Annotated in this window: 34 protein-coding genes; 27 read left to right on the forward strand and 7 right to left on the reverse strand. The window is 33.7% G+C overall.

Annotated features, from left to right (window positions below; all coding sequences use genetic code 11):
- Window positions 1-112: 112 nt before the first annotated feature.
- Window positions 113-760 (reverse strand): Crp/Fnr family transcriptional regulator, encoded by a 648-nt coding sequence (locus PMI10_RS17605; RefSeq protein WP_007810502.1) that lies wholly within the window; start codon window positions 758-760, stop codon window positions 113-115.
- Between the two features lie 383 nt (window positions 761-1,143).
- Between PMI10_RS17605 and PMI10_RS17610 the strand changes: the two genes are divergently transcribed.
- From PMI10_RS17610 to PMI10_RS17635, 6 genes are all read left to right on the forward strand, one after another.
- Complete coding sequence (locus PMI10_RS17610; RefSeq protein WP_007810504.1) at window positions 1,144-1,455, forward strand: rhodanese-like domain-containing protein; 312 nt, start codon at window positions 1,144-1,146, stop codon at window positions 1,453-1,455.
- A gap of 72 nt (window positions 1,456-1,527) precedes the next feature.
- Window positions 1,528-3,108 (forward strand): NADP-dependent glyceraldehyde-3-phosphate dehydrogenase, encoded by a 1,581-nt coding sequence (locus PMI10_RS17615; protein WP_007810506.1) that lies wholly within the window; start codon window positions 1,528-1,530, stop codon window positions 3,106-3,108.
- A gap of 276 nt (window positions 3,109-3,384) precedes the next feature.
- The gene (locus PMI10_RS17620; protein WP_007810508.1) at window positions 3,385-4,911 is read left to right on the forward strand and encodes a glycosyltransferase; all 1,527 of its coding nucleotides are present in this window, start codon (window positions 3,385-3,387) and stop codon (window positions 4,909-4,911) included.
- 204 nt (window positions 4,912-5,115) lie between these two features.
- Window positions 5,116-6,984, forward strand: coding sequence for a M1 family metallopeptidase (locus PMI10_RS17625; protein WP_007810511.1), 1,869 nt, complete (start codon window positions 5,116-5,118; stop codon window positions 6,982-6,984).
- A 104-nt stretch (window positions 6,985-7,088) separates the two neighbouring features.
- On the forward strand, window positions 7,089-7,496 hold the full coding sequence (locus tag PMI10_RS17630; RefSeq protein ID WP_238539483.1) for a GNAT family N-acetyltransferase: 408 nt from the start codon (window positions 7,089-7,091) through the stop codon (window positions 7,494-7,496).
- Window positions 7,497-7,607: 111 nt separating this feature from the next.
- Entirely contained in the window at window positions 7,608-9,869 is a 2,262-nt protein-coding gene (locus tag PMI10_RS17635) for an acyl-CoA dehydrogenase family protein (RefSeq protein WP_007810516.1), read from the forward strand.
- Window positions 9,870-9,898: 29 nt separating this feature from the next.
- On the opposite strand, the gene PMI10_RS17640 is transcribed toward PMI10_RS17635, so the two are convergent.
- Window positions 9,899-10,645 carry an NUDIX hydrolase gene (locus tag PMI10_RS17640; protein ID WP_035632142.1) on the reverse strand — a complete coding sequence of 249 codons (747 nt, stop codon included), beginning with the start codon at window positions 10,643-10,645 and terminating at the stop codon, window positions 9,899-9,901.
- A gap of 503 nt (window positions 10,646-11,148) precedes the next feature.
- Between PMI10_RS17640 and PMI10_RS17645 the strand changes: the two genes are divergently transcribed.
- Entirely contained in the window at window positions 11,149-13,593 is a 2,445-nt protein-coding gene (locus PMI10_RS17645; RefSeq protein ID WP_007810520.1) for a glycoside hydrolase family 3 N-terminal domain-containing protein, read from the forward strand.
- 263 nt (window positions 13,594-13,856) lie between these two features.
- Here PMI10_RS17645 and PMI10_RS17650 read toward each other — a convergent pair whose 3' ends face one another.
- Complete coding sequence (locus tag PMI10_RS17650) at window positions 13,857-14,960, reverse strand: NADH:flavin oxidoreductase (protein WP_007810522.1); 1,104 nt, start codon at window positions 14,958-14,960, stop codon at window positions 13,857-13,859.
- 6 nt (window positions 14,961-14,966) lie between these two features.
- The gene (locus PMI10_RS17655) at window positions 14,967-15,266 is read right to left on the reverse strand and encodes an ArsR/SmtB family transcription factor (RefSeq protein WP_035632145.1); all 300 of its coding nucleotides are present in this window, start codon (window positions 15,264-15,266) and stop codon (window positions 14,967-14,969) included.
- Between the two features lie 152 nt (window positions 15,267-15,418).
- On the opposite strand from PMI10_RS17655, the gene PMI10_RS17660 reads away from it, so the two are divergent.
- The 3 genes from PMI10_RS17660 (at window position 15,419) to PMI10_RS17670 (ending at window position 20,871) form a co-directional block, all read left to right on the forward strand.
- Window positions 15,419-17,062 (forward strand): DUF6377 domain-containing protein, encoded by a 1,644-nt coding sequence (locus PMI10_RS17660; protein WP_035632147.1) that lies wholly within the window; start codon window positions 15,419-15,421, stop codon window positions 17,060-17,062.
- A gap of 199 nt (window positions 17,063-17,261) precedes the next feature.
- Window positions 17,262-19,478, forward strand: coding sequence for a glycoside hydrolase family 3 C-terminal domain-containing protein (locus PMI10_RS17665; RefSeq protein WP_007810531.1), 2,217 nt, complete (start codon window positions 17,262-17,264; stop codon window positions 19,476-19,478).
- 262 nt (window positions 19,479-19,740) lie between these two features.
- Window positions 19,741-20,871, forward strand: a complete 1,131-nt coding sequence (locus PMI10_RS17670) for an acyltransferase family protein (RefSeq protein WP_007810533.1) — start codon at window positions 19,741-19,743, stop codon at window positions 20,869-20,871.
- A 59-nt stretch (window positions 20,872-20,930) separates the two neighbouring features.
- Here the strand turns inward: PMI10_RS17670 and PMI10_RS17675 are convergent, their stop codons facing one another.
- On the reverse strand, window positions 20,931-21,872 hold the full coding sequence (locus PMI10_RS17675) for an alpha/beta hydrolase (RefSeq protein ID WP_007810535.1): 942 nt from the start codon (window positions 21,870-21,872) through the stop codon (window positions 20,931-20,933).
- A 431-nt stretch (window positions 21,873-22,303) separates the two neighbouring features.
- Here PMI10_RS17675 and PMI10_RS17680 point away from each other — a divergent pair, with 431 nt between their 5' ends.
- The 9 genes from PMI10_RS17680 (at window position 22,304) to PMI10_RS17720 (ending at window position 33,416) form a co-directional block, all read left to right on the forward strand.
- Window positions 22,304-23,875 carry an MFS transporter gene (locus PMI10_RS17680; protein ID WP_007810537.1) on the forward strand — a complete coding sequence of 524 codons (1,572 nt, stop codon included), beginning with the start codon at window positions 22,304-22,306 and terminating at the stop codon, window positions 23,873-23,875.
- A gap of 56 nt (window positions 23,876-23,931) precedes the next feature.
- Window positions 23,932-25,248 carry an MFS transporter gene (locus tag PMI10_RS17685; protein ID WP_007810539.1) on the forward strand — a complete coding sequence of 439 codons (1,317 nt, stop codon included), beginning with the start codon at window positions 23,932-23,934 and terminating at the stop codon, window positions 25,246-25,248.
- Between the two features lie 88 nt (window positions 25,249-25,336).
- Window positions 25,337-26,176, forward strand: a complete 840-nt coding sequence (gene kduI, locus PMI10_RS17690) for a 5-dehydro-4-deoxy-D-glucuronate isomerase (RefSeq protein WP_007810541.1) — start codon at window positions 25,337-25,339, stop codon at window positions 26,174-26,176.
- Between the two features lie 4 nt (window positions 26,177-26,180).
- Window positions 26,181-26,969, forward strand: a complete 789-nt coding sequence (locus PMI10_RS17695) for a gluconate 5-dehydrogenase (protein ID WP_007810544.1) — start codon at window positions 26,181-26,183, stop codon at window positions 26,967-26,969.
- Window positions 26,970-26,993: 24 nt separating this feature from the next.
- Window positions 26,994-28,400 carry a glucuronate isomerase gene (gene uxaC, locus PMI10_RS17700; RefSeq protein ID WP_007810546.1) on the forward strand — a complete coding sequence of 469 codons (1,407 nt, stop codon included), beginning with the start codon at window positions 26,994-26,996 and terminating at the stop codon, window positions 28,398-28,400.
- A 13-nt stretch (window positions 28,401-28,413) separates the two neighbouring features.
- A complete protein-coding gene (locus tag PMI10_RS17705; protein WP_007810548.1) occupies window positions 28,414-29,436 on the forward strand; it encodes a sugar kinase in 1,023 nt (340 codons plus the stop codon).
- A gap of 8 nt (window positions 29,437-29,444) precedes the next feature.
- Complete coding sequence (locus PMI10_RS17710) at window positions 29,445-30,119, forward strand: bifunctional 4-hydroxy-2-oxoglutarate aldolase/2-dehydro-3-deoxy-phosphogluconate aldolase (RefSeq protein ID WP_007810549.1); 675 nt, start codon at window positions 29,445-29,447, stop codon at window positions 30,117-30,119.
- 207 nt (window positions 30,120-30,326) lie between these two features.
- On the forward strand, window positions 30,327-31,769 hold the full coding sequence (locus PMI10_RS17715; RefSeq protein ID WP_007810551.1) for a tagaturonate reductase: 1,443 nt from the start codon (window positions 30,327-30,329) through the stop codon (window positions 31,767-31,769).
- Window positions 31,770-31,799: 30 nt separating this feature from the next.
- The gene (locus tag PMI10_RS17720) at window positions 31,800-33,416 is read left to right on the forward strand and encodes a UxaA family hydrolase (RefSeq protein ID WP_007810553.1); all 1,617 of its coding nucleotides are present in this window, start codon (window positions 31,800-31,802) and stop codon (window positions 33,414-33,416) included.
- A 22-nt stretch (window positions 33,417-33,438) separates the two neighbouring features.
- Here PMI10_RS17720 and PMI10_RS17725 read toward each other — a convergent pair whose 3' ends face one another.
- Window positions 33,439-34,467 carry a LacI family DNA-binding transcriptional regulator gene (locus tag PMI10_RS17725; protein WP_007810555.1) on the reverse strand — a complete coding sequence of 343 codons (1,029 nt, stop codon included), beginning with the start codon at window positions 34,465-34,467 and terminating at the stop codon, window positions 33,439-33,441.
- A gap of 464 nt (window positions 34,468-34,931) precedes the next feature.
- The gene (locus tag PMI10_RS17730) at window positions 34,932-35,960 is read right to left on the reverse strand and encodes a LacI family DNA-binding transcriptional regulator (protein WP_007810557.1); all 1,029 of its coding nucleotides are present in this window, start codon (window positions 35,958-35,960) and stop codon (window positions 34,932-34,934) included.
- A gap of 286 nt (window positions 35,961-36,246) precedes the next feature.
- Between PMI10_RS17730 and PMI10_RS17735 the strand changes: the two genes are divergently transcribed.
- From PMI10_RS17735 to PMI10_RS17770, 8 genes are all read left to right on the forward strand, one after another.
- The gene (locus PMI10_RS17735; RefSeq protein WP_007810559.1) at window positions 36,247-37,686 is read left to right on the forward strand and encodes a glycoside hydrolase family 28 protein; all 1,440 of its coding nucleotides are present in this window, start codon (window positions 36,247-36,249) and stop codon (window positions 37,684-37,686) included.
- Between the two features lie 53 nt (window positions 37,687-37,739).
- On the forward strand, window positions 37,740-38,675 hold the full coding sequence (locus PMI10_RS17740; RefSeq protein WP_007810560.1) for an alpha/beta hydrolase: 936 nt from the start codon (window positions 37,740-37,742) through the stop codon (window positions 38,673-38,675).
- A gap of 134 nt (window positions 38,676-38,809) precedes the next feature.
- Entirely contained in the window at window positions 38,810-40,024 is a 1,215-nt protein-coding gene (locus tag PMI10_RS17745) for a glycoside hydrolase family 88/105 protein (RefSeq protein WP_007810561.1), read from the forward strand.
- 30 nt (window positions 40,025-40,054) lie between these two features.
- Window positions 40,055-41,287, forward strand: a complete 1,233-nt coding sequence (locus tag PMI10_RS17750) for a glycoside hydrolase family 88/105 protein (protein WP_007810562.1) — start codon at window positions 40,055-40,057, stop codon at window positions 41,285-41,287.
- Between the two features lie 12 nt (window positions 41,288-41,299).
- Window positions 41,300-42,931 (forward strand): glycoside hydrolase family 43 protein, encoded by a 1,632-nt coding sequence (locus tag PMI10_RS17755; RefSeq protein ID WP_007810563.1) that lies wholly within the window; start codon window positions 41,300-41,302, stop codon window positions 42,929-42,931.
- A gap of 8 nt (window positions 42,932-42,939) precedes the next feature.
- On the forward strand, window positions 42,940-44,022 hold the full coding sequence (gene pelA / locus PMI10_RS17760; protein ID WP_007810564.1) for a pectate lyase: 1,083 nt from the start codon (window positions 42,940-42,942) through the stop codon (window positions 44,020-44,022).
- An 89-nt stretch (window positions 44,023-44,111) separates the two neighbouring features.
- Window positions 44,112-45,461: a glycoside hydrolase family 28 protein gene (locus PMI10_RS17765; RefSeq protein ID WP_007810565.1), complete on the forward strand. Its 1,350-nt coding sequence runs from the start codon at window positions 44,112-44,114 to the stop codon at window positions 45,459-45,461.
- A 19-nt stretch (window positions 45,462-45,480) separates the two neighbouring features.
- Entirely contained in the window at window positions 45,481-46,224 is a 744-nt protein-coding gene (locus tag PMI10_RS17770) for a rhamnogalacturonan acetylesterase (RefSeq protein ID WP_007810566.1), read from the forward strand.
- The last annotated feature ends 173 nt before the right edge of the window (window positions 46,225-46,397 follow it).

The following is a 46,397-nucleotide window of genomic DNA, read 5'->3' on the forward strand; positions in this document are numbered from 1 at the left end:
AAAAACTATGTTTCTATGTGTTAGGATAAAGGTTTTGTCACATCGAGCGGAGTCGAGATGCTTTACGGGTTCTCGACTCCGCTCGAACTGACAATTGTTTTTGCAAATTGATTTAGTGCAAATTCGTGAAATTTGTGTTTAAAAGCTCAATTTGGTTTCGGTTTAATTTGACAAGACCGCGCTGTTCCATTTTTTTGAGTAATCTCGAAATTACTTCCCTCGAAGTATTAAGTTCTGATGCAATTTCCTGATGTGATAATTTGACTTCTGTACAGCCGCAGGCATCGGAATGGCGTTTTAAATAAAACTCCAGTCGTTCATCCATCGATCGGAAAGCTATGTTGTCAACAACTTCGAGGATTTCTTCAAAACGGTTTCTATATGTTTCAATTACAAATTCGTACCAGCTTCTATGTTCCATCATCCATTTATCCATCATTTGTAAAGGAATCATTATAACCGAAACGTCTTCGACAACTTTGGCCATAATCTGGCTTTTTTCGCTTTTTGCGGCACAAATCATCGAAATAGCACATGCTTGTCCAGGCTGCAGATAATACATCAAAAATTCGCCGCCATCATCGCCTTCCCGATAAATTTTGATTTTGCCTTTGGTGATTAAAACCGTGTTTTTTATGTATTGTCCGGTGCGCATTAAAATGGTTCCGGCTTCAAAATCCTGTGGACTTCCATTTTCTTCAATAGTTGAAATAAGGTCATTGGAGAAATTCGGAAATATGTTTTTTAATGAATTTTGCATTTATTAGGTATGATTATGTCTCATCGAGCGGAGTCGAGATGCTTTACGGGTTCTCGACTCCGCTCGAACTGACAGATAATAGTAATATAATTGGTAAGCTAAATTTTATCAAAAAAAGTTTAAAAGCCATAAATTTTTACAAAGATAACAGATTGAAATGGTATTAATTGTCAGAAAACTATTTTTAGATGCATTTTGTTGAAATGAAAAAATCATATTTTCTATCGATATTCCAGTATGTTTTTTTAAAAATAGTGAGTAAATTTGTAAATCACTAATTATAATACTTATTCTAAAACGTTTTCTGTGAATAATAATCGAAATCGTATTATGTACGTATTTTATTTAGTAAAAACATTTAATTTTACAAAAAACACAATGCTATGAATTTATCACAAGAAGATTGGGTTGCACAATTAGAGTCTGACGAAAAAGCAGTTATACTTGATGTAAGGACTGAAGACGAATTTAATGACGGCTATATTGAAAATGCTGTGAATATTGATATTAATAAAGGCCAGGCTTTTATTTATGAAATCGAAGAATTAGACAAAAATAAAAATTATTACGTGTATTGCCGTTCAGGAGCGAGAAGCGCAAAAGCATGTCAGATTATGAATGAATTAGGTTTTGAAAATGCCTATAATCTGCTTGGCGGAATCCTGGACTGGGAAGGTGAAACCGTAAATCCATAAAAGAGAAAGAGGCGGTAAAGCCTCTTTTTTGTTTTTGAATGATATTAAATAACTAAACTAAACAACCAGATTATGAGTTTTATACCCGAAGAATTTCAAATTAAAACCCTTATAAATCAGGATACTTATCTTGTAAACGGAGAATTGAAAAAATGGACAGGTCAGACTACACCAGTATTTTCAACTATTTCTTCTACAGAAAAATATGCTCCAACTTTATTGGGATCGATTCCGTTCATGGCTGAAAAAGAGGCTGCGGAAGTGGTAGAAGCTGCGACTGCTGCTTACAACAAAGGACAGGGTTTATGGCCGACAATGAAAGTGGTTGACCGTATTAGATGTATGGAGAATTTTGTGAAGCAAATGAAGGAAACCCGTGAGGAAGTGGTTAAACTTCTGATGTGGGAAATTGGAAAAAACCTTGGCGATTCGCAAAAAGAATTTGACAGAACTGTAGAATATATTCAGGATACAATTGATAGTTATAAGGAATTGAACGGTCGTAGTTCACATTTCTCTAAAGTGCAGGGTGTAAATGCGATGATTCGTAGAGGACCGCTTGGAGTGGTTTTGTGCCTTGGACCATACAATTATCCTCTAAATGAAACTTTTTCATTATTAATTCCGGCTTTGATCATGGGGAATCCGGTAATTTTTAAACCGGCAAAATATGGCGTTTTATGTATTTCTCCATTGTTGGAAGCCTTCAGAAGCAGTTTTCCTAAAGGTGTAATCAATATTGTTTACGGAAGAGGGCGTGAAGTTGCTTCTCCTATCATGAAATCAGGCAAAATTGATGTTCTGGCATTAATCGGAAACAGTAAATCTGCAATTGCTTTGCAGGATCAGCATCCAAATAAAAACAGACTGCGTTTGATTTTAGGTTTAGAAGCTAAAAATCCGGCGATTATTTTACCGGATGCGGACTTGGATTTGGCAATTCAGGAATGTATTACGGGATCATTATCTTTTAACGGTCAGCGTTGTACAGCTTTGAAAGTATTATATGTACACGAGTCTATCGCTGAAGAATTTAATAAACGTTTTTCAGAAAAAGTAGATGCTTTGGTATTTGGGAATCCATGGGAAAAAGGTGCTTCTTTAACACCGCTTCCGGAGGAAGAGAAACCAGCTTATATTCAGGGATTAATTGACGATGCAACAAGCAAAGGAGCAAAAATCATTAATGAAAAAGGTGGAAAACATACAGAAAATTATATTTTCCCGGCGGTTTTATTCCCGGTAAACAAAAAAATGCGTGTATATCATGAAGAGCAATTTGGACCGGTAGTTCCTATTATTTCTTTTAAAGATATTAATGAGCCACTGGATGATATGGCTGAATCAAATTACGGACAGCAGGTAAGTTTGTTTGGAAAAGATATTAAAACTTTAGCGCCGCTTATCGATGCTTTGGTGAATTTAGTATGCAGGGTAAACCTGAACAGTTCTTGCCAGAGAGGTCCGGATGTGTTCCCGTTTACCGGACGTAAAGATTCTGCAGTAGGAACTTTGAGTATTCCGGATGCGTTGCGTTCATTCTCAATCCGTACGTTTGTGGCTTCTAAAGATATTGCTTACAATAATGAAATTTTGCAGGAATTGCTAAACAGTAAAGAATCTAATTTCATCAATACCGATTACATTTTATAATTTTTAAGGTTATATATTAATTTCCGAAGCCGTCTTTTTCTTTTAGATTAAGACGGTTTTGTTTTATAATAGATTCAAATTTTCACTTACCGGTACACATAAAAACTGTGTAAAATGATAGTCAGGTGTATAAAGTTTACACACTGTAATTCCGATACTGTTGCTCTAATTGCCTCAAAACCTGTTTAAACGGATATTGGCATAAGCCTTGTTAAATGTCATAATGTCTAAGCAATTAGCTAAAAGCCATTCAATAGAAAATCAACAACAGCGTATATGGAAAGCGAAACAATTATTTCAAAACAATTTTATTCTTCAACAAATAACACAGGTAACAAAGACCTTTCTTTAGGGAGTTCCATTTTTAATATTAATGAGAAATCTATAAAAAAGGCTATTGATAAAACTTCAAATCCATTAAATGTTTTTGTTATTATTGGCACTTTTATATTAATGTTTACTGGTGCTTTTTTAGTTTATAAATTTCAATCAGACTTTGATCAGTTTCAAATCGACAGGATAAATTCTACAGTTGGATTGCCTTTTCTTATTCTGGCGACTGTCTTATTCTTTTTTAAAGGAGGTGTTTTTCTATATAAGCTGTTTCTTTATTTTAAATACAAACCTATAGAATCTGTTACAGATGATTTACTACCGACTTGTACGATAATTGTTCCGGCATACAATGAAGGTAAATTGGTTTGGGATACATTACTGAGTTTGGCAGACAGCGATTATCCGGAAGAAAAAATGCAAATACTTGCTATTGATGACGGAAGCAAGGATGATACATGGTATTGGATACAGCAGGCAAAAATAAAATTGGGGGATCGTTTATCGATTTATCAACAGCCACAAAATAAAGGAAAGCGTCACGCACTTTACCGCGGATTTAAACTAGGGACCGGAGAGATTTTTGTAACAGTTGACAGTGATTCGGTAGTGAAAAAAGATACTTTAAGAAATTTAGTGAGTCCTTTTGTTCATAACGAAAAATGTGGTGCCGTTGCAGGGAATGTTCATGTGCTGAACAATAAAAAAGCGATGCTTCCTAAAATGTTGAATGTGAGTTTTGTAATGAGTTTTGAGTTTGTACGCTCTGCAGAAAGTATGCTGGGATCTGTACTTTGTACCCCCGGAGCTCTGGCTGCTTATCGTAATACTTCGGTATTTGCCTGTCTAGAAGAGTGGATTAACCAGACATTTATGGGTGAACCTTCAGACATTGGTGAAGACCGGGCCATGACAAATATGATTTTGAAGCAGGGATATAATGTATTGTTTCAAAAAAATTCGATTGTGCTCACTAATGTGCCGGAGGAATATACCGGATTATATAAAATGTTTATCAGATGGGGAAGAAGCAATGTGCGTGAGAACATTATGATGTCAAAATATGTTTTCAGGAATTTCAGAAATGAATCTAAATTCGGAACAAGACTTTTATACTTAGATCAGACGTTAAGAATTATTATGTCTTATCCATTTTTAATATTCATGTTTCTTTTTATAGCAACACATCCAATATTGTTTTTTAGTTCTACACTTTTAAGCATACTGGTTATATCAAGTTTTTCAGCTTTCTTTTATGCTAAGAGATACAGTATTTCTGAAGCATTATGGGCTTATTCATATAGTGTATTTTATACTTTCAGTTTATTCTGGATAACTCCGTATGCAATTGCTACAGCGCATAAAAAAGGCTGGCTGACCCGTGGTTTATCAGACAAAAAAATAGAGGATTACATTACTTTAGAAAAATATGGTCAACCAGAAGAATTCAGTACTTCAATGAACCAATAAAACTTTGATTGTAGTTTTTTCTCAAAAACAACAAAGTTACAGGCAACATATATAAATGAACAACAAAGCCAATATATTCATTCAGAATAGATTGGCTTTGTTGTTTTTATGAGGATAAAATTTATAATTTTATAAAGTGTAACATAAAGTTAATTTTTTCAACTAATGAATAATTAGTAATCAATCATCAAATCAAAAACTATTATGAAAAAAACATCTTTTAAATTATTGTTTGCCGCTTTTTTATTTTTGGCACAATATAGCTTTGCACAAGAGCTTTATATGCCCAGGAATATCAAACTGGCATATGCAAATGGTACCCGTTCTATGGATGGAAAGCCCGGTAAAAATTACTGGCAAAATCATGGGAAATACACGATTTCAATAACTGTAAATGCCGATACCAAAATAATTAGTGGAACTGAAACTATATTGTATGAAAACAACAGTAATGATACATTAAAAAATCTGCGAATTAGATTTGTGAATAATATTCATAAAAAAACCTCTCCAAGATCCGGAGAAAATAGTGAAGGTTTTTTCACTGACGGTTTAACAATTTCTGCTTTGAAAATAGAAGGAGAAGTCTATAAAGAAGATGGTAAAGATTGGGGAACTGTAGGGATTGTTAAGATGAAAAAAACGGTTCCGCCACATACTAAAATTACAATTGATATTGACTGGAATTATCCATTATCAGAAGTCAGTGGAAGAGAAGGGCAAATTGATAAAAGCACATTTTTTGTAGCGTATAGTTATCCCCGTGTTTCTGTTTTTGATGATTATAACAGATGGGATCAACTGCCCCACACTTCTGGTCAGGAGTTTTATAATGATTTTAATGATTATACCTATTCTGTAAAAGCTCCTAAAAATTATGTAGTTTATGGAACCGGAGATTTACTTAATCCGGATGAGGTTTTACAGCCTGAATTTGCTTCACGTCTTAAAAAATCATACCTGACAGATGAAATTTTGCATATCGCCAACGAACAGGAAATGAAAAATAAAATGGTTACAAAACAAAGCGACTGGAACGTTTGGAAATTTGAAACCAAAAATATTACCGATATCTGTTTTGGTTTAAGTGATCATTATTTATGGGATGCAAGCAGTGTTGTTGTAGATAAAAAAACAAATCGTCGGGCCAGCGTTCAGGCTGCTTATGATGTAAAAGGAACTGATTTTGTGAATTCGATTAAATATAATCGATATGCTTTAGACTGGTTTTCTAATAACTGGCCTGGAATTCCCTATCCGTATTCTAAAACGACTGCTTTTCAAGGGTTTGCAGATATGGAATATCCAATGATGTGTAATGATTCGCAAACTGGAGACCCCGTTTTTGCACAATTGGTTCAGGATCATGAGGTAGCACATACCTATTTCCCTTTTTATATGGGAATCAACGAGACACGTTATGCTTTTATGGATGAAGGCTGGACAACAACTTTTGAATATTTAATAGGAGTTGCGGAACATGGTAAAGAAGCCACAGATAAATTTTTTAAAGAGTTTAGGGTAAAGAATTACATAAACGATTCGTCTACTGAAGAAGATCAACCTATTATTACGATGTCTACACAAATTTCGGATGTAGGTTACGAGAATAATTCATACGGCAAATCATCTTTATCATATATAGCATTAAAAGATTTGCTGGGCGATGATTTGTTTAAAAAAGCTTTGCATACGTATATGGATAATTGGAATGGAAAGCATCCGATTCCATGGGATTATTTTAATTCGATGAATAGTGGTTCAGGAAAAAACTTAAATTGGTTCTTCAATAACTGGTTTTTTACCAATAATTATATTGATCTTTCAGTTAAAAATGTTGCTAAGAAAACAATTTTGGTTGAAAATATAGGTGGTTTTGCCATTCCGTTCGACGTGAATATTGTGTATGCTGACGATACAAAAGAAATTTTGCACCAGACTCCTGAGATTTGGCAATCCAACCAAAAAATAGCGACTATTGATTTAAAAAGTAAAAAACAAATCAAACAAATTATACTTGACGGTGGAATTTTTATGGATGCAACACCCGCAAATAATAAATGGTCGAAATAATTCAAAATTTAAATATAAAAATTCAAAACCCTGCAATTATAGAATGTGGGGTTTTCTTTGAAATGTAGTTGATAGATATTCTAATTTTAATATGTTTAAAAAATATGATGAGAATTAAAGAAATAAAAGCTTCAGATACATGGCAGATCAGACACGAAGTAATGTGGCCAAACGAGCCTTTTGAATTTGTACAATTAGCTGAAGATGATTCAGGATTACATTTTGGAGTTTTTATTGAGGAGAAATTGATTTCAATAATATCTTGTTTTATTACAGATAATGAAATGCAGTTTAGAAAATTCGCTACTTTAAATGATCATCAGGGTGAAGGGGTTGGCTCCGAACTTTTAGAATATATTATACAATTGGCAAGAAATAAAAAATTAAAAAGAGTCTGGTCTAATGCCAGGACAAACAAGATACCATTTTATGAAAAGTTTGGAATGAAAGATACTTTTCAAACCTTCAATAAGCTGGATCAGGAATATACAATAATGGAAATTTGCTTATGAATTTCCATTGCTTTTTTAAATGTGAAAAAAATCCTAATTGAAGATGATTTCTAGAACAGGTCAATAATTTATAGTAATTTAACCACAGACAAATTAATAATTTAGTTTACTATGGAGAATTCAAAAATTAAGGCTTTTATACCACTTTTATATCTCGTTTGGTCGGATGATCTTTTAACCCAAAAAGAGTTTGCGACTTTACAGGAATTCATTAGTTCTCTAGTTTTACTTTCACCGGAACAACGGGAATATTTGCTTTCTAAAGTTGATATTACAAATCCGCCTTCGCGAAATGAACTCACACAATGGAAATCGGATATTGAAAAAAGTATTAAAGATAAATCTTCTATAAAATCTATTTTTGATATAGCGGTAGCGCTTTCTGACAAGGATTTGGACATTTCAGGATTAGAATCAAATTTTAGAAAACTGGAAAATGACCTTGGAATTTTGGGCGAAGAAGTAATTCAGAACTTCAAAACAAAAGCTGATTCTTTCACTGCGAATTCTCAAACCAACAGTAATTTCGATATTCAGAAAATTATAGCACTTTTAGATGGTAAAGAGGCTGCAATTATAAAAAAGGTAAAATCGGTTATTTCAAAACCTGAATTTGCCTACGAAACTTCTACAGATATCAATATTTATCGCCAAACCGTATACAAATGGTGTAAAATTTTAGCCGATGAAAATCTTGGGAATATGGCCTATCCAAAGCAATACGGCGGAGGAGAAAACATAGCCGATTATTTTGCCATTATGGAAACCCTGAGTTACCACGATTTGAGTTTAGTGATAAAATTTGGAGTTCAGTTCGGACTTTGGGGAATGAGTGTTCAGTCATTGGGAACCGAGAAACATTATGCAAAATATTTAAAAGATATCGGCACACTAAAATTGCCGGGCTGTTTTGCAATGACCGAAACACATCACGGATCGAATGTAAAAGGCCTTGAAACTACAGCAACTTACAATCACAGTAATCAAACTTTTACGATTCATACGCCAAATAAAAATGCACAAAAAGAATATATTGGTAACGCAGCTGTTCACGGGCAAATGGCAACCGTTTTCGCAAAACTGATTATTGATGATCATGATTACGGAGTAAATGCTTTTGTGGTTCCGTTGCGTGATACAAACGGAAATGTCTTAGAAGGAATTACAATTGGCGATTGCGGTCATAAAATGGGTTTAAACGGAGTTGATAATGGAACAATTAGTTTTAATCAGGTTGAAATCCCGAAAGAAAACATGCTCGATCGTTTTGCTTCTGTGAATGACAAAGGGGAATTCGAAAGCCCGATTCCGAGTGACAACAGACGTTTTTTTACCATGTTAGGAACTTTGGTTGGAGGACGAATTGGTATTCCGCGTTCGGCTTTAGCTGCTGCTAAATCAGGACTTACAATTGCCATTCGCTACAGCGATCAGAGAAGACAATTTGGACCGGAAGGAGGTTCTGAAGTACCGATTTTGAATTATCGTATGCACCAGCGCAGATTACTTCCGCATTTAGCGAAAACCTACGCTGTACATTTTGCTTTGCAATATCTCACGAATCGTTTTTTGAACAAAACCGAATCAGAAATGCAGGAAATTGAAGCTTTGGCTGCCGGAATGAAATCGTATTCAACCTGGAGTACGAGGGATATTTTGCAGGAATGCCGTGAAGCTATTGGCGGAAAAGGATACTTATCTGAAAACAGGATTGATGCTTTGAAAAACGATACAGAAATTTATACCACTTTTGAAGGTGATAATACTGTTTTGATGCAATTGGTTGCTAAAAATCGCTTATCTGAGTTCAGAAAAGCATTTGGTGAAATGGGATCTTTAGGCATTATCAATTATGTATATGAAAATGCAAAAACGGCAATTGCCGAAAAGAACCCGATTATTACCCGTAAAACTGATGGTGAGCATTTGCTTGATAATCAGTTTCATTTGCAGGCTTTTCATCACAGGGAAAAAACAATTCTGGCATCTGCAGCAAGACGTATCAAAAAACTGATTGATGAAGGTTTAGAAGCTTATGATGCATTTAATGTGGTGCAGCATCAAATGATCGATGTGGCTCAGGCTTATTTGGAACGTGTTGTTTTAGAGCAGTTTCAGGAAGCTGTAAAATCAGTTGAGGATGAAAAATCAAAAGAAATATTGATAAAACTAAATCAATTGTATGCACTTTCGCAGATAGAAAAAAATAAAGGCTGGTATCTTGAAGATGGCTATATGGAGGCAGTGAAAACAAAAGCAATCCGTAAAATGGTCAATCAGCTTTGTTGGGATATTCGACCGGATGCTGTTTCATTGGTAAATGCTTTTGATATTCCGGAAAGCTGCCTGGCAGCGCCAATTGCGGTAGTTTAAAACTTATATTCTGGTTTAAAGGGAAATAATTACCAGCTTCCCTTTAAACCTTCTTTTAGAGCGGCATTGTATTTTTCCAAATCAAAACTATACAAATCAGGAGCTTTATGAGCACCGCCTTTACGGGATTCATCCAGTTTTGTCAGGATATCGTAACGCAGAATTTTTCGATAAAAATTGCCTCTGTTTAACTTCTTCCCTAAAATTGCCTCATATAATTTTTGAAGCTCCGGCATCGTAAATTTCTCAGGAAGAAGATTATATCCAATCGGATGATTGTTTAATTGTTCCCGAAGTGTAAGCAATGCTTTGTCAAAAATGATTTTATGATCCATCATGAAATCGGGTAAATCATCAATAGACTTCCATTCGCAAGCCGTTGAGAATTCATCTATAATCAAATCTACTTTAGAAAAATCCGCCAAGGCATAATAGCCAATCGAAACAAAGCGCTGCTTGTTCCATAAAGTGTCAGGATATTTTTCGAAAACTTTTTCAGAACGGTTTAAATTTCCGAATGTGTAAAATTGCTGTAAATAAATATTTTCGGCACCGGTCCTGTTTTTTAAAATCCGAATAGCCGCTTCATCAATATTTTCATCTTTACGGACATAGCCTCCCGGTAACCCCCAGAAATCCAGATCTTTCATTTTGACCATGATGACACGCAATGAAGAATCTTTAAAACTAAAAATCACACAATCAATAGATAGTGACGGAAGATTTTCCTGCCACGATTCTTCAGATCGCATTTCGAGTATTTTCTTTAGTTCCATTTTATTGATTTGTTTCAAATTTACTCTTTTTGGAAATTATAAATAGTTATAATTCTTCGAAACTTTATTGGTTGCCTCTAAAATCAGCCTTTTTAAAAGCTTTTTTTACTGCTGATTATTTATTATTTATCAATCTAAAATTTCTTTTAATCCGTTGGGTAATTCAAAACAGGTGTCAGGCTGAGTGGAGTCGAAGCCCTTTCCATCTAAAAAGCCTACGGCTAAGTTTATCCTGAGCGAAGCCGAATGGACTGAGGATGACAATGATTTGTTTTGATCTTTTTATTTTATATCAAATGAGAGTTTCAATCTAATTACACCAACTGTTTTTTTTACTAAGAATACAGCATGTTTATGAGTTGTAAATTATTGATTGTTAAATTAATAGCTGTTTTATTTGTTGATATGAAAAAAAGTACTTAATATTGCTTCATAATGAAGCAATGAAAATTATAGAAATTAAATACTTCAGTATTTCTAACCACAATTTAAATTTTTCACTTATGAAACAAACAATTATAAAAACAGCACGAGTATCACTTCTGACTGCGTTAGTACTTTCTAATTTGTCATGGAACAGCATTTCAGACGAAGAAAACAATCCACCTGTTATTACTATTAATGGGTTTACTTTTAAAGATTTAAACAAAAACGGAAAACTCGATATTTATGAAGATACGAGGCTTTCTATAAAAGAACGTGCTAAAGATTTGGTTAATAAAATGACCGATGAAGAAAAAGCTAATTTCCTGATGGGAACAGGAATGCCGGGTTTTGATGGCTTAATACCAGTTGTCGGGGCAATTGAAGGCCGCGTTCCCGGAGCTGCCGGTGGAACCTATGAAATTAAACGCTTGGGAGTCCCGGCTATTATTGTGGCCGATGGTCCGGCGGGACTTCGTATAAAGCCAATTCGTGAAAATGATAAAAACACTTATTATTGTACCGCATTTCCGGTTGCAACAGCTCTGGCTTCTACGTGGAATGAGGCTTTAATTGAAAGCGTAGGAAAAGCAATGGGAAATGAAGTAAAAGAATATGGAGTGGATGTTTTGTTGGCACCGGCTTTAAATATTCACAGAAACCCTTTGTGTGGCAGAAACTTCGAATATTATTCTGAAGATCCTCTGGTTGCCGGAAAAATAGCTTCGGCAATGGTAAAAGGAATTCAGTCGAATGGAGTAGGCACTTCTATTAAACATTTTGCGGCTAATAATCAGGAAACGAATCGCCTTTCAATTAATGAGCACATCAGCGAAAGGGCAATGCGGGAAATTTACCTGAAAGGTTTTGAAATTACGGTAAAAGAATCAGATCCGTGGACCGTTATGTCATCTTATAACTTAATCAACGGAACGTATACATCGGCAAGAAAAGATTTATTGACAGCTATTCTTCGTAACGAATGGGGTTTTAAAGGAATTGTAATGACGGACTGGTTTGGTGGTTACGCCGGCTTCCAGTCGATAAGTTCAGGAACCAGTAATGTAACCCAACAATTAGATGCCGGGAACGATTTATTGATGCCGGGACTTCCTGCTCAAAAAGCTGCCATTGCGGAGAACATGAAAAGCGGAAAACTTTCTAAAGAAGTGGTTGATGCCAATGTAGAAAGAATTTTAGAGTTGGTTTTGAAATCTCCAATCATGCAACACTACAAATATTCGGATAAACCAAACCTAAAAGCACATGCTGAAGTGACCAGACAAGCAGCTTCTGAAGGAATGATTTTATTGAAAAATGATAATAACGTTTTACCATTTACGAACAAAAAAAGTAAAGTTGCTGTTTTTGGAGTGACTTCTTATGATTTTATTTCAGGAGGTACAGGAAGTGGAGATGTAAATGAAGCGTACACCGTTTCTTTAATCGAAGGTCTGACAAAAGCCGGTTATCCGCTTGACGAGGAATTAAAAACATTGTATACGCCATTTGTTGCCAAAGAAAAAGCAGCAGAATTAGAAAGCCGTAATAAAAAAGGAATGCTGGCTTTGCCGCAAAGATTACCGGAATTAAAATTAGGAAAAGATTTAGTTGGTAAAAAAGCTGCGGTCTCAGATTTAGCCATTATTACACTTGGAAGAAATTCCGGAGAAGGCGGAGACCGTACAGTTGATAACGATTTTAACTTAGCGCAGGACGAAATAGAATTAATCAATAATGTTTCGGAGGCTTTTCATGCAAAAGGTAAAAAAGTGGTTGTGATTATGAATATTGGCGGCGTTATCGAAACAGCAAGCTGGAAAGATAAAGCAGATGCGATTTTATTATCATGGCAGCCGGGGCAAGAAGGAGGAAACTCTGTTGCTGATGTTTTTTCCGGAAAAGTAAATCCGTCAGGAAAATTGACAATGACTTTCCCAATGAAATATGAAGATACTCCTTCGGCTAAAAACTGGTTGGGAATACCTGCAAATGATCCAAAAGAAGTGACTTACGAAGAAGGTGTTTATGTGGGATACCGTTATTACAGCACTTTTAATGTAAAACCATCTTATGAGTTTGGTTTTGGAAATTCGTATACAACATTCGATTATTCAGATGTGAAATTAAGTTCCCTTACTTTTAATGATAAACTGACCATTTTGGTTACAGTAAAAAATACAGGGAAAACTGCAGGAAAAGAAGTGGTACAGTTATATCTTTCAGCACCTTCAAAATCTATTGACAAGCCAAAAGAAGAATTAAAAGCTTTTGGTAAAACCAAAGAATTGAAACCGGGAGAAAGTGAAACATTGAAACTGACTTTATCTCCAAAAGATCTGGCTTCATTTATTGAAAGTAAAAATGCATGGATTGCAGAAGCCGGAAATTATAAAATTTTGATTGGAGCTTCTTCATTAAACATTAAAAAAACAGCTGAATTCTCTGTAGCAAATGAAATCATAGTTGAAAAGGTTAAAAAAGCTTTTGAGCCGGATTTAAAATTTACTGAGTTAAAACCTTAGTATTGATTAACCCATTGGGTCTAATTATTTATAACACATAGAAATATAGGTTTTTAAGCTCAAAAATAGGCGTTTCACTTATTTATAATACATATAGCGCTATCTATGTGAAAGAAATATATTTCTTTTTGTGTTCTTTTTTTTTATAGAATCTATGTTTCTATGTGTTAAATAATTTTTTTATGAATTACACCCAACGGATTATTGATTAGTTATTTGTAATGAAAAAGCCTTCTAAATTATTTTTAGAAGGCTTTTTGATTTTATAATACTAACTCTGCCAAAGCTTCTTTGCTGAAACCTTTTAGTTCGCCTGTTTTTCCTGCTTTTATTTTCGCAACCCAATTCGGGTCTGATAAAAGAGGTCTTCCTACGGCAACTAAATCAAAATCGCCTCTGTCTAAACGTCTTGTTAATTCATCTAACGAGGTTGGCTGAGAACTTTCGCCTGCAAATGCTCCAAAGAAATCACTGGATAATCCAACAGAACCTACTGTAATAGTTGGTTTTCCGGTTAGTTTTTTAGCCCATCCGGCAAAGTTTAAATCATTTTCTTCGAATTCAGGTTCCCAAAAACGACGCTGTGAGCAATGTAAAATATCTACTCCGGCATCAACTAAAGGTGTTAGCCAAGCCTCCATTTCCTGAGGATTTTTTGCTAATTTATAGTCGTAAGCAGCAGGTTTGAATTGAGAAACCCTCATAATTATAGCGAAATCTTCTCCAACTTGTTTTCTGATTTCTTTGATCACTTCAATAGCAAAACGATTACGTTCCGGTAATGTTTTTCCACCATAAATGTCTGTACGTAAATTAGTTTCTTCCCAAAAGAACTGATCAATCAAATATCCGTGGGCGCCGTGAATTTCTATGGTGTCAAACCCTAATCTTTTAGCATCGGCGGCTGCCTGTCCAAAAGCAATAATGGTATCTTCGATATCTTTGGCAGACATGGTGTTACCATTGTTAAAACCAGGTCTGTTTAATCCTGAAGGCCCTTCAAAAGGAACAGGCGGTACCCATCCTGAATGGTGATTGTCCATAATGCCCATGTGCCAGATTTGCGGTCCCATTTTTCCTCCGGCAGCATGAACTTCGTTAATTACTTTTTGCCATCCTTTTAACGATGTATCTCCATGAAAGTGAGGAATGTTAGCATCATTAGAGGAAGAAAGCCTGTTGATAACTGTTCCTTCAGATAATATTAATCCAACATCACCTTGGGCTCTTTTTTCATAGTAAGAGGCTACATTGTCAGTTGGAATTCCGTTTGGAGAAAAGGAACGCGTCATAGGCGCCATTACAATTCTATTTTTAAGATTTAGCGACTTTAGATGAAAAGGCGTAAACAAGCTATTTGTACTCATAATGTTTTATAAATTTGATTCAATTAGTTTACTTAATGCTGCAAAAGCATCTTCGTTACGTTTGTAATAAGTCCATTGTCCAACGCGGGTAGATTCGATAAATCCTGCACGCTGTAAAATTGACAAGTATTCAGAAACTGTCGATTGGGTAAGGCCGGCTTTGGCTTGTATTTGTCCTACACAAACTCCATGTTCAAATCCTGCAGTGAGTTGATCAGGGAAGTTTATTTCGGGTTCTTTGAGCCATTCCAGCATTTGTAATCTGGATTTATTAGAGAGGGCCTTAAATATTTCTATATGTTCCATGATGCAAATATATCGACTTTTCCCGATATATCTATCTGGTAAGAAATATTTAGCATATTTTTATGACAGAAGCCAAAGTAAATAGAAATCGAAAGCCATTTATTTTAGTGCTTCTTTATTATATTTGTAAGTCTCATTTATTTTTAATCAGCTTGAAAAATTATTTATTTCTTTTTTTATTTGTTCTTTTGGTCAGTCCTGTATATGCATCGGATAGCACAGATACTATTTTGGATAAGCTGAATGATGCGATGAAAAATAAGCAGCGATATGTTCAGTTAAAAGAAGAGCGTATTTTAAACTTCAAAAAAATAAAATCATCGGATTTATCAAAAGAACAAGAGTATAATTTTAATAAGACACTGTATAAAGAATATCAGAAGTTCAACTCAGATTCAGCTATTTTATATGTAAAGAAAAACCTGAAGATTGCCAATGAACTTCATAAAAAAGACTGGACAGATTTAGCACAATTGCAACTGGCAAATCTCTATTCGTCATCAGGAAAATACCGCGAATCTGAAGCAATTTTAAAAAGTATCAACAAAAAAGGATTAGCAAAATCATTACTTCCTAACTATTATTTTACGTACCGTGAGTTTTTTGAACATTATAATGCCAACAGTAACAGCAAAATATTTATTGAGCAAATCGGTAAGTATCGTGATTCATTATTAGCAGTCATAAATCCTAACTCTTTAGATTATAAAATAAATAAAATTCAGAAGAATATCTATAACAGAAACTTTGATATTGCCGAAAAAGAATTATTGAGTTTATTGAAAAAAACTAAAGATAATAATCCGCAATATGCATTGATTACTTATCTTCTGGGAAGTATTTACGGGTCAACCCATAAGCCGGAATTAAGAAAAAAATATTATGCCCTTTCAGCTACATCAGATATTAAACAAGCGATAAAAGACAATGCCTCGATTCAGGAATTAGCTTTGATTTTTTATAAAACAGGAGATGTCGACATGGCTTATAAACTTACCCAGTCGGCTATCGAAGATGCGCTTTTTTGTAATGTGCAATTTCGTACGCTTTTAATGTCAGAAGTCTATTCGATTATCAATACGGCCTATTTAGAGCGTGAGGCCAGAAGAAAAGACGAGCTTAAGGTTTATCTTTTATGTATTAGCTTACTTTCTGTTTTTCTGATTCTGGGTGTAATATATGTTTACAAACAAATGAAAAAAGTCTCCAGAATACGTGGGGAACTTTATATAACCAGTGAAAAACTAGCAGAATTAAACAAAGATATTACAGAAACCAATAATCAGCTTCAGGAGCGAAATGCCCAATTATCAGAATCGAATCATATCAAGGAAGAATATATTGCGCATTTTTTTAATCTTTGTTCCGCTTACATCAATAAGTTAGAAAATTACCGGATTATTCTAAATAAAAAGGCTACTGCCAAACAATTTGATGAGATTTACAGAATGCTGAAATCAACTACCTTGGTTGATAATGAACTGGAAGAATTATACAAAAACTTCGATATTATCTTTTTAAACTTGTATCCCACCTTCGTAAAAGATTTCAATGCCTTACTTATTAAAGAAGAGCAAATTGTACTGAAACAAGGCGAATTGCTTAATACCGAACTTCGAATTTTTGCACTTATCAGACTTGGAATAACTGACAGTATAAAAATCGCAGCATTTCTTCGTTATTCTTTAAGCACTATTTACAATTACCGCACAAGAGCTCGAAATAAAGCTGTCGTTTCCCGAAATGATTTTGAGGAAATGGTCATGAAAATAGGTTTGATTTCAATAAAAATCTAAAAAAGCATTTTAAATCCACTACTTTTTTTTACATCAATATTTTTTTAATGTATTGATTTTTAATAATTTAAATTTTTTGTTTACTACTTTTTTATATTTAGAAATTTCACAAGCACTATAACGTTTTAGCTTTACCATATTATTTAGAGCATGTTTTTGATATCTAAATATATAGTAATGATTAATAAATAAAATAGTTATGTCTAAAAACGTTAAAGTAATAGTTGTCTTGCTGTTGCTGAATTTATTTTTGGGTAATGCACAAAATAAAGTTCCGGTTTATCTTGATGATAAAAAGCCAATTGATCAACGTGTAGAAGATGCGCTTTCGCGAATGACTACAGCTGAGAAAATTGCAATGATTCATGCGCAATCTAAGTTTAGTTCACCGGGAGTGCCGCGTTTAGGAATTCCTGAAAACTGGATGACGGATGGACCGCACGGAATTCGTACCGAAGTTTTATGGGACGAATGGGTGCAGGCAGGCTGGACAAATGATTCCTGTATTGCTTTCCCGGCCCTTACAGCACTTTCTGCTACCTGGAACAAAGAATTAGCTTCATTATATGGAAAATCAATAGGCGAGGAAGCACGTTTTCGTAACAAAAATGTATTGTTAGGGCCTGGAGTTAATATCTACAGAACTCCATTAAACGGTCGTAATTTCGAATACATGGGAGAAGATCCTTTTTTAACTTCAAAAATGGTGGTTCCTTATATCAAAGGAGTTCAATCAAACGGAGTTGCTGCCTGTGTAAAACATTTTGCCCTGAATAATCAGGAAACCAATCGTAATGCCGTAAACGTAATTGTTGATGACCGTGCGTTGTACGAGATTTATCTCCCGGCTTTTAAAGCAGCTGTTCAGGAGGGTGATGCATGGGCAATAATGGGTTCATACAATAAATATAAAGGGCAGCATTGCTGTCATAATGAGTTTTTACTAAATGATATTCTTCGCGGGGAATGGGGTTTTAAAGGTGTTGTAATCTCAGATTGGGGAGGGGTTCATGATACAAAACAAGCTATTCATAATGGCTTGGATATGGAATTTGGTTCCTGGACAAATGGGCTTACCTGGGGGAACAGTAATGCATATGATAATTATTATTTAGCAAAGCCATATTCAGACATGATTAAGTCCGGTGAAGTTGGGACTAAGGAATTAGATGAAAAAGTACGTCGTATTTTACGTTTGTCATTCTTGACAAATATGAACAAAGACAGACCTTTTGGATCTTTTGGAACAAAAGAACACGCTGATGCAGGTTTGAAAATTGCCGAAGAAGGAATTGTATTATTACAAAACAAAAATAATATCCTGCCAATTGATCTTTCTAAAACTAAGAAAATTGCGGTTATCGGAGAAAATGCAATCAAGATGATGACAGTTGGCGGAGGAAGTTCTTCATTGAAAGCAAGATATGAAATTACACCGCTTGAAGGATTAAAGAAAAGAATCGGAAGTCAGGCTGAAATTGTTTATGCCCGTGGTTATGTGGGAGATCCGACAAGTAACTATAACGGAGTTATTGCAAAAGTGAGTTTAGAAGAAAAACGTTCTCCGGCTGAATTAACTGCCGAAGCTTTAAAAGTAGCCAAAGATGCTGATGTTGTTCTTTTTATTGGAGGTTTAAATAAAAGTCCAAATCAGGATGATGAAGGTCACGATCGTAAAGAATTGGAACTTCCTTACAATCAGGATCAATTAATTCAGGAATTGGTTAAGGTAAATAAAAATCTGGTTTTTGTAAATATTTCAGGGAATGCTGTCGCAATGCCATGGGTAAAAGAAGTTCCGGGAATTGTTCAGGGATGGTTTTTAGGTACTGAGTCTGGGAATGCTTTGGCTGCTGTTTTAGTTGGAGATGTGAATCCGTCCGGAAAATTGACTTTTACTTTCCCGGTAAAATTAACAGATAACGGAGCTCACGCTTTAGGAGAATTTCCGGGTGGAGATGAAGTAAAATATAATGAAGGAATTTTTGTTGGATACCGTTGGGCTGACAAACAAAAAATAAAACCATTATTTGCTTTCGGACATGGTTTGAGTTACACGACTTTTGAATACGGAAAGGTGATTGCTGATAAAAAGCAAATGTCAGTGGGAGATCAGATTACGTTTTCCGTAAAAGTAAAAAATACAGGAAGCAGAGAAGGAGCGGAAATTGTTCAGCTTTATATCAGTGACTTAAAATCTTCTTTGCCACGTCCTGTAAAAGAATTAAAAGGCTTTGAGAAAATTTCGCTTAAAGCGGGAGAAGAAAAAACAGTAACTTTTACAATTGACAAAACGGCTTTGAGCTTTTTTGATGATAAAAAACACGACTGGGTTGCAGAACCAGGAACTTTTGAAGCCTTAATAGGAGCATCTTCAACAGACATAAAATCTAAAGTGAGTTTTTCACTTCAATAAAAGTCATTAATTTTCTAAATTGGTTGGTTGTAAAGCTGCAATTGTAAAAAGTTGCAGCTTTGTTTTTTGAAATTATTTTTTTGACTGAGTAACCACAATATTGTCATTCCACAGGAATCTCTACAAAAATATAATCATTAGAAGGGATTCCTGCGGAATGGCAAACGGAGTGATAAAAAACGTTAAGAAATAAATAATAAAATAGTTATTTTAGCCTGAACCAAAAAATAAAACTAACCTTGTTAACCACCAAAAACATTTTATGAATTCAACTTCTATTGATATCAAACCAAAAAAACATTATGAAATTTTAGACGGTTTGCGTGGAGTAGCAGCCATTTTAGTAGTTGCTTTTCATATTTTTGAAACCTTTGCCGGAGGAAACCGTTTTAAACAAATCATCAATCACGGTTATCTGGCTGTTGATTTCTTTTTTCTTTTATCGGGATTTGTAGTCGCTTATGCGTATGATGATCGCTGGGGAAAAATGACGCAATGGGAGTTTTACAAAAGGCGTTTAATTCGTTTACAGCCCATGGTGATAATGGGAATGATCATTGGCGCTGTCTTTTATTATTTTCAGGCTTCAGATATTTTGTTTCCACAAATTGCAGGAATGCCTGTTTGGAAGTTAATTTTAACGATGCTAATCGGGTTTACATTATTACCAATTCCACCATCAATGGAAATTAGAGGATGGGGAGAAATGCATCCGTTAGACGGACCTGCATGGTCATTGTTTTTCGAATACATCGCGAATATTTTATATGCTTTGTTCTTTCGTAAATTCTCGAATAAAGTAATGGGAATATTTGTTTTAATATTTGCCGGAATGCTAATTAATTACACTGTTTTTGGACCCAAAGGAGATGTTATTGGCGGATGGTCATTAAATCTGGAACAAATGAATATTGGTTTTACCCGTTTATTATATCCATTTTTTGCCGGAATATTGCTTTCCCGTTTAGGAAAACTAATTCATATAAAAGGAGCGTTTTGGGTTTGTAGTTTATTGATTACCATAATTTTATGTGTACCAAGAATTGGAGATGAAAACAGCTTATGGATGAATGGTTTATACGAATCAGTTTGTATTATTTTATTGTTTCCTTTAATCGTTTCTGTCGGAGCCGGAGGAGAAATAAAAAATCCATTTTCATTAAAAATCTGTAAACTTTTAGGTGATATTTCATATCCGATTTATATCACGCATTATCCGCTTATTTATTGGTATACAGCCTGGGTTGTAGATAATAAAGTTTCCATACAAGACGGTTATGGATTGGGTATCGGAGTTTTGATTGCCAGTATTGCAATAGCGTATTTATGTCTGAAATTATACGATGAACCGGTTAGGAATTGGCTGCAAAATAAATTTCAAAAACGTATGTAGAGATGCACAGCAGTGCATCTTTTTTTTTTGCCACAGATTATTAAGATTAAAATGATTTTTTAAAATAAATTATGACTTTTAAGCCATTCTTTACAATCTATTGTCCAAAACTGGCTGGTATCTTTTACTCCCAAACCAAAACCATGACCGCCTTTTTCATAGAGGTGTAATTCCGCAGAAACATTGTTTTTCTTTAAAGCCAAATAATAATTAATACTATTTTCAGGTAATACTGCGCCATCATCTGAAGCATGTGCTAAAAAGGCAGGAGGAGTTTCTGATGTAATCTTTTTTTCATTAGAAAAATTATCAATAAGAGCTTTTGAAGGCTCTTTTCCCAATAAACTAGTTTGTGATCCTTTATGTGTGATTGCATTTTCCATAGATATGACCGGGTAAATCAAAATTGAAAAATCGGGGCGGGCACTTGTCTTGATTGTTGATTCGTATGTTTTGTCGTCGTAATGTGTTGCTAATGTTGAGGCTAAATGACCGCCTGCAGAAAAACCCATAATTCCAATTTTATTTGAATCAATATTCCATTTTACAGCATTAGATCTGACATATCGAATCGCTTCCTGAACATCCTGCAAAGGACCGATAGTTTTGTCCTTCATAATTAAATCATTTGGTAATCTGTATTTTAAAACAAATGCCGCAATTCCTAAACTATTCAGCCATTGGGCAACTTTGGTACCTTCTTTGTCAATTGACAAGTGCGAATATCCACCACCCGGTAAAATGATTACGGCAGTCTGATTAGGTTTTATTTCTTTTGGAAGAAAAACACTTAACGTTGGGATTGTTACCAAACTTGTGCTTTGTACTTTTCCTTCTTTTATAATTTCTTTTTCTGTATAATCCGGGGCACTTATTTCACTGGGAATTTTATTCCAAAGAGGTAAAATTTCATTCTGTGAATGTAAATTATTTAGTATTCCAAAACATAAGGATAGTATATAGATGCTTTTCTTTAAATTAAATTTTTTAAATGTTTTCAATTTTAAAGGTTTTAGGTTTTATTAATTTTTGGTTATTTGTAAAACGGAGTTATTTTTTTTTCTTCAAAATAAATTCAAAAGACAGATCATTAATGAGAAATATATAAAAAAACATCATAATTAAAGCTTTTATTTAATTTTATATCAATAGCTTAGGGTGATTTTAGGATTATGTTTAATTAACAAATATATTGTTTATTATATAATTTTATATATGTTTTTTTGCAATATATGTTTAATATGTCACATGAAATAATTTTTTAAATAATAATTTGGAATATAAGGATTTAAAACTATATTTGTGCAATCGATTACATTTTTTAAATTCAGATTTATATTTAAAGCGTAATTTCGATTGTTGAAAGCAATAATATTGCTGTTATTTTGAATTAATTTAAAGGGCATTTATAAGCCAAATAAACATAGTTACTATGAGTCAAACCAACAAATCTATTGGGAATTATCGCTGGAGTATTTGTGCATTATTGTTTTTTGCAACTACTATTAATTATTTGGACAGACAAGTCCTTTCGCTGACATGGAGTGATTTTATTGCACCTGAATTTCACTGGACCAATAATGATTATGGAAATATTACAGCTTTGTTTTCTATTTTTTATGCCGTTTCCTTATTGTTTGCAGGAAGATTTGTGGATTGGCTGGATACTAAAAAAGGTTTTCTTTGGGCCATTGGAATATGGTCAATTGGTGCCTGTCTGCATGCTTTTTGTGGTATTGCGACAGCGGGGATCATTACAGGAAACTGGTTTGTTGGTTTTGAAGGGGCAAAAGAAGCTATTCGTACTGTAAATGATACGGGAATGGTTATTAATGTAAGTGTTACATTATTTATTTTTGCCCGTTTTATTTTAGCAATAGGTGAAGCTGGAAATTTTCCGGCAGCTATTAAAACTACAGCTGAATATTTTCCTAAAAAAGACAGGGCATTTTCTACAAGTATCTTTAACGCAGGTGCTACAGTTGGAGCATTGGCTGCTCCAATATCTATTCCATTCATTGCTAAGGCTTTTGGCTGGGAAATGGCTTTTATTATTATTGGTGCTTTAGGTTTTATATGGATGGGATTTTGGGTTTTTATGTATGATAAACCTGAGAGACATCCAAGAGTTAATGCTGAAGAATTAGCTTATATTCAGCAAGATGATGTTGCGGATAGCAAATTAGTAGGTTATGTACCTGAAACAACAGTTAAAGTTACTTTCAAAGATTGCTTTAAGTACAAACAAACGTGGGCGTTTGCTTTTGGTAAATTTATGACTGATGGTGTATGGTGGTTCTTCTTGTTCTGGACCCCGGCTTATTTAAAATCTGTTTACGGAATGGATTCTACCCAAGCTGCTTTACCATTATTTGTGTTATATATGATTACTTTACTTTCAATAATTGGAGGCTGGTTGCCAACTTATTTTGTTGAAAAGAAAGGAATGAATCCTTATGAAGGGAGAATGAGAGCGATGTTGATTTTTGCATTTTTCCCATTATTGGCATTAGTAGCGCAGCCTTTAGGATACGTTAGCTATTGGGTTCCGGTAATTATAATTGGTATTGCTGGTGCTGCTCACCAGGCGTGGTCTGCTAATATCTTTACAACTGTTGGAGATATGTTTCCTAAAAAAGCAATTGCAACCATTACAGGTATTGGTGGTTTGGCAGGAGGTTTAGGATCTACTCTAATTAATAAAGGATCAGGAGTTTTATTTGATTTTACTCAACGTAACTGGAGTTTGATAAACGGACAGTCTTTATTAGAGAAATACCCTCAATTTTTAAATCCGGAAACTGAAAAGGTGTTTTTAAAAGAAAGAGGTGTAGCTAATTTAGGAGATTTTTTAAAATCATTATCGGTATCTGGAGATACTGTTGTTGATGGTATAAATTCAGGATATATGATTATTTTCTCTATCTGTGCAGTTTGCTACTTAATTGGCTGGTTTGTAATGAAAACCTTAGTGCCAAAATATAGACCAATTACTGATCTTTAAAAAAAAATAAAATTTAACTAACTAATAGTATTACTAACCTAAACCAAAATGTAATTATGAATGAAGCTAATGCAGCGATAGGAAAATATCGTTGGACAATATGTAGCTTAGTCTTTTTTGCGACTACAGTAAATTATTTAGACCGAAATGTAATAAGTTACCTAAGGCCTTTTTTAGCGGAAGCTTTTCATTGGACACCTGAACAAGAAGTAATAGATTATTCTAATATTGAATTAGCTTTTAAAATTGCATATGCATTAGGAATGCTTATAGCTGGTGGGGTTATTGATAAATTGGGAACGAAATTAGGGTATGCAATAGCGACTGGTTTATGGAGTGTGGCAGCAGTTGGACATGCTTTTGCAACAGGCACGGGAGGATTTTTAATTGCCCGTGTATTTTTAGGAATTACAGAAGCAGGGAATTTTCCGGCTGCAATAAAAGCGACAGCTGAATGGTTTCCTCAGAAAGAACGTGCTTTGGCAACAGGTATTTTTAACTCCGGAAGTAATATCGGGGCTATAATTGTTCCTTTGTCGGTGCCATTTATTGCTGAAAATTATGGCTGGCAATGGGCATTTATTGCAACTGGAATTATTGGGTTTATATGGTTGTTTTTATGGTTTATCTTTTATGAAGTACCTCAAAAACAAAAGCGTTTATCTCAAGCTGAACTCGACTATATTAATGCCGATAAAGCAGAAGTAACAGAAATTGAAGATACTGAAAAAGTATCATGGTTAAAATTGCTTTCTTTTCGTCAAACCTGGGCTTTTGCAATAGGAAAATTATTAACAGATCCTGTTTGGTGGTTCTATTTATTCTGGTTGCCTGATTTCCTGATGAAACAATATAAGCTTTCTGCTACTGAAATTATTTGGCCATGTGCTTTGGTTTATGTTATTGGAAGTATTGGAAGTATTGGCGGAGGATGGTTACCATTAAAATTAATCAATAAAAACTGGCCAGCCTATAAAGCCCGTAAAACAAGTATGCTGATTTATGCATTTGCTGTTTTGCCGGTATTGTTTTCTCAGTACTTAGGTGCTATAAATATATGGTGGGCAATTTTAGTTATTGGGTTTGCGGTTTCTGCACACCAAGCGTGGAGCGCTAATATCTTTACAACTGTATCAGATATGTTTCCTAAAAAGGCAACCGCTTCTGTAACAGGAATCGGAGGGATGTTCGGAGCGTTTGGTGGAATTTTATTAACTTTACTGGTCCAAAAAAATATGTTTGTTTACTATACTAAAATTGGTAAAATAGAAACAGGATATTTTATTATGTTTTGTATCTGTGGAGCTGCTTATTTATTAGCCTGGCTGATTATGCATATTCTTGTTCCGAGAATGAAAAAAGTAGAATTGTAAAATTTACACAAATAAATTTTGATTAGAATTATGGTTTTTAAATATAAAAATCTAATTTTGTGCAATCGATTACATTAAAAATAAAATTATGACAAAATATAGTTCCAGATACGCATCAAGCCCGGAAGCAGTAAAAAAATATGATACTCAGGAATTGAGAAATGAATTTCTGATTGATGATCTAATGCAGGAAGATGAAGTAGTATTGGTTTATTCTCATTATGACAGATACATTGCCGGTTCTGCAGTTCCGGTAAAAGGTGATTTAGTTTTAGAGACTATTGATCCACTTAAAGCACCTTATTTTTTAGAACGAAGAGAATTAGGAATTATCAATGTTGGAGGGGACGGTTCTGTTGTTGTTGAAGGAACCTCTTATGAATTAGGATTCAAAGACGCTTTATATATCGGAAGCGGTAATAAAGAAGTGATTTTTAAAAGTGCAGACCCTAAAAATCCTGCTAAATTTTATATAAACTCAGCTCCGGCACATACAAGTTATCCTACTGTAAAAGTAAGCTTGGCTGAAGCTAAAAAGTTAGAATTAGGTACAATGGAAACGGCAAATCACCGTACCGTTAATCAAATGATTATTGGAAGTGTGGTAACAACTTGCCAATTACAAATGGGTATGACGGAATTAAGACCAGGAAGTGTTTGGAATACAATGCCGGCGCACGTACATGATCGTCGTATGGAAGTTTATTTCTACCTGGATATACCGGAAAATCAGGCAGTTTGTCATTTTATGGGACAACCGCAGGAAACAAGACATATCTGGATGAATAATCATCAGGCAGTTATTTCTCCACCATGGTCGATTCATTCTGGTTCAGGAACCAGTAATTATACTTTTATCTGGGGAATGGCAGGTGAAAATTTGGATTATGGAGATATGGACGTTTGTAAAATCACTGAATTAAGATAAGAATATGACAAACTTATTTGATATAAAAGGAAAAATTGCCTTAATCACAGGAAGTACTCACGGACTGGGAATGGCAATGGCTAAAGGATTAGGTCAGGCCGGAGCAACAATTGTTGTAAACGGAAATTCTTCACAGCAAAAAATTGATGATGCAGTAAAAGAACTTAAAAGTGAAGGTATTAATGCCGTTGGTTACAAATTTAATGTAACTGATGAACAAGAAGTTATTACAGCCGTTCAGAAAATTCAAAGCGAAGTCGGACCAATTGATATTTTGATTAATAATGCGGGAATCATCAAAAGAATTCCATTGATAGAAATGGAAGTTTCTGATTTCAAGGAAGTTATTGATATTGATTTAGTAAGCCCTTTTATTGTTTCCAAACATGTTGCAAAAGGAATGATTGAAAGAAGACAAGGAAAAATAATTAATATTTGTTCCATGATGAGTGAATTAGGCAGAAGTACAGTAGGAGCATATGCTGCTGCAAAAGGCGGTTTGAAAATGCTGACTAAAAACATGGCTACGGAATGGGCAAAATATAATGTTCAGATAAACGGAATCGGTCCGGGTTATTTTGCAACTGAACAAACAAAACCTATCAGAGTTGACGGACATCCGTTTAACGATTTTATTATCAGCCGAACTCCGGCAGCAAAATGGGGAGATCCGGGTGATTTAGCAGGAGCCGCTATATTCTTATCTTCTAAAGCAAGTGATTTTGTCAATGGTCATATTTTATATGTTGATGGTGGAATCCTGGCAACAATCGGTAAACCATCAAACGAATAATTACGCAATTATATTAATAAAGACATGAGCTCGAATAAGACATTCATAAACGATAATTTTTTACTTGAAAATAAATTCGCTGAAGAATTATACCACAATTACTCTAAAAATCAACCTATAATTGATTATCATAATCACTTAAATCCTCAGTTTATTACCGAAGATAAAATCTTTGATAATATTACTCAGGTTTGGATTAACGGAGATCACTACAAATGGCGTGCAATGCGTACATTGGGTGTGAATGAGCAATTTATTACAGGAAATGGTTCCGATAAAGATAAATTCCTGAACTGGTCAAAAACAGTTCCGTATACAATGCGTAATCCTTTGTATCACTGGACACACTTAGAGTTAGCCCGTTATTTTGATATTTACGATTTGCTGAATGAAAAATCAGCAGAGAAAATATACCAGGAAGCTTCAGAAAAAATAAATTCTCAGGCTTACAGTACACGTAACTTACTTAAAAAAGTAAATGCAGAACTGGTTTGTACTACCGAAGATCCAATTGATACTTTGGAGTTTCACCAAAAATTAAATAAAAACCCTTTTGAGACTAAAATGAGCACGGCTTTCAGACCTGATAAAGCCATTTTAATTTCAAATGATGGTTACAATGCTTATCTGGACACATTGGGGGATGTGTCCGGACTAGCAATCAATACCTATTCTGATTTACGTGATGCATTAAGAAAAAGAATTGATTTTTTTAATGAAAATGGCTGTAAATTAAGTGATCACGGATTGGATCAGATTTATTTTGAAAACTTTACCGAATCTGAGGTAAATACAATTTTCAAAAAGAAAAGAGAAAATCAAACGATAACTACGGAAGAAGCTTTGAAATTCCAAAGTGCTATTTTGTTATTTTTATCTGAAACATATCATGAACTTGGATGGGTTCAGCAATTTCACTTAGGAGCTTTACGTAATAATAATGCCCGTATGCATAGAATTTTAGGACCGGATACAGGTTGGGATTCTATCGGGGATTATCCACAGGCTCAAAAACTATCTTCTTTCTTAAATGCATTAGACAGTAAAGATAAATTGACAAAAACGATTATTTACAACTTGAATCCTGCAGATAACGAAGTGATGGCTACCATGATTGGTAACTTTAATGACGGAAGTGTGAGAGGAAAAGTTCAGTTTGGATCAGGATGGTGGTTTTTGGATCAAAAAGACGGAATGACAAAACAATTGAACGCGCTTTCAAATATGGGGTTGATTAGCTGTTTTGTTGGAATGTTGACAGATTCAAGAAGCTTCTTGTCTTTCCCAAGACACGAATATTTCAGACGTATTCTTTGTAATCTTTTAGGAGATGAAATTCAAAGAGGCGAGCTTCCTGCTGATATGGAATGGATTGGAAAAATGGTTTCTGATATTTCATATAACAATGCAAAAGAATATTTTAAATTTTAATTAAATATTGATAATGAGTAAAGTAGTTGCATTCGGCGAAATAATGTTGCGTTTTTCAACGGAAAGACATTTGCGTTTCTCTCAGGCTAAAGCATTTACAGCGTCTTACGGTGGAGGTGAATTTAATGTTTGCGTTTCTTTGGCGAATTACGGTATTAATGCTGAGTTTGTTACCAGATTACCTGAGAACGAAATTGGTTACTGTGCAGTGCAGGAGATGCGTAAAATGAATGTTGAGTCTAAAAGTATTGTTTACGGCGGTGAACGCTTAGGAACTTATTATTTAGAAACAGGAGCAGGGACCAGAGGAAGCAATGTTGTATATGATCGCGCACATAGCTCGATGGCAACTATTCAAAAAGGAGATATTGACTGGAAGAAAGTATTGGAGGGAGCTACCTGGTTTCACTTTAGCGGAATTTCAGCTGCTATTTCCCAGAGTGCTGCAGAAGCTTGTCTCGAAGCAGTTCAGATGGCACATGAATTAGGATTAACTATTTCATGCGATTTGAATTACAGATCAAAATTATGGCAATATGGTAAAACTCCGAGTGAGGTTATGCCAGAATTGTTAAAATATAGTCATGTTATTTTAGGAGATATTGACACAGCATATTTTATGTTGGGAATTCCTAAAGTGAATCCTGATTACCAGAATGAAAAGTCATTGCCGGCTTTATATTCGAAGTTGTATGAGCTTTGTCCAAACTTAAAAACAGTAGCAACAACATTACGTTATTCAGTAAGTGCTTCGCATCAAAGAATTGGTGGTGTTTTGTTTGACGGAAAATCTGTTTTTAATGCGGCTGTACAAGAAGTAACTCCTGTAATCGACAGAGTGGGTAGTGGAGATGCTTTTATGGGTGGATTAATTTACGGATTAGTTGAATATAAAGAAGACAAACAAAAAGCATTAGATTTTGCAGTTGCTGCTTGTTGCTTAAAACACACAATTGCCGGAGATTATAATTTAGTTACATTAAAAGAAGTTGAAAATATGGCTGGAGGAAACTCTGCCGGATTAGTATCAAGATAAATAAAAGTATGGCAAAATATTCAAGAATTGAAGTAGCACAGACAATGAAAGATAACGGGATGGTTCCGTTGTTTTTTCATTCAGATATTGAAATCAGTAAAAAAGTATTAAAAGCCTGTTACGATGGTGGATCCAGATTAATGGAGTTTACGAGTAGAGGTGATTTTGCTTTTGAAGTTTTTGGAGCATTAAATAAATATGCCCTGGCTGAATTGCCGGGAATGATGTTGGGAGTTGGCTCAATAACTGATGCTGCTGCAGCTTCATTATACATGCAACTGGGTGCTAATTTTATTGTGACTCCGGTATTTAGAGAAGATATTGCAATTGCTTGTAACCGTAGAAAAGTTTTATGGTCACCAGGTTGTTCCTCTCTTACCGAAATTGCAAGAGCAGAAGAATTAGGCTGTGAAATTGTAAAATTATTTCCTGCGGATCTTTACGGACCAGAATTTATTAAAGCAATAAAAGGACCGTGTCCCTGGACTACAATTATGCCAACAGGAGGAGTTTTCCCGACTGTAGAAAGTTTATCTTCATGGTTGAACGCAGGTGCTACATGTGTAGGTCTTGGTTCACAATTAATTTCGAAAGAATTATTGGATAACCAGGATTTTGAAGGTTTAAAAAATAAAATAAGTGATGTTTTAAACATTATAAAAGATATTAGAAATAAAAAATAAGGAATAATCAGTTTTTAATTCCTTATTACAAGGCAGTTTTTTTTAGAGTTTTAAAGATTGTAATTGAACATTACGCTTGAAAAATAAATCTTGTCACTCCTCACAGCAAGCTTTGTTTGATCTTTAACAGGTGTAATGTTTCTTTTACAATAATTTAAAAAGAATAAGGTATTAATAGTGGTTATTTATAACACTAAGAGAATTAAAATGAAAAAATTAAACAGAGTAAATACAGGATTAGAGAAATTACAGCCAATTAAAGTAGTACAATTTGGTGAAGGTAATTTTTTAAGAGCTTTCGTTGATTACGCTTTTCACAAGCTAAATAAAGAATTAGATTTCAATGCTGGAATTGCAATTGTTCAACCATTGAAAGACGGTATGGTAAACATGATTAATGATCAGGATGGTCTTTACACATTGTTTATGAATGGAATCAAAAAAGGTGAAAAAATACAAGATATTGAGCTAATTTCTAATATTGTAAAAGGTATAAATCCATATACTCAATTTGTAGATTATTTAGCGTTAGCCAAAGAAGAAGAACTTCAATTTATTGTTTCAAATACCACAGAAGCCGGAATTGAATTTCTTGAAAGTGATACTCCGGATATGCAGCCACCAGCTTCATTTCCTGCAAAGCTGACTATTTTATTATATGAAAGATTCAAACATTTCAATGGAGATGCTTCTAAAGGATTGACAATCATTCCTTGTGAATTGATTGATTATAACTCTGAGACTCTGAAAAAAATTATCCTGCAATATTGTGATTTATGGAAATTAGAAGATGGATTTAAAACTTGGGTTTCAGATGCTTGTTCTTATCACAGTACTTTGGTTGACAGAATTGTTCCCGGATATCCAAGAGCTGAAATTGAAGAATACAATAACAAATTAGACTATCAGGATAATTTAATTGTTGCTGCTGAACCATTTTTCCTTTGGGCTATTGAAGGTGGAGAAGATTTAAAACAAAAACTGCCTTTCCATAAAACGGATTTGAATGTAAAAATTGTTGATGATATCCGTCCTTTTAAAATGATAAAAGTTCGTATTCTAAACGGTGCACACACAGCAATGGTTCCTTTTTCACTTTTATATGGTAACAAATTAGTAATGGAAACAGTTAACGGAGATTTTACTGGAAAATTCGTAAACAATGTTATTGGTGAAATTAGCGAAACCCTTGATATGGACAAAAATGAAATCATTGCCTATTCTGAAGAGGTAATGGATCGTTTTAAAAATCCATTTATCAAGCACGCACTTGCTGATATTGCTTTAAATTCTATTTCAAAATTCAAAGTAAGAGTTTTACCAAGTTTATTAGGATATTATAATGCAAACAAAAAATTACCTGTTAATTTGACTTTTTCATTAGCTTCTTTAATCCAATTTTACAAAGGAACCTGGAATAACGAAGCATTACCTGTAAAAGATTCTCCAGAGATAGTTGAAGCATTCAAAAATGCTTGGCAATTAGGAACTTTAGATTCAGTTGTAAGTTCAATTTTAGCAAACAACGAATTCTGGGGTGAAGATTTAACAAAAATTCAAGGTTTATCAGAAGCTTTAGTAGTAGCTTTGGGGCAAATAGAAGAAAACGGTGTTGAAAAAGGTTATGCTAATTTCAGCAAACAATATTAATTAGAATAGGTATTTTCTAAAATTATTATCATGCAAAAAAAATTAATAAAAGTAAACCCTTCAGACAATGTAGCTGTAGCATTAGTTAATCTTGCTGCAGGTGAAGTTATTAACTTTGAAGGGGAAGAAATCACTATCGAGTCTGATGTGAAAATGAAGCATAAAATTGCAATGTATCCTTTTGAATTAGGAGAACGTATTATTATGTATGGAGTTTTGGTAGGAAAAGCAAGTGCTCCGATTGCAAAAGGAGGATTACTTTCTACCGAAAATGTAAAACATGAAAGTGCAAAAGTAACTGCTAAAACCGAATCTATAGGTTGGACAGTTCCTAATGTTGATAAATGGAAAGACAGAACTTTTATGGGGTACCATAGAACAGACGGACAAGTAGGAACTGAAAATGTTTGGTTGTTCTTCCCATTGGTATTTTGTGAAAACAGAAACATTGAAATCTTAAAAGGTATTTTTGAAAAAGAATTATCTAAACCTAAAGAAAACGATTACCAATTGTTACTTCGTTCTTTAGTGAATACTGAAAAAGGCGCTGCCGATGTAGTTGCAAAATCTAATGAAGTTGATTTATTCGAAAATATTGAGGTAAAATTCATCACACATCAAGGTGGTTGTGGCGGAATTCGTCAGGATTCACACAGTTTGGCTAAACTTTTGGCTGGATATGTAAACAATCCAAACGTTGCCGGAGCTACTGTATTGAGTTTGGGTTGTCAAAACTTGCAAATCTCTATTTTTCAGGATGCTATGAAGGCAATAAATCCAAATAGCGACAAACCTGTTTTGATTTACGATCAACAACAAATCGGGACTATTGAGGATATGTTAAATACTGTGGTAAAAGATTCTTTTGCTGCTATCAAAGAAGCTAATAAAATTGAAAGAAAACCTGCTCCATTATCTAAACTAAAAATTGGTTTGGAATGTGGTGGTTCTGATGGGTTCTCCGGAATTTCTGCTAACCCGACATTAGGAGTGTTATCGGACCAATTGGTTGCTTTAGGAGGAACTACAATTCTTTCTGAGTTCCCGGAATTATGTGGTGTAGAACAGGAGTTGGTAAACCGTTGTGTGGATGATAAAGACGGAAAACGCTTCTTGGAATTAATGCAATGGTACGAAAAAACAGTTGTGGATGCAGGTTCAGGATTTGATATGAATCCGTCTCCCGGAAACATTAAAGATGGTTTGATCACAGATGCTATGAAATCAGCCGGAGCAGCCAAAAAAGGAGGAACTTCACCAATTGTAGGTGTTTTCGATTATGGAGAATATATTAATGAGCCAGGTTTTACATTGTTATGTACTCCTGGAAATGACGTAGAATGTACAACAGCAATGGTAGGTTCGGGAGCGAATATGGTATTGTTTACAACAGGTTTAGGAACTCCGACAGGAAATCCAATTGCACCAGTTGTAAAAGTGTCTTCTAATACTCAATTAGCACAAAAAATGTCTGATATTATCGATATTGATACTGGTGGAATTATCACTGGTGAGAAATCAATTAATGAAATGGCAGACGAAATGCTTGAATTTATTATAGATGTTGCGAGCGGTACTATTAAAACTAAAGCTGCAATTTTAAATCAAAACGATTTTATTCCTTGGAAAAGAGGCGTTTCGCTTTAAAAATAAATAAATAAAAAACCTATTAAAAGGTAGTTCTTGACGAAGATTTACGAATGTGTAATTCTGGAGCAAGTACTACCTTTTTTTCGATTTTAACAGTGTTGGTTTTGTCAGCCTGTTCTAAGAAAACCCGGGCAGCCATTCTTCCCATTTCAAGAGGAGACTGGTCTACTGAAGTTATGGAGAGTTCCATAAATTTAGTAAAAGGCTCGTTACTGAATCCTGCTACACAAAATTCGTCAGGAATACTTATGTTTCTTTCTTTTAATTCCTGAATAGCTCCCAAAGCTGCAAAATCACTTGATGAAAATATAGCGTCTGGAGGAGTTTCGAGTTGTAATAAAATGTCTATTGCCTCTTTTCCTGATTCTACACTACTTTTAATGGGAATAACATATTCCTCTTTAAAAGTCATTCCACTATCTAGTAAAGCTTGCTTATAACCTAAAAACCTATTTCTAAAAATGTCAAGAGATTGGTCTCTGGAGAAATGAGCGATATGTTTGCAACCTTCGTTAATTAAGTGTTTTGTTGTAAGATATCCACCTTTAAAATCATTAATGGTTACAGAACTGACCCCTTCAATATGTCTGGTTCTGTCAAAGAAAATCAAGGGAACATTTTTTTGTAATACGTTTTGAAATGCATCATAGTTTTCGTCACTAACATCTGTAACAGACATTAGAATACCATCGACTTGTGCATCTATTAAAGCATGAAGATTTTCATTTTCTCTTTTTGGGTCATCATGAGTTTGGGAAATAATAACATGATAACCGTGAGGATAAAGTTCTTCTTCAATACCTCTAATTACAGATCCGAAAAAATTATTATCAACACGGGGAACTATGATACCTATATTATTGCTTCTCCCGCTTTTTAAAGCTAAAGCTAATTTATTCTGTTTATAGTTCATCAATTCAGCCGTTTCATGAACCAATTGACGAGTACTCTTTTTTATATTTGGATTATTATTTAAAGCTCTGGAGACTGTTGCAGCAGTAATATTAAGTCTTTTTGCAATATCGTAAATAGTTGTTTTTTCGCTCATTCAAAAAATTTATTTTTTGATTATTTTTAGCACAAAAATACCTTTTTTTTGTATAGTCCAATATAAATTGTTATCGATTGCCAAAATACTTTTTTTTTAAGTTCTAAAATCATACAATACATAGAAGATTATACTTTTTTTGAGATAAATTAAATTTCATAAAAAGAATAAGTGGAAAAATACTGGATTATAAAAACTACAAAAAATTAAAGTAATTCAGTTTGAAGAAAAAAAATTAAACGCTTTTATAAATTATGCTTTTCGGAACTTACTGATAGTGTAGATTGTAGAGCTGGGATTTATTATAAGGATCGCAGATAGTATTATTAAATCAAAAGATTTATTTTTTAGAAAAGGAGTTTCTCTATAAGATAAAGTTTATCATATTTAAGGAATATAAGTTCATTTTAGCTGTCTTCATATTTTAAAATGAAATTGTATATCACTTAATATCGATAAAGAAATTAAATGGCCGTTCTTGTTGAAGATTTGCGAATGTGTAATTCTGGTGCCAGGACTACCTTTTTTTCGATTTTAATAGTATCGGTTTTGTCTACTTGCTCTAAGAAAACACGTGCCGACATCCTTCCCATTTCAAGAGGGGATTGGTCTACTGAAGTTATAGACATTTCCATAAATTTGGTAAAAGGTTCATTACTAAAGCCGGCTACACAAAATTCATCCGGAATATTGATATTTCTGGCTTTTAATTCTTGAATAGCACCTAATGCTGCAAAATCACTGGAAGAAAATATAGCATCGGGAGGAGTTTCAAGCGCCAATAAAACATCTATTGCTTCTTTTCCGGCTTCTACACTACTTTTAGACCGAATAACATATTTTTCATTGAATGTAATTCCATTATCCAATAAAGCTTGCTTGTATCCTAAAAATCTATTTTTGAAAATTTCCAGAGATTGGTCTCCCGACAAATGTGCAATACATTTACAACCTTGATTAATTAATTGTTTTGTAGCTATATAGCCTCCCTTAAAATCATTAATAGTAACGGAACTTACACCGTCTATATGTTTACTCCTGTCAAAGAATATTAAAGGAACATTTTTTTCTAATACGTTACGAAAGGCTCCGTCATTTTCGTTGGTAACATCTGTAACTGACATTAAAATCCCATCGACCTGAGCATCAATTAATGTATAAAGATTTTCATTTTCTCTCTTTGGGTTTTCATGAGTTTGACATATAATAACCTGATAACCATGCGGATATAGTTCTTCTTCTATGCCTCGTATTACTGAGGCAAAAAAATTGCTGTCTATACGTGGTACAATAACACCTATATTATTACTACGGCCACTCTTTAAAGCTAAAGCAAGTTTGTTTTGTTTATAGTTCATTAAAGCAGCAGTTTCAATGACTAATTCCCTTGTGCTTTCTTTTATTTTAGGATTGTTATTTAGCGCTCTGGATACCGTAGCAGCAGTGATATTAAGTTTTTTGGCAATATCATAAATGGTTATTTTGTCGCTCATTCAAAAAATGTATTTTGATTTATTTTAACACAAAAATACATTTTTTTTGGATATTCCAAGATAAAATGTTATCGATTACCTAAATTCTTTTATTTGCCAGATTTAATAATACAATTTCAAAAAATTAGATGATTTTTTACAGTAAGTGTAAATTAATTTTGCAATAAAAATTAAATACATAAGTTTTTCCTAAATAAATTTGTTCTGTTCAATCTATTTTTCTATTTTCGTGTAATCGATTACATGACTGATAAAGCCTTGCATTTAAACTTAAAATATTTTACAAATGATTATATATAAGACTCTAAGATGCAATTTTGCTTTTTTTATTCCTGTTTATATTTTGTTGTTTTTTTCATGCAGTAGTAAAAACGCAGATATTTCTGGTGATAGTCCATGGAAAAAAATGGATTTGATAGTTAAAAGTATTCCTCAGACTAAATTTTCAGATAAGAGTTATAATATAAAAGATTATGGAGCTGTTGCTGACGGGACAACACTAAATACAGGGGCATTCGAAAAAGCAATAAAAGAATGTGCTGAAAATGGTGGTGGAAAAGTAATTGTCCCAAATGGTAAATATTTAACAGGGGCAATACATTTAGAGAGTAATGTGAATTTACATTTAGACGATAATGCTGAAATTCTTTTCAGTACAAATCCCAAAGATTACCCTATTGTCCATACCTCATTTGAAGGAACGGAGGTAATGAATTATTCTCCATTAGTGTATGCGAAAAATAAAACGAATGTAGCCATAACGGGTAAGGGAACTCTTAATGGTCAGGCTAATAGCAGTAACTGGTGGGTTTGGTCCGGTGGTAAAAGTTACGGTTGGCAAAAAGGAAATCCGTCGCAAAATGATCCTGCAAATCGTGAAGTTTTGGTTGATATGGCAGAGAAAGGTGTGCCGGTTACAGAAAGAGTTTTTGGCGAAGGCCGTTATTTACGTCCAAATTTTATTGAATTTTTCGAATGTAATACGGTTCTGATAAAAGATATTAAGATAATAAATGCCCCTTTTTGGATTTTGCATCCTATGAAATCTAATAATATAATTATTGATGGGGTTACGGTTAACAGTCATGGACCAAATAATGACGGTTGTGACCCTGAATATTCACAAAATATTATTATTAAGAATTGTGTGTTTAATACGGGAGATGATTGTATAGCAATAAAATCAGGAAGGGATGCTGATGGAAGAAGAGTGGCGATACCAAGTAAAAATATTATTGTGCAAAACTGCAAAATGATTGATGGTCATGGAGGAGTTGTAATTGGAAGTGAAATATCAGCGGGAGTAAATAATGTTTTTGTAGAGAATTGTATTATGGATAGTCCAAATCTTGACAGGGCAATCCGAATCAAAACGAATTCTAAAAGAGGCGGAGTTATTGAGGATGTGTATGTAAGGAACCTTGAGGTTGGCACTGTTAAAGAATGCGTTTTAAAACTTAATATGTTTTATAATGTATATGGTTCACAAACAGGAAGCTTTATTCCTGTTATCAGGAATATCAGTCTTGAAAATGTAACAGTAAAAAAAGCAGGTAAATATGGAGTTTGGGCTGAAGGATATAAAGAATCGCCTGTAGAAAATGTTACACTTAAGAATGTTGTTATTGAAAAAGCTGACTCGATTTATCTATTGAAAAACATTAAGAATTTTAATTTTATAAATACTTATATCAATGAAAAAAAAGTAGAATCGATTAAAAACTAAAAAGTTTAATGCTTTTCAAACTTTTTTTAAACTAAGCTTAATTTTTATTAGGAATGAAAAATATATTTTTATTAATGCTGTTTTTATCAAATGTTATTTCTGCGCAAAGCAGTTATAGTATTGATAGTTCGTATACCATAAAAAGTACATATACTAAATTAATAAAAAAATACCCTTTCATAAAAATAGCTGAAGCTGAAAAGAATATAAAAGTCACTCAAATCAGTGATGTTGTTTATAGTAAAGATAAAGGCAGGTCATTACATCTGGACGCTTTTTTTAATAGAACAAAAAAAAGAAATCCTGCCATAATCATGATACATGGCGGAGGGTGGAGATCAGGGAATAAAAATCAGATGCAGGTTTTAGCACAGGAAGTAGCTTCAAAAGGCTATTCTTGTTTTACGATAGAATACAGGTTATCATTAGAAGCGAAGTATCCGGAAGGAATTTATGATGTTAAAAATGCGATTAAATTTATAAAGGATAATGCGAAAAAGTTCAATGTAGATCCAAACAAAATTGCTGTTTTAGGATGCTCTTCAGGAGGTCAGATGGCTGCTTTGATTGGTACAACAAATGATAATCCAGCTTTTGATGATGTTCAGAATAAAAGTAAAGCTTCATCAAAAGTAAACGCGATTATTAATATAGACGGAGTTTTAGCTTTTAAACATCCGGAATCTTCAGAAGGAGATATGGCTGCCTTTTGGCTAAAAGGAACTTCTGCTGAAAATCCGGAAAATTGGAAAAATGCCTCGGCCTTATCACATACTGATAAAAATACACCTCCAACGTTATTTATAAATAGCAGTATTGATAGATTTCATGCAGGAAGAGATGATATGATTGCTATTTTAAATCAAAATAATATTTACAATGAGGTAAAAACAATTAAAGATACGCCTCATTCATTTTGGTTTTTTCAGCCTTGGTTCGGAGAAACGGTTCTTTATACAACTCAGTTTTTGGATAAAATTTTTAAATAAATTAATGAAAATAATAATATATTCAGTAGTAGTTTCAGGTTTTTTCAGTTTATAATACACAAAGTAATTACGACATAAAAAAAGCTAAAATTGGGCTTGCTGAACAAAAAAGCTAAAATTAAATTTTAATGAACATGATAATTTCTCCAAAAACTAATTTTTATAAAAAGGTAATTGTTTTGTTGCTTCTTTGTTGGGGTAAAACAATTGCTCAGGATAATAGTCAAAATCAGACAAGTATTTCTGATAACCTAAAATGGTCAGAAAGAATGGCTTTGTCGATAATTAAAAGATATCCTGAAGCATGGAAAATTGATGATCATGAAGCGCCAAAATGGGATTATAAAATTGGTATGATTTTGACAGCTTATCAGAAATTATACAATAAAACCAAAGACCAAAAATATTATGATTATGTAAAAGGATATGCAGATGTGTTCATTGATGAAACTGGCGCGATTAAAAAATTTGATCCTAAAAATCATAGTCTTGATAATATAAATGCCGGAAAAATACTTTTTGACCTGTATGATAAAACAAAAGAAGAAAAGTATCTTACAGCATTAAATATATTAAGGAAAAACTTTGATGACTATCCAAGAACACAATCGGGAGGATTTTGGCACAAAAAGATATATCCTAATCAAATGTGGTTAGATGGTTTGTATATGGGGGAACCTTTTTATGCAAGATATACGGCAGAATTTGAAGGTGGAGAAAAATTAAATGATATCGCCCATCAATTTGAGCTTCTTCATGAACATACATTTGATAAAAAGACAGACTTGTATTTCCATGCATGGGATGAAAGTAAAGAAATGCCATGGGCAAATAAAGAGACAGGCACTGCTCCTCATATTTGGTTAAGAGCACTTGGCTGGTACGGTATGGCACTAGTTGACGCATTGGATTATTTTCCAAAAGATCATCCAAAACAAAAAGAATTGGCAGGGTATTTAAATGAGTTGGCAACCGCTGTGGTCAGGTATCAGGATAAAACAGGTTTATGGTATCAAATTCCAAATCTGCCAAATAAAAAAGGTAATTATTTAGAATCTTCAGGTTCCTCTATGTTGGTTTATACTCTTTCAAAAGGAGTGCATAAAGGTTATCTTCCGGTTAAATTTGAAAAAATAGCAGATAAAGGATTTAATGGACTAATTACCAAACTGATTAAAGTAGACAAAGATGGTGAAGTTCATATTACACAAGTCTGTGCCAGTGCGGGGCTGGGTGGAAATCCTTACAGAGACGGTTCCTTTGAATATTATATAAATGAAAAGATTGTAACTGATAATTCCCATGGATTAGGTGCTTTTTTATTAGCGGCAATCGAATTAGATAAATAAAAACTTCTATAAAATTTAAAAATAATTATTATGTTAAAAAACACGTTAAATGCTTTAAAACCTGGGATACTTTTTGTTTTATTTACATTTTTTAGTTGTAAGACGGCTTCTTCAGTGCAAGTAAAAACTGCCAACTCACAGGATTTGACGGTAATTTCTAAAGATTTGAAATGGTCTGATAAGATGGCATTAACATTAATGAAACGTCATCCTGAAGCTTATATGATTGACGATTCTAAGGCTCCAAAATGGGATTATGTACATGGTTTGGTTTTACATGGATTTGAGGAATTATATAAAAGAAATCCAGATCCAAGATATGCTTCTTATATAAAAGGGTATGCCGATATTTTGGTTGAAAGTGATGGAACTATAAAAACCTATGAAATAGAAAAATATAATATTGATATGATTGTAGCCGGTCGATTATTGTTTAATCTATATGATACGACAAAAGATAATCGCTACCTAATTGCTATGCAAACGTTGAAAAAACAATTAGAAAATCATCCAAGAACACAATCGGGAGGATTTTGGCATAAAAAAATATATCCAAATCAAATGTGGTTAGATGGTTTATATATGGGAGAGCCTTTCTATGCTGAATATACTGCAACTTTTGAAAATGGAAAAAATCTGGATGATGTAGCCAAACAATTTGAGCAAATTCAATTGCATGCAACAGATCCAAAAACAGGATTATTATATCATGGCTGGGATGAAAGTAAACAAATGCCCTGGGCTGATAAAGAAACCGGGAATTCACCAAATTACTGGTCAAGAGCTTTAGGATGGTATGTAATGGCTTTAGTCGATGCACTGGATTATTTCCCAAAAGATCATCCAAAACAAAAAGAATTGGTTGGTTATTTGAATAATGTTTCGGAGAGTTTAGCGAAGTATCAGGATAAATCAGGTTTATGGTATCAGGTAACGGACAAAATGGGTAAAGAAGGAAATTATTTAGAAGCTTCCGGATCTTCAATGTTTGCTTATGCATTTGCTAAAGGTGCTAATAAAGGTTATTTGCCATCAAAATTCAAAAAATTAGCAAATAAAGCTTTTGATGGTTTGACTACACAATTAATGAAAGTTGATGCAGACGGTTCTATTACATTGACTCAGGCTTGTCAGGTGGCTGGTTTGGGAGGAACACCATACAGAGACGGGTCATATGAATATTATGTGAATGAAAAAAAGAAAGATAATGATCCTAAAGCAACAGGTCCTTTTATTCTGGCAGCTTTAGAATTAAACAGATAAAGATTATTTTAAATGAAATTTATAAAAATAACATCTCTTTTTTTATGCTGCATTACAGTACAAACTTTAGTAGCACAGGAAAAGAATGAAAATAATTATTCTAAAGTCTGGGTAGCTGATAAAGGCGATGGGACTTATAAAAATCCTATTTTATATGCTGATTATTCAGATCCGGATGCTATTCGGGTTGGGGATGATTATTATATGACAGCTTCTTCATTCAATTGTATTCCGGGTTTGCCTATTCTTCATTCGAAAGATTTGGTAAACTGGAAATTAATTGGATACGCACTTTCAAAGCAAAAACCTTTGGAGGTATATAATAAAGTCCAGCACGGAAATGGTGTTTGGGCTCCTTGTATTCGATATCATAATAATGAATTTTATATTTATTATCCTGATCCTGACTTTGGAATTTATGTTGTTAAAGCCAAAAAAGCCGAAGGCCCATGGTCAGATCCGGTTATGATAAAAGAAGGAAAAGGATTAATTGATCCAACACCATTATGGGATGATGACGGAAAAGCATATCTGGGTTATGCTTTTGCAGGCAGCAGAGCCGGAATAAAAAGTGCTTTAGCAGTTTGTACAATGAATATAGATGGTTTATCTGCAAATAATGATGACGTCATGCTTATTGACGGGCATATAGATGAACAAACCATTGAAGGACCTAAATTTTATAAACGCAACGGTTATTACTACATATTTGCTCCGGCAGGCGGAGTCGCAACAGGATGGCAAACCGTTATGAGATCTAAAAATGTATACGGACCTTATGAAAAAAGGAAAGTTATGGATCAGGGAAAATCTACTGTAAATGGCCCTCATCAGGGTGCATGGGTTCAAACGCAAACAGGCGAAGATTGGTTTATTCATTTTCAGGACCAGTTTGCTTATGGCAGGGTAGTTCATTTACAGCCTATGAAATGGCAAAATGATTGGCCGGTAATAGGAACTGATGTTGATAACGATGGTATTGGTGAGCCTGTTATGGTTTATAAAAAACCAAATGTAGGAAAGAAATCTTTTTCAGTCGAAACACCTCCTGAAAGTGATGAATTTAATAACCCTAAACTTGGTCTTCAGTGGCAATGGCATGCAAATCCACAGATAACCTGGGGGCTTCCTACAGCAATGGGATACTATAATTTAAGTTGTATTCCTACTCCTAAAGATTATAACAATCTATTTGATGTTCCCAATTTACTTTTGCAAAAACTCCCGGCAAACGAGTTCACAGCTACTACAAAAATCATCTTTAATTCCAGATTTGATGGAGAATATACCGGATTGGTTATTATGGGATTAGATTATAGTTTTTTATGTTTGAAACAAGAGGATGGGAAATTATTCCTTTCACAAAAAACAGCTTTGAAAGCTGATAAAAAGGGAATCGAATCGGAGAGTAAACGCATTGCAATAAAAGATAAAACGATTTACTTACAGGTGAAAGTTAAAGCTGGCGGGATTTGTAATTTTTTCTATAGTGAAGATGGACAAAAATTCAATTCCGTGGGTGAAAGTTTTACTGCCAGAGAAGGGAAATGGATTGGTGCAAAAATAGGATTTTTAGCACTTAGGGAAGGAATTATAAATGATGCAGGAAGTGTCGCAATAGATTGGTTTAGAATAACTAAATAACTAAATAAATGAATCAACTTAAAAAAAACACATTATTACTTTTAATAAGTATTAATTTTTGTGTAAACGCACAGGAAAAAAATAAAAAATGGCCGGATTTAATAATGAAAAGTTATTCTGCCTGGTTTGGTTCAGAAGAAGGAAGAAAAATAGCCGACAACGTGTTGCTGTATCAAAGGGATATTGGGGGCTGGCCAAAAAATATCCCAATGCTAAAAGAATTGACAGAGGATGAGAAAAGTAAGTTAATAGCGCTAAAACCTTCAGGAAAAGATTGCACAATTGACAACAGGGCTACAACACAGGAAATACTTTTTGTGTCTAAAATGTATGCACAGACAAAAGAAGAAAAATACAAAGATTCATTTTTAAGAGCAGTTGATTATTTACTTTCAGCACAATATCCTAATGGCGGCTGGCCTCAATACTTTCCATTAAAAAAAGGATATTACACTCATATTACTTTTAATGATAATTCAATGGTAGATGTTTTGAATGTATTGAGAGAAATAGCGAATGAAACAGACTACTATAGTATTAAACCTCCAAAAGAAACAGTTGATAAAGCTAAAATTGCTTTCGATAAAGGAATCGATTGTATCTTAAAAACGCAATATAAACAAAATGGTGTTTTAACGGTTTGGTGTGCACAGCATGATGAAGTTACTTTTGCTCCGGCAAATGCAAGAGCATATGAACTTGCTTCGTTAAGCGGAAAAGAATCCGCGAAAGTAACATTGTTATTAATGTCTATTGACAATCCGTCACCTGAAATTAAAACGGCAATTAAAAGTGCATACGAGTGGTTTGAAAAAACAAAAATCACAAATCTTAAAGAAGAGCGTGTATATGATGACGAAGGAAAAGTTATTGGTAAAAAAATGTATCCAATGGAGGATGTCGCACCAATTTGGCCAAGATTTGCAGAGCTTGATACGAATGAACCTTTTTTCTGTGACCGTGACGGAGTTAAAAAGAGATTTCTAACGGACATTGGAGAAGAGAGAAGAAATGGTTATTCATGGTATTCTAATGAACCTAAAGAAGTTCTTAAAAAATATAAAAAATGGTTTAAGAAATATGGAGAATAAATTTCTTCAGGCATAATTTTAAATGAAGTTGGACTCTTTAAATACCTTATTTCGATAGATAAAGATTTGATTTTCAAAAAACAAAAAACATGAACTTTAGATTTCTTTTCTTTTTATTGTTTTCAACTGTCATTTTTGCTCAGGATAATAAATTTCCAACAGCAAAAGTAGATTCGATTGTCAATAGAATTCAATTGCCGGGAATTCCTTCTTTTCAGGTTAATGTTGCAAAATTGGGTGCCAAAGGTGATTCAATTTCCAATAGTAAGCCTTTTTTTGATAAAGCGATGGCTTTGTGCAAAAAGAATAACGGAGGAACTATCGTAGTTCCAAAAGGAATTTATTTTTTAAACGGGCCAATTCATTTTGTAAGTAATGTCAATTTGAAGATTGAAAAAGGAGCTAAAATTAAATTCAGTGATAACCCCGAGAATTATTTACCAATGGTTTTAACCAGTTGGGAAGGTACAATGATTTATAATTACAGTCCGTTAATTTATGCATATGATTGCACAAATATTGCTATTTCAGGTGAGGGAACGATTGATGGAGAAGGAGGTAAGACCTGGAAGAGTTTTAAAGATAAAGAAGGAAAAGGTAAAGAACTGAGTCGTGAGATGAACCATAACAGTATTCCTATAAATGAAAGAAAGTTTGGAACCGGTTATTTTTTACGTCCGCAAATGATTCAGTTTTTTAAATGCAAAAATATTTTGGTTGAAAATATTCGTATTGAAAATTCACCTTTTTGGTGCTTGCATTTATTGAAATCAGAAAGTATAACGGTTAGAGGGATAAGTTATAAATCATTAAATTACAACAACGACGGTATTGATCCTGAATATGCCAAAGATGTTTTGATTGAAAATGTAACTTTCAATAATGGTGATGACAATATTGCTATAAAAGCCGGAAGAGATCATGAAGGAAGAGCAAATTCGGCTACACCAAGCGAGAATATTATTATTAGAAACTGTAATTTCAAAGGTCTTCACGGAGTAGTTATAGGCAGTGAAATGTCTGCAGGGGTACAAAATGTTTATGTTGAAAATTGTAAAACCGTTGGTTATTTAAAAAGAGGTATTTATTTAAAAACCAATGCTGACAGAGGTGGGTTTATAAAAAATGTTTTTGTTCGGAATATTCAATTAGACGAAGTCGAAGATTGTCTTTATATTACTGCCAATTATCATGGAGAAGGTAAAGGATTTCAATCTGAAATATCGAATGTTTCTTTTTCAGATATTTCTTGTAATAAAGCATCAGCTACAGGAATTGTTATTCAGGGGTTTCCCGATAAAAAAATCAAAAATATTTCTTTAAATAATATCGAAATTAAATGGGCTAAAAATGCTATATCCAGTACAAATGCTGAAAATGTAATTCTGAATGAAGTTTTCATTGGAGAGAAAGCCACAGTTCCTACAGCAGTAAAATAGTTTAATAAAAAATAAAAAAATGAAACATTATATTTTAATTCTTTGGTTGATTTCAGCCACTTGTTTTGCACAAAAAACTACCGTTTATACAATTGGAGATTCTACAATGGCAAACAAAAAAGATCCTGAAAAAAATCCGGAACACGGTTGGGCTCAGGTATTACAGTCTTTTTTTAAAGACAATATCGTTATCGACAATAGAGCTTTAAATGGAAGAAGTACCAGAAGTTTTATCGCTGAAAAACAATGGGATGCTGTATACCAAAAGCTAAAAAAAGGAGATTATGTTTTTATTGAGTTTGGACATAATGACGAAAAAAATATGGATTCATTAAGATATACAAACCCACATACTGCTTATAGATATAATTTAATTCGTTTTGTAAAAGAAAGCCGTGAAAAAGGGGCAATTCCTATATTGTTGTCTTCAATTGCAAGAAGAAATTTTAATGAGAAAGGGGTGTTGATTGGTACGCACGGAGATTATCCTTTGGAAACAAGATTGGTTGCGCAGGAATATAATGTTCCATTTATAGATTTAGAATATTATACGGAGTTGTTAGAACAGTCTTATGGTCCTGAGAAATCAAAACAACTGCATTTACATTTCAAAGCCGGAGAAAACCCATATTATACCGAAGCAAAAGATGATGATACACATCTTTCTTTAAAAGGCGCAACAGAAATTGCAAAAATTGTTGTTAATCAGATAAAACTTTTAGAAGATCCTTCTGTTGATAAACTAAAAAAAGGAATTAAGTAAATTAAACTTTGGATTAAATAAAAATCGTATCTGGAATAAAACTGTGTTTCTTACAGTTCCGGATACGATTTTATAGTTTACAAGAATACAATAATTATATTTAATTCACTTGGGTGTAATTGTTTAACAGATAGAAACATAGATTTCATGTGAAAAGGAATGCAAAAAGAAAT

Origin of the sequence: Flavobacterium sp. CF136 (genome assembly GCF_000282055.1) — a bacterium.
Classification (GTDB): Bacteria; Bacteroidota; Bacteroidia; order Flavobacteriales; family Flavobacteriaceae; genus Flavobacterium.

Coding starts and splice junctions, on each gene's coding strand:
- uxaC (WP_007810546.1), top strand. CDS start 26,994: ATGAGCTCGAATAAGACATTCATAAACGATAATTTTTTACTTGAAAAT.
- PMI10_RS17750 (WP_007810562.1), top strand. CDS start 40,055: ATGTTAAAAAACACGTTAAATGCTTTAAAACCTGGGATACTTTTTGTT.
- PMI10_RS17695 (WP_007810544.1), top strand. CDS start 26,181: ATGACAAACTTATTTGATATAAAAGGAAAAATTGCCTTAATCACAGGA.
- PMI10_RS17645 (WP_007810520.1), top strand. CDS start 11,149: ATGAAACAAACAATTATAAAAACAGCACGAGTATCACTTCTGACTGCG.
- PMI10_RS17625 (WP_007810511.1), top strand. CDS start 5,116: ATGAAAAAAACATCTTTTAAATTATTGTTTGCCGCTTTTTTATTTTTG.
- PMI10_RS17705 (WP_007810548.1), top strand. CDS start 28,414: ATGAGTAAAGTAGTTGCATTCGGCGAAATAATGTTGCGTTTTTCAACG.
- PMI10_RS17610 (WP_007810504.1), top strand. CDS start 1,144: ATGAATTTATCACAAGAAGATTGGGTTGCACAATTAGAGTCTGACGAA.
- PMI10_RS17680 (WP_007810537.1), top strand. CDS start 22,304: ATGAGTCAAACCAACAAATCTATTGGGAATTATCGCTGGAGTATTTGT.
- PMI10_RS17735 (WP_007810559.1), top strand. CDS start 36,247: ATGATTATATATAAGACTCTAAGATGCAATTTTGCTTTTTTTATTCCT.
- PMI10_RS17745 (WP_007810561.1), top strand. CDS start 38,810: ATGATAATTTCTCCAAAAACTAATTTTTATAAAAAGGTAATTGTTTTG.
- PMI10_RS17615 (WP_007810506.1), top strand. CDS start 1,528: ATGAGTTTTATACCCGAAGAATTTCAAATTAAAACCCTTATAAATCAG.
- PMI10_RS17650 (WP_007810522.1), bottom strand. CDS start 14,960: ATGAGTACAAATAGCTTGTTTACGCCTTTTCATCTAAAGTCGCTAAAT.
- PMI10_RS17730 (WP_007810557.1), bottom strand. CDS start 35,960: ATGAGCGACAAAATAACCATTTATGATATTGCCAAAAAACTTAATATC.
- PMI10_RS17635 (WP_007810516.1), top strand. CDS start 7,608: ATGGAGAATTCAAAAATTAAGGCTTTTATACCACTTTTATATCTCGTT.
- PMI10_RS17765 (WP_007810565.1), top strand. CDS start 44,112: ATGAACTTTAGATTTCTTTTCTTTTTATTGTTTTCAACTGTCATTTTT.
- PMI10_RS17725 (WP_007810555.1), bottom strand. CDS start 34,467: ATGAGCGAAAAAACAACTATTTACGATATTGCAAAAAGACTTAATATT.
- PMI10_RS17685 (WP_007810539.1), top strand. CDS start 23,932: ATGAATGAAGCTAATGCAGCGATAGGAAAATATCGTTGGACAATATGT.
- PMI10_RS17620 (WP_007810508.1), top strand. CDS start 3,385: ATGGAAAGCGAAACAATTATTTCAAAACAATTTTATTCTTCAACAAAT.
- PMI10_RS17630 (WP_238539483.1), top strand. CDS start 7,089: ATGATGAGAATTAAAGAAATAAAAGCTTCAGATACATGGCAGATCAGA.
- PMI10_RS17665 (WP_007810531.1), top strand. CDS start 17,262: ATGTCTAAAAACGTTAAAGTAATAGTTGTCTTGCTGTTGCTGAATTTA.
- PMI10_RS17715 (WP_007810551.1), top strand. CDS start 30,327: ATGAAAAAATTAAACAGAGTAAATACAGGATTAGAGAAATTACAGCCA.
- PMI10_RS17640 (WP_035632142.1), bottom strand. CDS start 10,645: ATGGAACTAAAGAAAATACTCGAAATGCGATCTGAAGAATCGTGGCAG.
- PMI10_RS17720 (WP_007810553.1), top strand. CDS start 31,800: ATGCAAAAAAAATTAATAAAAGTAAACCCTTCAGACAATGTAGCTGTA.
- pelA (WP_007810564.1), top strand. CDS start 42,940: ATGAATCAACTTAAAAAAAACACATTATTACTTTTAATAAGTATTAAT.
- PMI10_RS17710 (WP_007810549.1), top strand. CDS start 29,445: ATGGCAAAATATTCAAGAATTGAAGTAGCACAGACAATGAAAGATAAC.
- PMI10_RS17770 (WP_007810566.1), top strand. CDS start 45,481: ATGAAACATTATATTTTAATTCTTTGGTTGATTTCAGCCACTTGTTTT.
- PMI10_RS17670 (WP_007810533.1), top strand. CDS start 19,741: ATGAATTCAACTTCTATTGATATCAAACCAAAAAAACATTATGAAATT.
- kduI (WP_007810541.1), top strand. CDS start 25,337: ATGACAAAATATAGTTCCAGATACGCATCAAGCCCGGAAGCAGTAAAA.
- PMI10_RS17740 (WP_007810560.1), top strand. CDS start 37,740: ATGAAAAATATATTTTTATTAATGCTGTTTTTATCAAATGTTATTTCT.
- PMI10_RS17605 (WP_007810502.1), bottom strand. CDS start 760: ATGCAAAATTCATTAAAAAACATATTTCCGAATTTCTCCAATGACCTT.
- PMI10_RS17755 (WP_007810563.1), top strand. CDS start 41,300: ATGAAATTTATAAAAATAACATCTCTTTTTTTATGCTGCATTACAGTA.
- PMI10_RS17655 (WP_035632145.1), bottom strand. CDS start 15,266: ATGGAACATATAGAAATATTTAAGGCCCTCTCTAATAAATCCAGATTA.